The sequence below is a fragment of the Streptomyces sp. NPDC051738 genome, from assembly GCF_044453205.1.
Classification (GTDB): domain Bacteria; phylum Actinomycetota; class Actinomycetes; order Streptomycetales; family Streptomycetaceae; genus Streptomyces.
In genome coordinates this window covers 1-57,671 of the sequence record NZ_JBITCM010000026.1, presented here as the reverse complement: position 1 = coordinate 57,671, position 57,671 = coordinate 1, and the positions used below count along the sequence as shown (strand labels likewise).

Here is a 57,671-nt window from a genome sequence, read left to right as displayed (position 1 = left end):
GGCCGCCCGCTTCGACCACGACGGCACGCGGCTGCTGTGCGGGCTGCATGAGTGGTCCCTCGATACCGCGATCTGGGTGTTGGAGATCGTCACGGACGCCCTGCGGGTCTCCGGGCTCGGCACCCAGGCGCAGGTCCGTATCGAGGTCTGAGTGGTCTGAGTGGTCTGAGTACGCACGTGAGGGCCCCGCCTGTGGAGACAGGCGGGGCCCTCACGCGTCGTAGAACCCTTACCTGCTGACGGTGATCGTGTAGAGGTAGTAGGTGGGATCGTCCGTGTCGTCCGGGGTGTCAGTCTCGGCTGCCGTGACCGGTAGCGGCGATGCGCTGCTCCCGGGGGACGGGCTCGCCGTGACCTCGGCCGCGCTGTGGCACAACCCGTGCGGGCAGTACAGCAGCTTCACCGTGGTCGTGCCGGGCGCCACCGCGGTGAACTCGAAGTGCTGGGTACCGCTGCCGCTACCGGTGACACCCTCGTCGTCGCCCTCGATGTCCTCACTCATGTTCTCGTAGCGCAGCACGGCCGGGTCAGGCCGGGGCTCGGCCAGGTACCAGTTCTCGCCGAGCGAAGGGCTGGCGGGCACGTCCAGGGTGAACTCGTCGCCGGCGTCGACTGTCACCTTCCGCTCGTCCGTGCCGTACGAGGCAGGTCCGATCAGCCCGCAGCCGGCGAGGGCCACGAGGGGGAGCGCCACGAGGGCGGTGCGTATCCCGGCTGTGACTTGGTACCCGGTACCGACCTGCCCAGCGCTCATCGCGCCCTCCCCCGTGTGCGTCCCGTGACGAACTGATGCTAGGTCACTTGAGGTACGGCTCAGTAGACGGGATCTGTATGACGGCCCGCCTACGCGGGCTGCGACGGCATGGAAGGAGCCGGCACCTCGAAGGTCTCGCGGTTGCGGGGGACCCCGATGCCGCGCCAGGTGAAGGGGATGCCGCGGGCCGTGTCCGGGTCGGGGCCGTCCATCAGCTGGAAGTGGAGGTGGGGCTCGGTGGAGTTGCCCGAGTTGCCGCAGCGGGCGAGCCGCTGTCCGGCGGTCACCCGGTCGCCCTCGCGGACGGTGAGCGAGCCGCGCCGCAGGTGGGCGTAGAGCGCGTAGGTGCCGTCGCCGAGATCGAGGACGACGTGGTTGCCGACGATCCGCTTGACGCCGGCCAGGTCGCGCACGGACGCCTCCACGACCATCAGGTACAGCAGCGCGAGCAGTGAGGTGCGGCTGAGATGGTCGCGCTGATCGTCGACGACCCGTACGACGGTGCCGTCGGCCACGGCGAGCAACGGCGCGCCGAAGGCGGGAAAGTCACTGTTGCGGCGGGCGAGCGGCCACAGCCAGCTGAAGCCGGGGCGGGCGCCCGGCTCGCCCGGCTCCGGCTCGGCGACGACGTCGATGGCGTAGGTCTGCCCGTAGGCGTGCGTGCCATGGCTCGGCGTCCGGTCGGCCGGGCTGTTCAGCGCGGACCAGCGGCCGGTGACGGGCGGGTCGACCTCGACCGGTTCCCGGGCAACGCGAGGGCTGTCCGGGGCGCCGCCGCCGATCCTGTGGGCCACGATGACGATCACGTAGGACAGGGCGAACGGCAGGAAGTTCCACCACCACGGATATCCGAGGTCCAGCAAGGCGTGGGCGAGTAGCAGGCCGATGCCGGCCAGTTGGAGACCGCGATAGGCGATCATGGCGAGTTTGCGTCCGGACATGTTTCCCCCTTGTTCGTTTCTTCTGTCCGTCTCTTCGCGAGGTGTGTCTTCGCGTCAGGGCCGTGCCGTCGACAGCGCCACCAGCAGCGGTACGACCCGCCCCGGCGGCACCTCGTACCGTCCCCGGCCCGTCGTGTGCAGCCAGCCCGCGCCGGTCAGCTGTCGCAGGTGGTGGTAGATCTGGCCGGTCGTGCCGACCTCGTCCAGCTCGGCGAGTTCGGCCGCGGTGCGCCGGCCGCCGACGACCTCGCGCAGCAGCCGCAGCCGGACCGGGTGGCCGAGCGCCGCGAACGACTCGGCGGACTCGGTCCAGTCGTCGTCCAGCAGGCCTTCGGTCAGCGCGCCGTGCTGCCACTCGTACCGCTCCCCCGTCGGCAGCCGTACGGCGCCGGTGAACAGCACTCCTCCGTCGGCCGCTTTCAGCGCGGCCAGCTGCTCCTTGAACCCGTGCAGGGCCCAGAAGTCGCCCTCGCCGAGGTGCGGGGCAGTGGGCTGCGCGTTCTCCAGCGCCGCCAGCCGTCGCTCCAGGTCGGCGACGCGTTGTTCGAGTTCCACGCTTCGATATTACGGAACTACGTAATTACGTGCAACCGCCGACCGGAGACTGGCGACCGGCGGCACGAGTGCCGGACAGCACGACGAAGCCCCCGCCCGGCGAACCGGACGGGGGCTTCGGAGCCGTAGAACCAACGCCTACTTGAGCAGCGCCGGAATCGTCTCCTCGTGCGCCACGCGCAGCTCCTCCAGGGTGAGCGCGAACTCGCCCTGAAGGTCCACGGAGTCGCCGTCGACGACACCGATGCGGGTGACCGGCAGGCCCCGCGCACCGCACATGTCGTTGAAGCGGACCTCCTCGGAGCGCGGCACGGCGACGACCGCGCGCCCCGCCGACTCGGAGAAGAGGAGAGTGAAGGCGTCCAGACCGTCCGGGACGATCAGCCGCGCGCCCTTGCCGCCGAGCAGCGCCGACTCCACGACCGCCTGGATCAGACCGCCGTCGGACAGGTCGTGCGCGGAGTCGATCATGCCGTCGCGGGAGGCGGAGATCAGGATCTCGGCGAGCAGCCGCTCGCGCTCCAGGTCGACCTTGGGCGGCAGACCACCGAGGTGGTCGTGCACGACCTGCGACCAGGCCGAACCGCTGAACTCCTCACGCGTGTCGCCGAGGAGGTACAGCAGCTGGCCCTCCTCCTGGAAGGCGACCGGCGTGCGCCGGGCCACGTCGTCGATGACGCCGAGGACCGCGACGACCGGGGTCGGGTGGATGGCCACCTCGCCCGTCTGGTTGTAGAGCGAGACGTTGCCGCCCGTGACCGGCGTGCCCAGCTGCTGACAGGCGTCGGCGAGTCCGCGCACCGCCTCCGCGAACTGCCACATCACCGCCGGGTCCTCGGGCGAGCCGAAGTTCAGGCAGTCGGACACCGCGAGCGGCTTGGCGCCGGTCGTGGCGACGTTGCGGTACGCCTCCGCCAGCGCCAGCTGGGCGCCGTGGTACGGGTCCAGCTTGGCGTACCGGCCGTTGCCGTCCGTGGCGATGGCGACGCCGAGGCCGGTCTCCTCGTCGATGCGGATCATGCCGGAGTCCTCGGGCTGGGCGAGGACGGTGTTGCCCTGCACGAAGTGGTCGTACTGCGAAGTGATCCACTTCTTGGAGGCCTGGTTGGGAGAGGCCACCAGCTTCAGGACCTGGTCCTTCAGCTGCTCGCTCGTCTCCGGACGGGGCAGCTTGTTCGCGTCGTCGGCCTGGAGCTCGTCCTGCCAGGACGGGCGGGCGTACGGGCGCTCGTAGACCGGGCCCTCGTGCGCCACGGTGCGCGGGTCGACGTCGACGATCTTGCCGCCGTGCCAGTAGATCTCCAGGCGGTCGCCGTCGGTCACCTCACCGATGACGGTGGCGATGACGTCCCACTTCTCGCAGATCTCCAGGAACCGGTCGACCTTCTCCGGCTCGACGACCGCGCACATGCGTTCCTGCGACTCGCTCATGAGGATTTCCTCGGGCGAGAGCGTGGAGTCGCGCAGCGGTACGTCGTCCAGGGTCACGCGCATTCCGCCGGAGCCGTTGGAGGCCAGCTCGGACGTGGCGCACGACAGACCGGCGGCACCCAGGTCCTGGATACCGACGACCAGCTTCTCGGCGAACGCCTCCAGGGTGCACTCGATGAGGAGCTTCTCCTGGAAGGGGTCGCCGACCTGGACGGCGGGACGCTTCGACGGCTTGGCGTCGTCGAAGGTCTCCGAGGCCAGGATCGAGGCGCCGCCGATGCCGTCACCGCCCGTGCGGGCCCCGTACAGGATGACCTTGTTGCCCGCGCCGGACGCCTTCGCGAGGTGGATGTCCTCGTGCCGCATCACACCGATGGCACCGGCGTTGACCAGCGGGTTGCCCTGGTAGCAGGAGTCGAAGACGACCTCGCCGCCGATGTTGGGCAGGCCCAGGCAGTTGCCGTAGCCGCCGATGCCGGCGACGACACCGGGGAGCACTCGCTTGGTGTCGGGGTGATCAGCGGCACCGAACCGCAGCGGGTCCACGACCGCCACCGGCCGCGCGCCCATCGCGATGATGTCGCGGACGATGCCGCCGACCCCCGTGGCCGCGCCCTGGTAGGGCTCGACGTACGACGGGTGGTTGTGCGACTCGACCTTGAAGGTGACCGCGTAGCCCTGGCCGACGTCGACGACACCGGCGTTCTCGCCGATACCCACGAGCAGCGCATCGGACTGGGGGGCCTTCTCGCCGAACTGGCGCAGATGCACCTTCGACGACTTGTACGAGCAGTGCTCGGACCACATGACGGAGTACATGGCGAGCTCGGCACCGGTGGGCCGGCGGCCGAGGATCTCCACGACCTTCTCGTACTCGTCCTTCTTCAGACCGAGTTCGGCCCAGGGCAGCTCGACGTCGGGGGTCGCGGCCGCGTGCTCGACCGTGTCCAGAGGCGTCCGGCTCATGCGTTGACCAGCTTCTTGAGGATCGAGGTGAAGAAGGGGAGACCGTCGGTGCGGCCGGACCCGATGAGGGGCTCGACGGCGTGCTCCGGGTGCGGCATGAGGCCTACGACGTTCCCGGCCTCGTTGGTGATGCCGGCGATGTCGTTCAGCGAGCCGTTCGGGTTGAAGTCGAGGTAACGGAAGGCGACCCGACCCTCGGCCTCCAGCTTGTCCAGCGTGTACTGGTCGGCGACGTAGCGGCCGTCCATGTTCTTCAGCGGGATGTGGATTTCCTGGCTGGCGCTGTAGTCGCTGGTCCAGGCCGTGTCCGCGTTCTCCACCCGCAGCTTCTGGTCACGGCAGATGAAGTGCAGGTGGTCGTTGCCGAGCATCCCGCCGGGCAGCAGGTGGGCCTCGGTGAGGACCTGGAAGCCGTTGCAGATACCGAGGACCGGAAGGCCGGCCTTCGCCTGCTCGATGACCGTCTCCATCACGGGCGAGAAGCGGGAGATGGCGCCGGCCCGCAGATAGTCGCCGTAGGAGAAACCGCCGGGCAGCACCACGGCGTCGACCTGCTTGAGGTCCTTGTCCTTGTGCCAGAGAGCGACCGGTTCGGCACCCGCGAGGCGGATCGCGCGCTGGGTGTCGCGGTCGTCGAGACTCCCCGGGAATGTGACGACGCCAATACGAGCGGTCACTTCGCGGCCTCCGCGACTTCCTCCACCTTGACGGTGAAGTCCTCGATCACGGTGTTGGCGAGGAAGGATTCCGCAAGATCATGGATGCGGGCGAGCGCGGCCTCGTCAACCGGTCCGTCAACTTCCAGTTCGAATCGCTTTCCCTGACGTACGTCCGAGATGCCTTCGAAACCCAGCCGCGGCAGTGCGCGCTGCACCGCCTGGCCCTGGGGGTCGAGGATCTCCGGCTTGAGCATGACGTCGACTACGACGCGTGCCACGTGCACTCCCGGTGGTGTGGTGCTGAGCAGGTTCCTGCAGGTGGTTTCAGACTACCTGCACAAAATTTCTACGCGCGTCGACTTGTAGGAATCTACGTGACGGCTGTCACGGCAGGGATGAACAGCGAGTGACGGCGAAAAGTTCCGGAAAAGATCCCGGATCGACACCCGATACCTATTGCGCTCGGACACGCGGGAGGATTTAGTCGGGCTTCACATCGCATTGTCGGGCACTGTACAAATGAATTGTCAGCATGCCGGTACGAAGGGACCGATATTCGTGGCGCAGAAGGTCGTGGTCACGCTCTTTGACGACATCGACGGCTCAGAAGCGGCGGAAACGATCGCCTTCGGACTCGACGGCAAGTCGTACGAGATCGACCTGAATGAAACCAATGCCAAGAAACTGCGTAAGGCGCTCGCGCCCTACGTGGACGCGGGCCGCAAGCGGTCGAAGTCAGGCAAGGCGTACAAGCAGACGGAGGTCGCCCCTGACCCGGCGGCCGTCCGCGCCTGGGCCCAGGCCAACAAGATGGAGGTACCGGCCCGCGGCCGGATCCCCAAGAAGGTCTACGAGGCGTTCAGCGCGGCGCAGTGACGCCTGGCTGAGGTAGGTCGGCGTCGCCTCAGGGCCCGTCAGCGGGCCCTGAGCACCGCCCACTTGGGCCGGTGCGACAACCGACTTGCGCTACCCCCCCGCCGATCAGCTAATGTCTGGGACACGCCGCCGGGCGGGCCGAAAAAGCCCAGCTCGCGGGGCTTGCGGGTGTAGTTCAGTAGTAGAACATCCCCCTTCCAGGGGGAAGGCGCAGTGTGCAATTCCTGTCACCCGCTCCGCACCGCCGTACTGACCACTGATGTGGATCAGGTAGGCTGGTGCTCGCGCCGATCGGTGAGAGCCGGTCGGAGGCAATGCGGACGTAGCTCAGTTGGTAGAGCGCAACCTTGCCAAGGTTGAGGTCGCGAGTTCGAGCCTCGTCGTCCGCTCGGGAATGAGACCCCGGTCCTGATGGACCGGGGTCTTTTCGTGTGCCCTCCTCCTGGGCTTCTGACATTTGTCATGCGGAGCGGTGACAGCGCGCACTGCTGCCGGTCTCGGATCGCCGGGACGCTGGTGTCATGGACATCAACGAACACGAACACGTGATTGAGGTCACCGACCTGCGTCGTGTGTACGGGGGCGGGTTCGAGGCGGTGCGCGGAATTTCGTTCTCCGTGGACCGCGGCGAGGTCTTCGCGCTGCTCGGCACCAATGGCGCGGGCAAGACGTCGACCGTCGAGCTGCTGGAAGGGCTCGCGCGACCCGCCGAGGGGCGGGTACGAGTGCTCGGCCACGATCCCTACGCCGAGCGGGACGTCGTACGGCCGCGGACCGGGGTGATGTTGCAGGAGGGCGGCTTTCCGTCCGATCTGACCGTCGCCGAGACCGCGCGGATGTGGGCGGGGTGCGTGAGCGGGGCCATGCCCGAGGCGGAGGCGCTGGAGCTGGTCGGGCTCGGGCGGCGGGCCGGGGTGCGGGTGAAGCAGCTGTCCGGCGGTGAACGGCGGCGGCTGGACCTGGCGCTCGCCCTGCTCGGCAAGCCCGAGGTGCTGTTCCTGGACGAGCCGACGACCGGCCTCGACGCCGAAGGGCGCCGGGACACCTGGGAGTTGGTGCGCGGCCTGCGGGATGCCGGTACGACCGTGCTGCTGACCACGCACTACCTGGAAGAGGCCGAGAACCTCGCCGACCGGCTCGCGATCCTGCACGAGGGGCGGATCGCGGCGTCCGGGACACCGGCCGAGGTGACGGCGGCCCAGCCCTCGCGGATCTCCTTCGAGCTGCCCCAGGGCTACTTCGTGGGAGACCTGCCGCCCCTCGACGGCATGGGCGTGCGCGAGCACGAGGTCGACGGGCGCGTCGTACGGCTGCGGACCCACGAGTTGCAGCGGACGGCGACCCGACTGCTGGTGTGGGCGGACACGGCGGGGGTGGAGCTGCGGCGGCTGGACGTGCGGCCGGCTTCGCTGGAGGAGGCGTTCCTGGGGATCGCGCGGGAGGCGGCCGGCGCCGCCGAGAAGAAGGAGTACGCGGCATGAGTACGGCGATGACCACCCCGGTGGGACGTATGGGGGCGTTGGCCCGGGCCGAGCTGACGCTGCTCGGGCGCAGCAGGGGCACGCTGTTCGCGGCGATGTTCGTGCCGCTGCTGCTGCCCTTCAGCGTGCGGGAGGCGGCCAAGGGGATGGACCTGGCGGAGGCCGGCCTCTCCCTCGGCACGGTCGTCCTGCCCGCCTCCATCGGCTTCTCGCTGCTCTACGCGGTGTACGCGACCCTCGTCTCCGTCTACACCGCCCGGCGCGAGGAACTCGTCCTCAAGCGGCTGCGCACCGGCGAGCTGAAGGACGCGGAGATCCTGGCCGGGGCCGCGCTGCCGGCCGTGGCCACGGGCATCGCGCAGAGCCTGGTGCTCGCGGTCGGCTGTGCCGTCCTGCTCGACGTGGGCGCGCCCGAGGCTCCCCATCTCGCCGTGCTGGGGCTGCTGTTGGGGCTCGTCGTGTGCGCGTCACTGGGCGCCGTGACCGCGTCGTTCACCCGCAGTGTCGAGAGTGCGCAGGTCACGACCCTGCCCGTGGTGTTCCTGTCCATGCTCTTCTCCGGGATGTTCGTCCCGTTGGAGGTACTGCCGGACCGGGTGGCGTCGGTGTGCGAGCTGCTGCCGCTGACCCCGGTGATCACCCTGCTGCGGGGTGGCTGGACCGGTGAGCTGTCGGCGTACGAGGTGATCGGTCCCGTGCTGACCGGGCTGGCCTGGACGGTCCTGGGCGTGTTGGCTGTGCGACGGTGGTTCCGATGGGAGCCACGGCACTGAGGCAGGGGGGCGACGTATGCGCGGGCCGGGTACGTGGTGGCGGGGGAAGAGCACGCCGGCGAAGGTCGAGACGTACACGAGGTGGTCGTTCCATTTCTTCGCGGTGATGGAGGTCGTGACGGTCGCCCTGCCGGTCACCGGCGAGATGGGGGCCGAACTGGGCGGCTGGATGATGCTCCTGGTGTGCGCGCACGCGATGGTCTGCGCCCTGGTCGTGTCGCGGGCGGTGGACTGGGTGTGCGGTCGGCGTGAGCAGCCCGTACGACTGCTGTGGACGCTCGGCGCCGTCACCGCGGCGGTCGCCGCCACGGCTCTCGCCGTGGTCGAGTACGGCCCGAAGGGTGACGGCGTCGACTCCGCGGCCGGCAGTGTCTTCAGCGTCGTCGTGTTCTTCGGCGTGGGCAACATCGCGCTGGGGGTGCACAGCCGCAGGCGCGTGTACGCCGTCGTCGCGGGCTTCGCCGCGGGTGCGGGGCTCGTCGTGCTCCTGATGAGCGGGTCCACTTTCGCCGCGCTGGTCATCGCCCCGATCGTGCTGTCCGGCGGCGGTTTCCTCGCCTTCATCGCCCTCTTCTCCGTCTGGCTCCTCAAGGCCGTCTACGAACTCGACGAGGCCCGCGAGACCCGCGCCCGGCTCGCCGTCGCCGAGGAGCGGCTGCGGTTCGGGCGGGATCTGCACGACGTCATGGGGCGGAACCTGTCGGTCATCGCCCTCAAGAGCGAGCTGGCCGTGCAGCTCGCGCGGCGCGGGCGGCCCGAGGCCGTGGAGCAGATGATCGAGGTGCAGCGGATCGCACGGGAGTCGCAGCGTGAGGTGCGGGACGTCGTACGGGGGTATCGGGAGGCCGACCTGGGGGTCGAACTCGCCGGTGCGCAGGGGGTGTTGACGGCGGCCGGGATCGAGTGCGCGGTGACCGGCGAGGCGGCCGGGCTGCCGGTCGAGGTGCAGTCGGCGCTGGCGTGGGTGGTGCGCGAGGCGACCACCAATGTGCTGCGGCACGGGGATGCCGCGCGGTGCGCGGTGGGGGTGCGGGTGTCGGAGGGGCGTGTGGTGTTGACGGTGGAGAACGACGGGGCGGCCGGAGCCTCCGACTCGGGTGGCGGCTCGGGGCTCGCCGGGCTGCGGGAGCGGCTGGCCGCGGTGGACGGGACCCTGGAGGCCGGGCGGGTCGGGCCGGGGGTGTTCCGGCTGGTGGCGGAGGTGCCGTTGGCTGGGGCCGGGGCGGGCGTGCGGGAGGTCACCGTATGACCGACCTGGAGAGCGACCGTATGACCGACCGCGCGACAGGGCGTGTACGGCTGCTGCTCGCCGACGACGAGCATCTGATCCGGGGTGCGCTCGCCACGCTGCTCTCGCTGGAGGACGACCTCGTAATCGTCGCCGAGGCGGCGAGCGGGACGGAGGCGCTGGCGATGGCGCGGGCGCACGAGCCGGACGTCGCCGTACTGGATCTTCAGATGCCGGGGGCGGACGGTGTGAAGGTCGCCACATCCCTGCGGGCCGAACTGCCCGGCTGCCGGGTGCTGATCGTGACCAGTCACGGGCGGCCAGGGCATCTGAAGCGGGCCCTCGCGGCGGGTGTGCGCGGGTTCGTCCCGAAGACCGTCAGCGCTCAGCGGCTCGCGGAGATCATCCGTACCGTGCACGCCGGAAACCGGTACGTCGACCCCGAGTTGGCCGCCGACGCCATCGCCGCAGGGGACTCGCCGCTGACGGCGCGGGAGGCCGAGGTACTGGAACTCGCCGCCGACGGGGCGCCCGTCGCGGAGATCGCGGAGCGGGCGCCGCTGTCGCAGGGGACCGTACGGAACTATCTGTCGTCCGCGGTGTCGAAGCTCGGGGCGGAGAACCGGCACGCGGCGGTGCGTCTCGCGCGGGAGCGGGGTTGGGTATAGTGGTTCTCGCGCCACGGCGCATGCGAACGTAGCTCAGTTGGTAGAGCGCAACCTTGCCAAGGTTGAGGTCGCGAGTTCGAACCTCGTCGTTCGCTCCAGTTCGAAGCCCCCGGTTCTCGCCGGGGGCTTTCGCATTGCCCCCGGATTTCGCCGGGGGCGGCGGCGTGCGGTCAGCTCCAGCTCGTGCCCGTCAGGCGCTCGTACGCCTCCACGTACTTCGCCCGGGTCGCGTCCACGACGTCCTGCGGCAGCGGCGGCGGGGGCTGCTCGCTCTTCCTGTCCCAGCCGGACGCCGGCGAGGTCAGCCAGTCGCGGACGTACTGCTTGTCGTACGACGGCTGCGCGCGGCCCGGCTCCCAGGTGTCGGCCGGCCAGAAGCGGGAGGAGTCCGGGGTGAGGACCTCGTCGGCGATGACCAGCGTCTCCCCGTCGAAGCCGAACTCGAACTTGGTGTCCGCGAGGATGATGCCGCGGTCGCGGGCGATGTCCCGGCCGCGGGAGTAGACGGCGAGGGTGGCCTGGCGCAGCCTGGCGGCGGTGTCGGCGCCGACCTGGCGGGCGACCTCCTCGTAGGAGACGTTCTCGTCGTGCTCGCCGACCGCGGCCTTGGTGGCCGGGGTGAAGATCGGGGCGGGCAGTTCGCTGCCGTCGACCAGGCCCTCGGGGAGGGCGAGGCCGCAGACGGTGCGGGAGTCGTCGTACTCCAGCAGGCCGGAGCCGGTGAGGTAGCCGCGGGCCACGGCCTCGACCGGGATCATCTTCAGCGACTTGCAGACGAGGGTGCGGCCCGCCCAGTCGGCGGGGGCGCCGGCCGGCACGTCGGTGCCCAGCACGTGGTTGGGGACCAGGTCGGCGAGCTGGTCGAACCACCACAGGGAGAGCTGGGTGAGGATGCGGCCCTTGTCGGGGATCTCGGTCGGCAGCACCCAGTCGAAGGCGGACATACGGTCACTGGCGACCATCACGAGGTCGCCCGCCTCGTTCTGGTACAGCTCGCGCACCTTGCCGGTGTGCAGGTGTACCAAACCCGGAACCTGGATCGGCTCGGGCTTTTCTACGAATCCGGACACGGTTCCTCCCCGTGGTTCTGTCCAACGAGTCTGATTGTCCCGTATGGGCCGCTGACCTTGGACTGGGGGTGTGATGGGTGAGCTCAGTCACGCTTGCAGATGCGGTCCAGGAGGTTCGCGGTGGCGCGCTGGACGCGGGCGTCGACGTGGCCCGGGCGGTCCAGCGCCGGGGACCAGGCGAAGGTTCCGGACGCGAAGACCAGGGCGCCGGAAGGGGCGCGGTAGAGGGACGTCTCCTGGTGGCGGAGGGCGCCTTCGCGGTCGGTGTACGGGGAGTGGGCGAGCAGGATGCGCTCCTCGTGCTCGGGCAGCGGGGTGCGCGGGAAGTAGCGGTCGGCCTCCCCCGCGACCAGGCCGGCGATCTCGTCGCCCTCGTGGGCGCCGGTCGCCTCCCACAGCCAGTGGTCGGCGTTGCGGACGATCAGGGGGTGGGGCTCGGGGACCTGGCCGGCGTACTGGATACCGATCACCTCCTGCTCGGGGCGGTCGATCTCCCGCCACAGCACCGGGCGGCCGGGGCCCCTGCGCTTGCGGCAGGTGAGCAGGCGGTCCGGGACGCCGGACGGGGAGGGACCCAACTCGACCTGCCAGTACATGGAGTTGGCGGAGAGGAAGACGAGGGACGTGCCGTTCTCGCGGGCCAGCTCGACGGTGCGGCGCATGCTCGTCGACCAGTACTCGTCGTGGCCGGGGAAGACCAGGCCGCGGTAGCGGGTGGGGTCGACGTGGCCGCCGTGCAGGTCGCGGGCGTCGGCGTAGGCGATGTCGTAGCCGTAGCGCTCGGCCCAGCGGATGAAGTCATAAGCGTGGCCGACGTGCAGGGGGAGGCCCGCGCCCGCGTAGGGGCGGTCGAAGGAGACGGTGGTGGCGGCCTCGGTCTCGCCCAGCAGACGGCCGTCCTCGTCCCAGGCGTGGTAGAGACTGGCGCCGGTGTGGCCGTCCTCGGGGTAGAGGTTGTAGGCCTGCCAGGTGACGTCGGGGAGGAGCAGCAGCAGGTCCGCGGGGTGCTTGTCGCGGACGGTGAAGGGGACGTGGGAGCGGTAGCCGTCGACGGTGGTGAGGACGGCCACGTATGCGCCGATGCTCCAGTAGCTCGGGACCTGCAGGCGCCAGGACAGCCACCAGTGGTGGCAGGAGACCGTGCGGTCCGCGGTGAGCGGCGGGGGCTGGACGATGCCGGAGAGGCGGGGGCTGGTGGTGATCTTGGCGGCGCCGTCACCGCCGTAGTGGCCGATGCGGTAGATGTCGACGCTGAACTCCTGCGGCGGGTCGACGGTGATGTGGAAGTCGACGGCCTCGCCGGGGGCGACCGCGCCGGTCGAGGTGAAGCCCTTGATCTGGCGGCGTACGTCGTCGGCGGAGCGCGGGCCGGCGCTTCGGGGGGCCGGGACCCTGGGCGTGTCCGAGGTCGGGGGGTGGGCCTGGCCGTCGAGGTACCAGGGGACGACCTGGCCGGTGTCGTCGAAGTACGTCACGTTGCCGCGCAGCCAGGGGACGGGTCCCTGACCGAAGGGGTCCGTCACGGCGTGCGCGAGTGCTCCCGACTCCCAGCGACGGATCTGCTCGGATCCCATGGCCGTACCCCTCCCTCGTGCCCCCGTGGTGCTGCCTTGAGCGTTGCGTGTGTGGTGCGGGCGCTGTGCGCGCTTGCGGTTCTTGCCGCGTGGCGTGGGCGTTTGTGTGTCTGTCGTATGTCGTAAGCCCTTGCCATATGCGCTATCGATCCCAGCACATCACATTCCGCACGCATCCTGTCACTATTCGTTGCGAATTGGCCGAAAGTGGAACCGGGGCCTCCGGCTTGCTTCGGCCGTCGGGCCGGCCCTGATTCGGCCGTCAGACCAGGCGTACCGGCTTCTCCGGGCGTATCCCCGAGTCCACCAGCCAGGCGCGCAGGGGCGCCGGGTCGCCGTCCTCGATGAGGCTGAGGACCCTCGGGGTCAGATCGGCCGCACGCTCGCCGTCGATGAGGAGGGTGGGGCCGTCGAGCCAGTCCAGGCCGGGGGCCGCACCGGCGGTGTCCATCGCGGCGCAGCACACCATCGCCGTCACGTGGTCGGTGAGCAACTCGCGGGCGGTGCGGGGTGGTTGAAGCGGGAAGAGGGGGAGCGCGCCGATGTCCAGGAGGGTGCCGCCGGGGGCGGGGGATGCGTGCTGCTCCGCGGGGGCCGCGGCTTCCTCGCGGGCGAGTTCGGCGGTCAGGCCGGCGGCGAGGGCGGAGCTTCGTTCGGTTTCCTGGTCTTCGTCGTAGTGCGGGTCGTCGTCTAGGGGGGTGTCCGAGATTTCTGCGGGCGTGGACTCCTGGGGGGTGACGGGGGTCTCGGGGGCGGCGGGGGTTTTGGGGGCGACGGGGGTTTTGGGGGCGTTGGCGGCCTGGGGGGTCTCGGCGGGTTCTGAGGGTTCTGAGGGCTGGACGGGGGTGTCCTGGGTGCCGTAGGCGCCCTGGGGGGCGTGGGTGTCCGGGGTGCCGAGGGCATCCGGGGAGCCGAGGGCATCCGGGGAGCCGAGGGTGTCCGGGGAGCCGGGGATGCCATGGGCATCCGGGGAGCCGGGGATGCCATGGGCATCCGGGGAGCCGGGGATGCCATGGGCATCCGGGGTGCCGAGAGTACCCGGGGAGTCGGGGATGCCATGGGTGCCGGGGGCGCCGGGGATGCCGTTTACGCCCTGGGTGACGTGGGCTTCCGGGGCGCCGGAGATGCCCTGGCTGCCGGGGGTGCCGAGAGCGCCCGGGGAGCCAGGGATGCCGTTTGCGCCCTGGGTGACGTGGGCTTCCGGGGCGCCGGAGATGCCCTGGCTGCCGGGGGTGCCGGAGATGCCCTGGCTCCCGGGGGTGCCGGAGGTGTCCGGGGAGCCGGGGATGCCATGGGCATCCGGGGTGCCGAGAGTGCCCAGGGAGCCAGGGATGCCGTTTGCGCCCCGGGTGACGTGGGCTTCCGGGGCGCCGGAGATGCCCTGGCTGCCGGGGGTGCCGGAGATGCCACTTGCGCCAAGGGCAGCGGTGGGACCGGTGGCTGTGGGTGCTGCCGGTGGGGTCGCGAGGTGGTCCAGGACGCGGGCCAGGGTCGGGCCGTCCGTCGACGGGGGTGTGCCGTCGGTGGTGCGGCGGACGCCGAGGGCGTCGAGGACTCGGTGGAGGCGGGCCGCGTCCGTACGCCATTTGCGGTCGACGACCTCCTCCGGGTACTCCTGCCAGCCCACCGGGGACCAGTCCGGGCCGGGCTCGGCGGGACCGCCGTGGAAGAGGCGGGCGGCGAGGAGTGAGGTGGCCTCGTCGACCGCGCCGGGCTCTTCGAGCAGGTCACAGGCGGGGCGCTCGCCCAGCCGGGAGGCAAAGCCCTCGGCCAGCCGGTCCCGGCGGGACAGCTCGGTGAGCGCGGCGACGACGCCCGCGTCCAGCCGGGACGGCCAACGGCCCATCCGCCAGGCGGGCAGCGCGACCCGGGTGAGCAGGCGGTCCCAGCCCGCGTACGCCAGCCCGACCTGCTCCTGGGCGACGATCCGCAGGCCGTAATCCACAGCCTGTGCACGCTCGGCGGCCGCGGCGGCCACGCCCCGCTCCATCTCGGTGGCGTGGTCCCGGCAACTGCGCAACAGCAGCCGCGCGACCCAGCCGAGCCCCGCGCACACCGCCCGGGATCCCGGGCAGCGGCCGCTCGTCGAGGCGACGGCCACGGCGGCGTCCAGGCCCCGGACGAAGCGCCGGGCCTGGGCTATGTCCGGGTGCGCCGAGGGACCCGTACCGGCGACGACCGGGGCGAGGACCGCGCGCAGTTCGCCGACGCGCATCCACCACAGGAACGGGGAGCCGATGACGAGGACGGGCGCGACGGGCGTACGGCGGTGGGCGCCGCGCCCGGCGCCGCCGCGCAGGCCGTTGAGACCGTTCTCCTCGCGGTCCTCGGGCGGCGGCGGGCCGTGGGACGGGTGGGTGCGGTCCTCCAGCCAGCTGTCGCAGTCCGGGGTGAGCGCTATCGCGGACGGAGCGGGGACGTCGAGGCGGTCGGCGAGGTCGCGCACCATCCGGTACAGGTCCGGGGCCTGCTCCTCGGCTATCGGGACCGTCGGGCTGACGGCGGGGCGGGAGCGGGCGACGACCAGGGCGATGACCGCGGCGGCGAGCAGGACGAGGACGGCGACGGGGGTCACCACCCAGCGGGCGGCGTGCCAGCCCGGGCCGACGAGGTGGCTGGTGGATGCGCCGGCGAGCAGCACCACGGCGAACGCCGCGGGCAACAGGGCCACGGCGAGCGCGCGGCTGCGGATGCGCAGCACGGCGAGGGCACGGGCACGCGCTGCCTGCGCGCCCACCTCCACACCGATACCGGTCACGGCCGGACCTCACCCCCTCCGTGGTGCCCTGGCTGTCCGAACTGTCCTGGCTTTGCTCACTCCCCCACTGTGGCACCCGCCACTGACATCGCAATGCCGGTGGGCCAAGTGCCGGAACGCTTGCGCCGCACCCTAGTTGGGGCGTCGACCCACGTCAGCCGGATGGGGCATCGGTCACTCGATGGAATGGCTTTGGGGAAAGGTGGATGACGGACAGCGAGGATCAGGCCCCTGGTCCCGGCAGGGAACAGGCCCCGAATCCTGAGACGGATTCGGGGCCTGCGGGGTTTATCGGGGGTGGGGGTTCGAGGGGGCGTGAGGGTTCGAGGGCGCGTGGGGGCGCGTGATTACGCGCCTGCCGCCGCCTGCCTTACGCGCCCGCCGCCGCCTTCGCCGCGATGTCCGTACGGTGCTGGGAGCCGTCGAGCTTGATGCGGGCCACGGCCTTGTACGCGCGGTCGCGGGCCTTGGTGAGGTCCTTGCCGGTCGCCGTGACGGACAGGACGCGGCCGCCGGCGCTCACCACCACGTCGCCGTCGTACTTGGTGCCCGCGTGCAGGACGTAGGCGTGCGGGGCGTCCTCGGCGGCCACCTCGTCGAGGCCGGTGATCGGGTCGCCGGTGCGCGGGGTGCCGGGGTAGTTGTGGGAGGCGACGACCACGGTGACCGCGGCGTCCTCGCTCCAGCGCAGCGGCGCCAGGTGGGCGAGGTCGCCCTTGGCGGCGGCCAGCAGGACGCCGGCCAGCGGGGTCTTCAGGCGGGCGAGGACGACCTGGGTCTCGGGGTCGCCGAAACGGGCGTTGAACTCGATGACCCGTACGCCGCGGGAGGTGATCGCGAGACCGGCGTAGAGCAGGCCGGAGAAGGGCGTGCCGCGACGGTGCATCTCGTCGACGGTCGGCTGCAGGACGGTCTCCATGACCTCCGCGACCAGCTTCGGGTCCGCCCACGGCAGCGGGGAGTACGCGCCCATGCCGCCGGTGTTCGGGCCCTCGTCGCCGTCGAGCGCCCGCTTGAAGTCCTGGGCGGGCTGGAGCGGGACGACCGTCTCGCCGTCGGTGATGGCGAAGAGGGAGACCTCGGGGCCGTCGAGGTACTCCTCGATGACGACGCGCTCGCAGGAGTTGGCGTGCGCCCTGGCCTTATCGATGTCGGCGGTCACGACGACGCCCTTGCCGGCGGCGAGGCCGTCGTCCTTGACGACGTACGGGGCACCGAAGGCGTCGAGGGCCTCGTCGACCTCGGCGGGCGTGGTGCAGACGTAGGAGCGGGCCGTCGGGACGCCGGCCGCCGCCATCACATCCTTGGCGAAGGCCTTGGAGCCCTCGATCTGCGCGGCCTCCCCGGAGGGACCGAAGACCGGGATACCCGCCTCGCGCACGGCGTCGGAGACCCCGGCGACGAGCGGCGCCTCCGGCCCTACGACCACGAGGTCGGCGTCGAGCCGAGTGGCCAGCGCGGTTACGGCCGTGCCGTCCAGGGCGTCGACCTGGTGCAGCTCGGCGACCTCGGCGATGCCGGCGTTGCCGGGGGCGCAGTGCAGCGCGCTGACGTCGGGGTCGAGGGACAGGGAGTGACACAGGGCGTGTTCGCGGGCGCCGCTACCGATGACGAGGACCTTCACAGGGGTCAGCCTAACGGGGTTTTTGTGCGGGGCGATGAGGGGCGGGGGGTTGGCGACCTGTACGTTCCTCCAAACCGGCGTGCGGCGTTGGAGTTGCCGTCCCTGGGGGCTTGCAGACCCCGGACCCCCGCGTCGGCCCTGAAGGGGCCTCGGCCTCGGCCTCAAATGCCGGACGGGCTGGATTGCCTGGGCCGGCGCCCGAAGGTCCCACTACTCGCTAGATCCCGCTACTCGTCAGGTCCCGCTACTCGTTCATGATCTCCTCCACCACCGTCGCCCCCAGCTCCCGCACGATCAGGTCGTGGCCGGACAGCGCCGACTCGTTGAGGTCGGGGTCGTCGTCCTCCGGGATGTCGTCCTCGGGGGCGACATGGACCGGCGGCTCGGGGGCGGCGGAAGGCTGGGGTGCCGGGGTGGGGGCAGCGGTCGGGGCGGCCGGAGTCGCCGAGGCCGTCGGAGGTGGGGTGGGGGCCGTGGGCGCCGACTGGGGAGGGGCCGGGCGCTGGGCGGTCGTACCGCCACCGCCGTAGCCGCTGTTGCCGCCACCGCCGTAACCACCGGCAGCGCCTCCGCCGTAGCCGCCGCCTCCGCCCCCGCCGAACCCGGAGGAGCCGCCGGTCGGCGGGGGCGTCGAGCCTCCGCCGGACGGGTCGATGATCGCCTCGATCTTCCACTGGACGTTGAACTGCTCGGCCAGCGACTGCTTCAGCACGTCCTCGCTGCCGCTGCTCGCGAAGTTGTCGCGCGCGCCGGCGTTGACGAAGCCGAGTTGGAGGGTGGTGCCGTCGAAGCCGGCCACGTGGGCGTTCTGGCTGAGCAGGATCCAGGTGAAGCGGCGACGGTTCTTGACCGCCTCCAGGATGTTCGGCCAGAGCATGCGGGGGTCCGGGCCGCCGCTCGGGGGTGGTGCGTAGGCGGCGGGGGCCGCGCCCGCAGCGGGAGCGGGCGTGGGTGCCGCGGGCGGCGGTGTCGGCGCGGAGGGCCCGCTCGCGGGGGCCGCCGGGGGCTGGGCGCCGCCGCCCGCCGGGGTTGCCGTGGGCCAGCCGCCGGGGCGTCGGCCGCCGCCTGCGGGGGCTGCGGTGGGCCAGGCGCCGGGGGCGGAGGCGGAGGGAGCGGAGGGGGGTGCGGCGGCGGGAGCCGGGGTGGGTTCCGGGGTGGGTGCGGGCGCCGGGGTGGGCGGGGCTTGGGGCGGCTGAGGCTGCTGGGCGCTCTGGGGCGCGGGGGCGGGAGCAGGGGGCGCGGAGGCGGGCGGGCCCATGGGGGCGCCCTGGCCCGCCGGAGCCGCACCGGCGGCAGCGGCCGTACCCTCGCCGCCCGGACCGCCCATGCCGGCGGCACCCGGTCCGGCGCCGGGCGCCCCCGAAGCCCGTACGGCCGCGCGGGCCGCGGCAGCGCCGCCACCCGGCGGAACGGGCGCCGCGGCCATCCCACCGTGGGCGTCGGGACCGGGCGCGTACCCCATGGCGGGCATGCCGGCGCCCGCGGAGAAGTTGACGCCCCGCTCCAGCCGGTCGAGCCGGGCCATGACGGAACGCTCGTCCCCATAGGCAGCCGGGAGCAGCACGCGCGCGCAGATCAGTTCCAGCTGGAGGCGCGGCGAGGTGGCCCCCCGCATCTCGGTCAGCCCGTCGTTGACGAGGTCGGCGGCGCGGCTCAGCTCGGCGGCGCCGAAGGTGCCGGCCTGGGCCTGCATGCGCTCCAGGACGTCGGCCGGGGCGTCGATGAGCCCCTTGTCGACCGCGTCCGGCACGGCGGCCAGGATCACCAGGTCCCGCAGTCGCTCCAGTAGGTCGGCGACGAAGCGACGCGGGTCGTTGCCGCCCTCGATGATGCGGTCCACGACCTCGAAGGCGGCGGCACCGTCACCGGTGGCGAAGGCTTCGACGACGGAGTCGAGGAGCGACCCGTCGGTGTACCCGAGGAGAGAGGTGGCCATGGCATACGTCACACCCTCCTCCCGCGCTCCGGCGAGCAGCTGGTCCATGACGGACATGGAGTCACGCACTGATCCCGCGCCCGAGCGCACGACGAGCGGCAGGACGCCCTCCTCGACGGGGATGTTCTCGCGGCCGCAGACGTCGGCGAGGTAGTCCCGCAAAGTGCCCGGCGGGACGAGCCGGAAGGGGTAGTGATGGGTCCGCGACCGGATGGTGCCGATGACCTTCTCGGGCTCGGTCGTGGCGAAGATGAACTTCAGGTGCTCGGGCGGCTCCTCGACGACCTTCAGCAGCGCGTTGAAGCCGGCCGACGTGACCATGTGGGCCTCGTCGATGATGTAGATCTTGTACCGGCTGCCTGCGGGCCCGAAGAAGGCCTTCTCTCGCAGCTCACGGGCGTCGTCCACACCACCGTGAGATGCCGCGTCGATCTCGATGACGTCGATGGAACCGGGCCCGTTGCGCGCCAGGTCCTGGCAGGACTGGCACTCCCCGCACGGGGTCGGCGTGGGCCCCTGCTCGCAGTTCAGACACCGCGCCAGGATCCGCGCGCTGGTCGTCTTGCCGCATCCGCGCGGACCGCTGAACAGGTACGCGTGATTGACCCGGTTGTTGCGCAGCGCCTGCTGCAGCGGGTCGGTTACATGCTCCTGCCCGATGACCTCGGCGAACGACTCCGGGCGATAGCGGCGGTACAGCGCGAGAGACGACACGCATACGAGGTTATAGGCGCCCACTGACAACGCGGACCGGCCGGATGCCGGGATGCCGGGATGCCGGGATGCCCACTGGGCGAGACATGAGGCACGTCGTAGTCGCGCCGGGACATCCGGGAAACGCAAGACCCCCCACGCACCCGCCAGAGCCAACCTACCCTTGCTGCCTTCCGGCCCTGGGGGAGTTCAGTCAGATAGCGCCGCGTGAGGGGCTGAACCCCAGCTTACCCGATCGCCGGGGGCCCGAACGAGTTCGCTAGCACCCTCCAGCGTCATGTAATGTTTCCGGCGGAGGATTCGCCTAGAGGCCTAGGGCGCACGCTTGGAAAGCGTGTTGGGGGCAACCCCTCACGAGTTCGAATCTCGTATCCTCCGCCAGTGCCTCACCGGGCACGATGTCGAAGGGCCCCACCGTTCGCGGTGGGGCCCTTCGACGTGTGTGGGGTCAGTTGCCGTGATGCGAAAGGTGTACGTGGGGCGCTATGTCGGGTTGCTGACGCGGCCCGGTCAGGCCTGGGGCGGGATGTTCTTGTTGAAGCGGAGCAGGTTGTCCGGGTCCCAGGTGGCCTTGGCCGACCGCAGTCGCTGGTGCTTGGCCTCGGTGCCGTGGACGCCGCGGCGCCAGTTCTCGCCCTGGTCGTCGGTGAGGTTGGTGTAGCCGGCGGTGAGGGTGTGGGGGCGCATCGCCTCGGTGATGTGCTGCGCCGATGCCGCGTACTGCGTGTCGTGGTCGGGGGCGTCCCACATGCTGACGGCTTCCCACAGCCAGGCGGCGCCCTCGCGGGAGAAGGCGGTGGCGTCCTCGGCGACGTCCTCGGATATCGCGCCGCCCATGCACCACAGGTTGATGACGTTGGCCGCGCCGGGGTTCGACGGCGCGGTGGCCGCGTGGTGCAGCAGGGTGTCGATGGCGTCGGTGGACAGGGCGGGGAGGTAGCCGCCGCGCAGGTTCATGCGCTTGCCGTACGGTGCCACGGCGTCGAGCATGCTGTTCGCGCGTAGCCACGGCGTCTTCGTGACCAGGTTGGCCACCGGACGGCCGAGTGCGGCGAGGGGCTCGATGACCTCGTCCGCGGTCGCCGGGTCCCCGGTGAAGACGGGGAGGAGGACCAGCACCGGCCTGCCGTGCGCCTCCGGCGGCAGCGCCGGCAGGGCGGGCGCCGGGGCGATCGCGGCCAGCAGGCCCAGCTCGCGCGGCGCGGTGGCCATGTGTGCGGGGAGCTTGGCGAGTACGTCGGCGGCCTGGTCGAAGGGGAAGATCAGCTGGCCGGCGACGACATCGGGCCCGAGCGGGCGCGCGCGGTACTCGAAGGCGGTGACGACCCCGAAGTTGCCGCCCCCGCCGCGCAGTGCCCAGAACAGCTCGGGGTTCTCGGCCTCGTCCGCGCGGACCTTGCGGCCGTCCACGGTGACCATCTCGCAGGCCAGGAGGTTGTCGACGGTCGCGCCGAAGCGGCGCATCAGGTGGCCGATGCCGCCGCCCAGCGTGAGCCCGGCGACGCCGGTGCTGCTGACCGTACCGGCGGGCACGGCGAGCCCGTGCCCCTGTGCGGCGGCGTCCAACTCGCCCAGGAGAACGCCCGGTTGGGCCCGCACGACCCGCGTCTCGGGGTCGACGGTGATCGCCTTCATCGCCGAGAGGTCGACGACCAGCGCTCCGCCGGGCATGGCGTACCCGTCCGAGCCGTGCCCGCCGCCGCGCACCGCCACCGGGATGCCGTGGACCGAGGCGTACTTCAGGACGGCCGCGACATCGTCCTCGTCGGCGCACCGCGCGATCAGCGCGGGCCCCTCGTCGGCGGCCCGGCCCTGGTACAGGGCGCGGGCGGCGTCGTACCGGTCGCCGTCGTCGGGCCGCAGCACGGCGCCACGGAAGTCGGCGGGGAAGTCCGCATGGGGATCTGCGGAAACGGTCATGGTGGGGCCTCCTCAGGGGTCACACGGCTAACCGGAAATTCAATTTCCGGTTAGGTCGGAGGCTAACATCGGAGGCCCATGAGCCCGTCCACACCCCCCGCCGACCGTCCGCTGCGCGCCGACGCCCGGCAGAACGTCGAGCAGATCCTCCAGATCGCCCAGGACGTCTTCGCCGACCTCGGCTACCAGGCGTCGATCGCGGAGGTCGCCCGTCGCTCCGGCCTGGGCATGGGCACCATCTACCGGCACTTCCCGAACAAGACCGCCCTGGTGGAGCGCATCGCGATCAAGGTGATGCGGGAGAGCGTGACCGAGGTGCGGCGCGCCTCGGCCGAGGAACCGGCCACGTGGACCGCGTTCACCCGGGTGGTGCGCCACATGGTGAGCCTGCGCAGCAGCCAGCTCTTCCCCGTGTCCCGGGGGCGCGCCAAGGAACCGAGCCCCGAACTGGCCGACATCCGCACACAGTTGCTGACCGCACTGGAAGAGCTGGTGGCCCGGACCCAGCGTGTGGGAGCCATGCGCGACGACGTGACCGCCTACGACGTCGTACTGATGCTCAACTCGATCCCGCCGCGCCTGACCGATCCAGGGGATGGCGGCCAGGACTACGGCCGGGATGACGGCCCCACGGGGGACCTGACCGACCGGTATGTCGGCGTTCTCCTCGACGGGCTACGCGCGCCCGGCTCCGAGAGGCTGGCCCAACCCGCCCCCGGCCGCCGGGAGATCGACCAATTCTTCCGGACCATGTACGGCCTGTGACGGTCCTGCCGGGGTAGGACAAGGGCTACCTACGGCGGCGGTCAGCGCACCTCTCGTACCGGAAGGACGACCGCCGAGGGGCGGGCGGGATCGTGGAAGACCTGCTGGTCGGCGGCGCGCAGGGTGGTGGCGGTGGCGCGGGGCTCGCCGGTGCCGGTGTTGCGGTTGTAGCGGGGGAAGGCGCCGCTGGAGACCTGGACGCGGATGCGGTGGCCTCGCTTGAAGCGGTACGCCGTCGGCCACAGCCGTACGTCCGCCTTCGACGTCTCGTCGGCGCCGGCGTCGGCATCGGCATCGGCATCGGCATCGGTGAGGCCGGTCAGGCCGTCGCACACATTGGTGGACCGTCCCTGCTCGTCCACGTCGCAGAGGCGGACGAAGACGTCGGCGTACGGCAGGCTGGAGCGGAAGTAGATCTCGGCGCCGACCTCGCCGATCACCTCGACGTCCTTGTCCAGTACGGGAGTTGTGTACGTGACGACATCGGGGCGGGCTTCGAGTGCGGTGTTGTCCGCGCGACCCGATTTCACGCCGACGGCCATGCGGACGCCGCCGACGGCCGGGGTGGGGTCGGCCGGGTCGTAGCGGTAGCCGTCGGGGGGCGATTCAGGGGGTGTCTCGGTGGAGAGGCCGCCGTCCGGCTGGAGGTGGAAACGGCGCGGTTCGTAGCCGGGCGGCGGCCAGGACGGGAAGTCGCGCCATTTCTCCTCGCCCATCACGAACAGGCGGACCGGTGCGCGGTCGGACGGCTGTTGGCCGCGGGCGTACGGCAGTGCGAAGTCGAGGGCTTCGGCCGCCGCCACCTGTCCCACGCCCATGGAGATGTGCGCCCAGGGGCCGACGGTGAGCCGGGCGGTCCGTCCGGCCTCCCGCAGGGTGCGGAAGTCGCGGATCTGGCCGGGCAGGAAGATGTCGAACCAGCCGCCGACCGTGCTGACCGGGACCGTGATGTCGGCGAACCTCTTGCTGTGGTCGAGGACCTGCCAGTACGGCGACGCGGCGTCATGAGCCAGGACGTCCTGGAAGTAGTCGGAACGGCGGCCGGTCGCCGCGGTGTCCGCCTGTCCGAGGGGCAGGGTGTACCAGGCGCGCCGTTCCTTCCGCAGCCGGCGCAGCTGGTGCAGCAGCGCGAACCGGCGTTCCTGGTCGGCGACTTGGAGGCCCCAGCCGAGCGTTGCCTCCAGCGAGAAGGACTCCGTGCGGAGGAACTCCCGGGTGAAGGCGGATTCCGACACCGCCGGGATCATGGCCTTGACCTGCGGGGGTACGGCGTCGGCCACCGCCCACTGGGCGAAGCCGAGGTAGCTGCCGCCGTACAGCACGACCGCCTCGCCGCACCAGGGCTGCTCGACCAGCCAGTCCAGGGTGTCCAGGCCGTCCTCGCGCTCGCACCGCAGCGGGTCGAAGCCGCCGCCGGAGCCGAAGGTGCCGCGGGTGCTCTGGACGAGCACCTGGAAGCCGCGCTCGGCGGCCGGACCAACTGCGCCGCGATCATGCCCGCCCTGCCGTAGGGGATACGGACGAGCGCGGTCGGCAGGCCGTGGCCGCCGGCTTTCGGGGCCCAGCGGTCGGCCAGCAGCGCGGCTCCGTCGCGCATGGGGACGCGCAGATCGCGTTCGACGGTCAGATCCCTGGTCAGGGGCGGGGGCAGGCGCAGCATGCGCTGGACGAGCCGGCTGCTCAGCCGTGTCACTCGGGGCCTCCGGCGGGGGAAGTACGGCTGCGGCCGGTGAGCGCAGGGGCGAGCCGGAGCAGGCGCCGCGCCAGCTCCTCGGGGTCGAGGGGGTCGAGGGGGTCGGCGCCGTCGATCAGCCAGTCGTTGACCACCGCACCGGTGCCGCCCGCGACGAACGCCGCCAGATCACGCGCCGCCTGCTCGTCCAGCTCGCCGAACAGCTGCCGTACGGTCTTCTCGTTGGCGGAGCTGAACAGGCCGTTCAGCGTCCTGGTCATGGCGAACGCGCAGGAACCGGTGAGCATCGCGCGGTAGAAGGACCGGTGCGCCGCGAAGTGCCGTGCCATCGCCAGAACTCCCGCGAAGGCGTCACCGCCGTCATCGGCCTCGGCCTCGGCCTTGGTCTCGGTCTCGGCGAGGAGTTCCCGTCTGACCAGGTCGGCGGCCGCCTCCACGAGCAGTACGTCCCGGTCACCGAACTGCAGATAGAGCACCTGCCGGCTGACATCCGCGGCCTCGGTGAGGTCGGTGACCGGGATGGCGGTGGTGCCACGCTCGGACACCAGTCGTACGGCAGCGGTCATCAGGGCGGCCCGTGAGCGAAGCGCACGGCGGTCCTGACTGCGCGGTGGTCCGGGAGATTCAGGCTGCACGCCAGCGATAATATACAGGTGTTAATAAATAGGCGAGTGTCAAATAGTCAGGGGGTGAGCTGCTGGTGCCCTATGACGGAGAGCAGTTCCAGCTTGCTGTGGCTCTCCGTGCCGGGGCGGGTGGTCAGCACCACCAGGGTCTGGGCGCGGTTCTCGGTGAACAGGACCTGGCCGTCGACGTCGATGCGGCCGAGGTCGGGATGGAGGATGGTCTTGCCCTCGTCGTAGCGCTGGGCGACCTCCTGGAGTTCCCACAGAACGCCGAACTCCGGGCTGTGTTCCTGGAGTTCGGCGAGGATCCGGGAGGCCCGGGGGATGTCGCTGCCGGCTGTCAGAGCGACCCGTAGGCGGGCCGCCTGGGCGCGACCGTGGCGTTCATGGTCTTCCTCGGGGTACACCAGGCGTTCGGCGGGGTCCATGAACCAGCGGTAGTAGGCGCTGCGGGCCAGGCCCGTGTGACGCGTCTGGTCGCCGAGCAGGGCGATGGCCAGCGGGTTCATCGCGAGGGTGTCGGCCATGTCGGTCAGCACCAGGGCCGGTGAGTCGTCCAGGCGGTCCAGGACGCGCATCAGCGTCGGGCTGACGTGCTCGGAGCGCTGGAAGCGGGCCGGGGCGTTGTGGCCGATGAGGGCAAAGAGATGGTCGCGTTCGTCCAGGGTCAGGCGTAGGGCCCGGGCGAGGGCGGTGGTGATCTGGAGGGACGGCTGCGGGGCGCGCTGCTGTTCCAGGCGGGCGTAGTAGTCGGTGGACATGCCGGCGAGCTGGGCGACCTCCTCGCGGCGCAGCCCTTGGGTACGCCTGCGCGGCCCCTCGATCAGCCCGACGTCGCGGGGTCGCAACGTCTCACGCCGCCGGCGCAGGAATTCCGCCAGTTCCTTCTTGTCCATGCCCGACATCCTCGCCGCATCCCGACCGGCTATCCAGAGACCGCCAATCCATGGATGAACCGGCCCCTCGCCATATGACCATCAGAGCTCCAGCCCCACTCAGACGCCGCTGAGCATGGCGAGGACGTTGTCGTAGGAGCCGTTGGCCTCCGCGTCGCGGACGAAGCGGGCGCGCTCCACGACAAGCTCCTTCGCGTCGGGCTGCTCGCGCAGGAGGTCGAGGGTCTCGGTGAGGAAGTCGTCCAGCGGCATGGAGTTCTCGTCGTCCTGCTGGCCCAGCAGGGTCGTACGCACGCCGGGCGGGGCCACCTCGATCACCTGGACGCCGGCGTCGGCGCCGGCGAGCTGCACGCGCAGGCTCTCGGAGAAGGAGTGCAGCGCGGCCTTGGTCGCGTTGTAGGTGGGGGTGATCGGCAGCGGGACGAACGCCAGCGCGGAGGTGACGTTGATGACGGCCGCGTCGGCCTTGCCCACCAGCAGCGGCAGGAAGGCGTACGTCATCCGGATCGTGCCGAGCAGGTTGACCGTGACGTGATCCTCGGCGACCGGGAGCGACGCCGGGTCGAGGAGGTTCTCCCGCAGCATGATGCCGGCGTTGTTGACCAGGACGTTCAGCTCCGGGTGGGCGGACGCCACCGTTTCGCGGGCCCGGGCAATCGAGTCGGGGTCCGTGACGTCGAGGACGAGCGCGTTGATGCCCGGGTTCCCGGCCGTGATCTCGTCGAGCAGGTCCTTGCGCCGGCCCGCGACGATCACCTTGTTGCCGGCCTCGTGCAGGCGCAGGGCCAGGCCGAGCCCGATGCCCGAGGTGCCGCCGGTGATCAGGATCGTGTTGCCGGTCATCTTCATGGGATCTCTCTCCTTCGCAGGTCGCGGGCCGGTGAGCGCCCGCAGCCTCGACCGTAGGAGCGTCCGCGCACGGCCGGGAGAGGAAGGTTTATCCATGGATCGGCGGTCTCTGCCTGGTGGAGGCCGGGATGCCGGGATGCCGGGTCGCCGGGCTGTCGCGCCGGCCCAGGAGAGCCGAAGGGCCCCACCATTCGCGGCGGGGCCCTTCGAACGTGCCGTTCAGTTCACGTGGTGGGTGTCGTTGAGGGCCCGCACCGTGGCGGTGCCGTCCTCGTCGTACGTCACCGTCGACAGGGAGGCCGCTGCGACTTCCATGCGGAACAGGCTGTGTGGTGGGGCTTGGAGGGCGAGGCGGATCAGGGTTCTGAGGGGGCCGACGTGGGAGACGACCAGGACCGTGGCGCCGGCGTACTGGGCCAGGAGGGCGTCTCGTACGGCGGTGACCCTGCGGGTGAGCTGTCGCATGGTCTCGTCCGTGCCCGAGGGTGGGCTCTCGGGCGAGGCGAGCCATGCGCTCAGGTCGTCCGGGTAGCGTTCGCGGACTTCGGTGAAGGTCAGGCCTTCCCAGGCGCCGAAGTCCGCTTCCCGCAGGTCCCGGTCGACCTGGACGCTCAGGCCGAGGCGCGCGGCCACGGAATGAGCCGTCTCCCGGCAGCGCCGCATCGGTGACGTGACGACCGCCGCGATGTCGCCGCGGTGGGCGAGAGCCTCTGCCGCCGCCTCGGCCTGGCGGCGTCCGGCCGGTGAGAGTCCCGGGTTGGATCCTCCGCTGCCGGAGAGCCGCCGCTGTGGGGTGAGCAGGGTTTCGCCGTGCCGCAGCAGTACGAGCGTCGTCACGTCACTCACTTCGAGGTCTGCGCGAAGTGGTCCCGTACGGCGTCGGTCTGCTTCTCCATGACGTCGATGATGGCCTCGACCACCTTCAGGTCGGCGTCCTCGGCGATGTCCAGGGTCCGCGACCAGTCGAAGAAGCTGCGGGCCGGGTCATTGGTGATGGGGAAGACGCGGATGGTGGCCTCGTACTTGGCGACACCGCTGGTGGGGGCGACAGCCCGGTAGGACTGGGTCTTGTTGATCTCGTCGCGGGCGGCGATCTCCTGCTGGACGAGACGGCCGTTCAGCGTGAGCTTGAAGTCGTAGCGGGCCGGGACGGTGTCGACCGAGCCGCCCTCCACCCAGCTGACGTCCCGGTGGATGTCCAGGTCGCCAGGGGACACGATGTCCAGGATCTGCATGGCGTCGCGGACGGTCGCCCACACGGTGTCCGGGTCGGCCTCCAGGATGGTGGAGTGGTACATGGTGTGCTTGCGCTGGATCTGGATCGGCACGGGGTGCTCCTTACTTCTTGTTACTTCTTGCTACTTCTTGGCGATGAGGTGGTTTCTCCGAGGACCAGATAGTCGATCTCGGTGCCCATGAAGCAGTTCAGGGCGTCGGCAGGGGTGCAGACGATGGGTTCGCCGGCGACGTTGAACGAGGTGTTGATCAGGCACGGGGTGTCGGTGAGTTCGGTGAACTTCCGCAGCAGCGCCGTGAGCCGTGGGGTTCCCTCGTCCGTCAGGGTCTGGATGCGGGAGGTGCCGTCCACGTGTACGGCGCCTGGGATGCGGTCCTTGTACTCGTCGCGGACCGGGAAGACGAACGTCATGTAGGGCGAGCTGGTCTTGCGGCCCATCTCGAAGATCTTCGGTGCCTGCTCCTCCAGGACGAGGGGAGCGAACGGGCGGAAGGGTTCGCGGTGCTTGACCCGGGTGTTGATGATGTCCTTGATGTCGGTGAAGCCGGGGTTGGCGAGGATGCTGCGATGCCCCAGCGCGCGTGGCCCGTGCTCGATGCGGCCTTCGAACCAGCCGATGACGACCTTCCGCGTCAGCAGCTCCGCCACCTGCTCGATGACCTCGTCGTCGTCCAGGCGTGAGACGACGACACGGTCGGTGAAGGTCTGGAGGGCCTTCTCGATCGCGGCCTCGTCGTAGGACGGGCCCAGGTAGGGGGTGACGGGTGCGGAGGCGGCGGCGCGGATGTCCGCGGGGGCGGTGTCCGGGTGGTTGAGCCAGGCGTGGGCCGCGGCTCCGATGGTGATGCCGGTGTCCGAGGCGCCGAAGCTGACCTGCATGTCCTCGAAGCGGGAGCCTTCGAACATCGGGGTGTTGTTCAGGCAGTTCAGGGCTACGCCGCCTTCGAACAGCAGCCGGTCGAGATCCGTCCGCTTCTGTAGGTGGCGGACCTGGTGGGCGGTGGCGACGTTCAGCATCTGCTGTGCGGCGGCGGCGACGCGGGAGGTGTATTCGAGGGTGTCCTCGAAGGGCCCGAAGTACTCCTCGAACAGGGCGTCGTGGCTGTGCAGGTTGTCGGTCTGCAGGGGCTTGGTGAAGCTGTAGCGGCCGTCGTCGTGCAGCGTCAGGAGCTGGTCGACGAACGGGTTCGGCGTCGGCGGGGCGGCATATCCGGCCAGGCCCATCACCTTGTACTCGTCGTTGTTGGGGACGAAGCCGAGGAAGCGGGTGATGGAGGAGAACAGGGTGCCCATGGAGTACTGGGCGCCGGTGACCGTGTCGTCGAAGACGGTGATCCGGCCGTCGCGGATCTCGCCCGTCAAGGTCGAGAAGCGTTCGGCTCGGCCGTCGCTGACGAGGAAGGCCGCGTCCTTCATGCCGGCCAGGTAGTAGCCGGTCGTGGCGTGGGCCAAGTGGTGGGGAACGAAACGGACCTTGGCCGGGTCGGGGCGGTGTCCGGTACGGGCTTCGAAGTCCGCGAGGATCGCTTCGTGGCTGACGACCTGGTCGAAGAGGTCGGCCATGTCGCCCATGAGGCGGGACTTCGCGGCCTGCGGCATCGGCGAGGTGCGGATGCCGTCCAGGATCTCGTTCAGGACCTGGGCGGACCAGTTCCAGGGGAAGGCGAACAGGTCGACGTCGTCGAACGTGATCCCGGCTTCCTTCAGGCACCAGTCGATCGCGTTCACGGGGAAGTCGGTGGTCTTCTTCTCCCGGTTGAGGCGTTCCTCCTCCACCGCGGCGACCAGACGGCCGTCGATCAGGAGCGCGGCGGCGGCGTCGTGGCCCAAGAGGTAGTGCTTGTTGATGCCGGTCGCGCCGAGGCGTTCGGAGAAGAACTCCGACACCCGGCTGAAGCCATTACATCCGAGAACAATCACGGCATTCTTTCCTGGTGTGGGGCCTGGTAGGGGGCTACTTGACGATCAGCAGGTCGCGGAGCCTCTCCCCTGCCGCGGGCGCCTGGCACAGGCCCGCGCCGGTGAATCCGGCCGCGTACAGGAAGCGGCGGGTGGGGTGTTCGCCGATGAAGGCGGTGTTCGTGGGGCTGGCGTCGAAATCGCCGGTCCACGCGCGGTGCAGGCCGATGCCGTCCAAGGCGGGGAACAGGGTGCCGAGATGGCCGGTGATACGGCCGAGCCAGGCCTCGCGTGTTTCGCCGGCCTTGGGTACGCCCATGGCGAGCAGGATGCGGTCCTTCCATGAGCGGATCCGCAGGCCGGATGTGGCATGCATCGTCATGGGCAGATCGGGGTGCGGGGAGGGCGGGAGGTCGGTGAACAGCATCTCGATCGCGTGGGGTCTCATCGGCAGGTCGACCGACGCCATGGACGCCACCTCGCCGGACCAGGGCCCGGCCGTACACACAATGCTGTCCGCCCTGATGACGCCCTGCGGGGTGTGGACGGTGTTGTCGTCGTCGATGCGGGTGACGGGTGTGTGGGTGAACAGGCGCGCGCCGTGGTTGCGGGCGGCGGCGGCGTAACCGCGGACGATGTCGAGGCCGTCCACGTGGTACGCCTCGGGCGACCAGGCGGCGGCCAGGACGGCGCGCTCGTTGATCAGCGGGTTGAGTCCGGACGCTTCGCGGGCACTGATCAGGTCGACCTGGACGCCGGCGGCCTGCTGGGCCTGATGGCCGGCCTCGAAGTCGGCGATCTGCTGTTCGTCGGTGAACAGCACCAGGAAACCGAGCCGCTTCAGGGCGAGGGGGGCCGCGGTGTGGCGGGCGAAGTCGTGATAGGCGTTCAGGCTGCGCACGGCCAGCCGCCCGGTGTGGGGGTCGCCGGGGAAGTAGGTGCGGACCATGCCCGCCGTGTGCGCGGATGCCCCGCCGCCGAGGCTTCCGCGTTCCAGCAGCACGGTGTTCACGCCGGCTTCGGCGAGGTGGTAGGCGGCGGAGGTTCCGATCACTCCCCCGCCGATGACGACGACGTCAGCGTGGGCAGGCAGGGCGCTCAAGGTCGCTCCGGGCATCGCTACGCGCCAACCGTGGCGACCTGCTGGCGCAGGTGGTCTCCGGTCTGCCACGGGTACAGCTGGAGGTTCCAGCCGCCGAGGCAGTTGATGTAGAGGGCCATCTGGCTGGTGACGGCGTAGAAGTCGTCACGGTCGAGGCGGTCGAGGACGTCGAGGAAGCGCTGGGTGAACGCCCACAGCTTCTCCAGACCGCAGTAGCCCAGGAACTCGGCGGGGACGCCGACCAGCAGGCGGGTCATGTGGACGAGGGAGTCCATGGGCATGCCCTGGACCGCGGCGCGGACGAGTCCGCCGTAGGCGGCGTAACCCAGGGGCCGGGTCTCGCCGTTGACGAACAGCAGGGTGGGCAGGACGGTGCCGAAGTTGCCCGCCTGGGAGGGGATGACGCCCTGGTGGAGGTCGTCCAGCTCGGCCGGGGGTGCGAGCCAGATCTTCTCGGTCTCGGCGTAGATGTCAGCGATCAGGTGGCTGGCGGCCGTGTTGGTGGCGTGGAGCATCGGGATGCGTCGGCCGCCCGGTTCGCCCGCCCGGCGGACCTCGGCGAGGATCTGCTTCTTCGTGGCGTAGACGGCGTCCCAGATCGCGGCCCCGGCTTCCAGCAGGGCGGGCATGTCCGCCTCGCGGATCCGGCCGACGGGGGTGGCGGGCATCGGCTCGGTCAGGGTGCCGTACTTGATGCCCAGGTGCTGAAGGCCGGAGCAGAACACGGTGCCGTCGGGGGCCTCGCGCCGGTCGGGGATACGGGTGGTGTGGGGGGTGTGCAGCAGCGTGGGTATCGGCGCCACGTGGTAGAGGTGTTCGCCCGCGATGAGGGCGTGTCCCTGGAGGCTCTGATAGGGCAGGGACTCCCACAGGGCGTCGGCGAGTGCCGGGTTGCGGTCGTCAAGGTCGGCGGTGACCGTAATGCCAAGGTCGGGCCAGGAAATCTCGATCTGACGGCCAGGCAGCTTCTCGGACAAGGCTTTTCCAGTTCGTCGATTCGGCTTGTCCAAGGAGTTCATCGTCAACTGGCTTGTTCCGGCCAGGCGTTGAAAACATGAAACCTTGATCGGCCTGGGATCCGCAGTTTGTGCGTTTCTACGGAACTGCAGCTCAGACGGGCAGTGCCAAGTGCACAAGGCAGAAAGCCGGAAAGCCGGAAAGCCAGGAAGTCAGAAAGTCAAAAAGCCAACGAGGCCCCCAGGCTGCTGTGTTGAGTCGTCGGATATCTCAACACAGCGGCCCGGGGGCCTCATTCAAGTTCGCGGTGAACCGCGTTCTCAGTAGTCGATGCGGTCGGACTTCGCCAGCCACGCGTCGAAGGGCGCCGTACGGTTCGGCATGTCCACTCGCTCGATCGCCACCGGCCACAGCTCCGCGGGCTTCTTTTCGAAAAGGTCGTAGAACTTGCGGTCATCGAAACCGGCCACCGCGGCGTCATCCCGATCAGCGGCGAAGATGATCCGGTCGACGCGCGCCCACAGCGCGGAGGAAAGACACATCGGGCACGGCTCACACGAGGTGACCAGGACGCAGCCCTCCAGCGAGAAGGTGCCCAGCTTCTGGCAGGCGGCACGGATCGCGCTCACCTCGCCGTGCGCCGTCGGGTCCAGGTTCGAAGTGACCTTGTTGTTCCCGATCGCGACGATCTCGCCGTCCTTGGCGATCAGTGCGCCGAACGGACCGCCGCCGTTCTTCACACTGGTGGTGGCAAGGCCGATGGCCTCGTCCATCCAGGCGCGCTCGATCTCCTGGATGCTCGTTTCTTGGGTGTACGCGGTCACGGTCACTCCTTGTGTGCAGACGGTGGGGACTCCCCGGATGCGGCTTGGCGGCGAGCGCCTTCTCCCAGTCGCAAGTACACCCGCCGGGCCCCGTCGGGGGTCAGTCACCGAACCCATGAAGGAGTTGGCTGGTCGGCTGGCGCCTCTCGTAGATTCGTATGAGGACTCAGCTCTCCCCGGCCTCGAAGGTGCGCAGCAGATCCGCGGCGACACTCACGGCAATGATCGCGGGTTCCTTGCCGGTGATGTCGGCCAGCCCGATCGGGGTCTTGATCCGGTCGATGGTGGCGTCGTCGTGACCGCCCTCGGTGGCGAGTCGCTTGCGGAACCGCGCCCACTTGGCCGCCGACCCGATCAGCCCGATGGAGCCGAGATGGGTGGTGCGCAGGGCGGCGTCGCACAGAGCGGCGTCCTCGGCGTGATCATGGGTCATGATCAGGATGTGGGTGCCGCGCGGCAGCTCCTCCAGCACCTCCTCGGGCAGCAGCGGCGTGTGATGCGTGTGCACCTGCGCCACCGCGTCCGCCAGCACGTCGAGCCGCTCCTTGGTGAGGATGTCGGAGCGGGTGTCGATCAGATGGAGGTCGAGGTCCTGACGTGCCAGGATGCGCGCCAGTTCAAGACCGACGTGCCCGACGCCGAAGATCGCCACCGCCCGCACCACCGGCAGCGGTTCGAGCAGCACCTGGACCGTGCCGCCGCAGCACTGCACGCCGTGCTGGTTGGTCACCTTGTCGTTCAGCGCGAAATCCATCAGCTCGGGCTCCGGCTTGGACGCGGCGATCATCTCCCGGGCACGGTCGATCGCGACGGCCTCGACGTTGCCGCCACCGATCGAGCCCCAGGTCGCACTCTCCCCCACGACCAGCTTCGCTCCGGCGTCCCGCGGGGCATGGCCGCGCACGGTCGCGACGGTCACGAGGACACCGGACTCCCGGCGTGCCCGCAACCGCGCGACCGCGGCGATCCATGTCATGTCAGGCACCGCTCAGCGCTTCTACGTCGGTGCGGACCCTGCCGTTGACGGCGGATCCGTCGAGGACCTGACCGTTGTGCGAGACATCGCCGCGCCGGGCCTCCTGGATCGCCCAGAACACCGCCTCCGGCGTCGCGGGGGACGCCAGATCCACGCTCACCCCGGCCGGCCCGAACGCGGCGGCGGCCTGCCGCAGCGCCTCGCGCACCGAGAACGCCAGCATCAGCGGAGGCTCACCCACGGCCTTGGAGCCGTAGACCGCGCCCTCCTCCGTGGCGTTCTCCAGCAGGGTGACGTTGAACTCCTCCGGCATCTCGGAGAAGCTCGGCAGCTTGTACGTGCTCGCCGCCTGGGTCTGCAGCCGTCCGCGGTGCGGCCCGTCGCTGGTGTCCCAGCGCAGGTCCTCCAGCGTCAGCCAGCCCGCGCCCTGCACGAAGCCGCCCTCGACCTGACCGATGTCGATCATCGGGGAGAGGCTCTCGCCGACGTCGTGCACGATGTCCACGCGCCGCATCCGGTACGCGCCGGTGAAGCCGTCGACCTCCACCTCGGTCGCCGCGGCGCCGTAGGCGAAGTACTTGAACGGGGTGCCGCGGAACGACTTCACGTCCCAGTGCAGCCCCTCGGTCCGGTAGAAACCGGCCGCCGACAGCTGCACCCGCTGGAAGTACGCGGTGTGCACCAGCTCGTCCCAGCCCAGCTCCTTGTCGCTGCCCAGGGCGCGCGCGACGCCCTCGACGATGCGTACGTCGGAGGCGTTCGCACCCAGCTGGGAGGCGGCCACCTGCAGCAGCCGCTCGCGCAGCTGCTCACAGGCGTTCTTGATGGCCCCGCCGTTGAGGTCCGCGCCCGAACTGGCCGCGGTCGCCGAGGTGTTGGGCACCTTGTCGGTACGGGTCGGGGCGAGGCGGACCTTGTGCAGCGGGATGCCCAGCGTGGTCGCGGCCACCTGGATCATCTTGGTGTGCAGGCCCTGGCCCATCTCGGTGCCGCCGTGGTTGATCAGGACGGAGCCGTCCTTGTAGATCAGCACCAGCGCGCCGCCCTGGTTGAAGGCGGTGAGGTTGAACGAGATTCCGAACTTGATGCCGGTGATCGCGAGCGCCCGCTTGGTGTGCGGGTGCGCGGCGTTGAAAGCCGCGATCTCGCGCTTGCGGTCGGCGATGCCGGCGTCGTCCTGCACCTGCTGCCAGACGGTGGAGATCCGTTCGGCCTGGGTGACCGGCTGCCCGTACGGCGTCGTCTGGCCCTGGTCCGGCTGGTAGAAGTTGCGCTCGCGCAGCTCCATGGGGTCGAGGCCGAGCTGCGGCGCGACGCGGCCCAGGATGTCCTCGATCACCAGCATGCCCTGGGGTCCGCCGAAGCCGCGGAAGGCGGTGTTGGAGACCGTGTTGGTCTTGGCGATGCGGCCGGCGACACGCGCGTTGGGGATCCAGTACGTGTTGTCGATGTGGCACAGCGCCCGGGCGAGGACCGGCTCGGACAGGTCCAGGCTCCAGCCGCCGTCCGCGGTGAGCGTGGCGTCGAGGGCCTGGATACGGCCGTCGGCGTCGAAGCCGATCTTCCACGAGGCGTGGAAGCCGTGCCGCTTGCCGGACATCGTCAGGTCCTGAGTCCGGTTGAGCCGGAACCGGACCGGGCGGCCGGTCAGCTTGGCGCCGAGCGCGGCGACGGCCGCGAACCCGTGCGGCTGCATCTCCTTGCCGCCGAAGCCGCCGCCCATCCGCAGGCACTGCACGGTCACCTCGTGAGCGGGCACACCGAGCACGTGGGAGACGATCTCCTGGGTCTCCGACGGGTGCTGGGTGCTGCTCTGGATGAACACCTGCCCGTTCTCGTCGACCTGGGCGAGGGAGGCGTGGGTCTCCAGGTAGAAGTGCTCCTGACCGGCGAACTGGAACTCACCGGTGAACACGTGCGCGGAGTCGGCGAAGCCGGCGTCGATGTCGCCGGTCACCATCAGCGGCCTGGCGCCGTGGTAGCTCTCCGCGGCCATCGCGTCCTGCAGCGTGATCAGCGCGGGCTGCTCGTCGAGCTCCACCTCGACGGCCGCCGCACCGAGCCGGGCCGCCTCCAGGGTCTCGCCGAGCACCCAGGCGACCGCGTGGCCGTGGAACATGACCTCGTCGGGGAAGAGCGGCTCGTCGTGCTTCATGCCGGCGTCGTTGACGCCGGGCACGTCGGCGCCGGTCAGCACGCGGACCACGCCGGGCACGGCGAGCGCGGGCTCGGTGCGCAGCGCGGTGATCCGGCCGTGGGCCTTCATGACCTGGACCGGGTAGGCGTGCAGCACGTCCTTGGTGCGCTGCACGAGGTCGTCGGTGTAGAGCGCGGTGCCGGTGACGTGCTGGAAGGCACTCTCGTGCGGCAGCGAGACGCCGACTACGGGCTTCTCGGGGCGCTCGGAAAGGTGACTCATGACGACACCGCCTCGGTGGTCTGTGCGTGCAGCTTGAGCAGGCTCTGGCCGAGCATCGCGGAACGGTAGAGGGAGCTGGCGCGGTGGTCGTCCATCGGCGTGCCCTCACCCCGCAGCACCCGGGCCGCGGCCTCTACAGTCTCCTCCGACCACGGCTCGCCCTCCAGGGCGGCCTCGGTGGCGAGCGCGCGGATCGGGGTGGCGGCCACGCCGCCCAGGCCGATCCGGGCCTTGCGGACGATGCCGTCCTGGATGTCGAGCGCGAAACCGACCGCGACGCTGGAGATGTCGTCGAAGCGGCGCTTTGCGATCTTGTGGAAGGCCGTGACCGGCGACAACGGCGTCGGGATGCGCACCGCGCGGATCAGCTCGCCGGGACGGCGCACGCTCTGCCGGTAACCGGTGAAGTAGTCGGCCAGCGGGACCACGCGCTCACCGTCGGCGTCGGCGAGCACCAGCGATGCCTCCAGGGCGAGCAGCACCGGCGGGCTGTCGCCGATGGGCGAGCCGGTACCCAGGTTGCCGCCGAAGGTCGCACCGTTGCGGATCAGCCGGGAGGCGAACTGCGGGAACAGCTCCGCGAGGAGCGGTACGTCGCCGTCGAGGCGGCGCTCGATCTCGGTGAGCGTCAGCGCCGCCCCGATCTCGATGTGGTCGGACTCGACGCGCAGCTCGCGCAGTTCGGCGAGCCGGTCGATGGCGACGACGCAATCCGCCCTGCGGGAACGGATGTTGACCTCTACGCCGTAGTCGGTGGAGCCTGCGACCACCACGGCGTCGGGCCGCTCGCGCAACAGCCGCAACGTCTCGGCCAGGGTGCTCTTCCGCAGGAACGTGGCGTCGTCCTGGGCGTATTCGGTGGCGACCGCCGCGGGCGGGTCCTGCTCGCGACGCTGCGCGAGGGGGTCCTCGTCGGTGGGCTCACCGACGGCGAACGCGGCATCGCGAATGGGGCGGTAGCCGGTACAACGACACAGGTTTCCGCTCAGCGCGTGCAGGTCGAAGCCGTTCGGACCGTGCTCGGCGTCGTGGCCTTCGGCCGCGTCGGCGCCGTCCGCCGGGTCGCCGTGCGCGCAGCGGTCGGGCCGGTAGTACTCGGAGGCCATGCTGCAGATGAATCCCGGCGTGCAGTAGCCGCACTGGGAGCCGCCGCGGACGGCCATCTCCTCCTGCACCGGGTGCAGGGTGGGCGCCGTACCGTCTTCGCCGACCGTGGCGAGGCCCTCGGAGGTGATGACCTCCTGGCCGTCCAGCGCCGCCGCCGGGACCAGGCAGGCGTTGACCGCCACCCAGTCGGTGGGCTTGTTCACTCCGGGACGGGCCACCAGGACCGAGCAGGCGCCGCACTCACCCTCGGCGCAGCCCTCCTTGGTACCGGTGAGGCCACGCTCGCGCAGGAAATCCAGCACTGTGGTGTGGGGCGCCGCCGGTGAAATCGGTGTTTCTTTCCCGTTGACCGTGATCCGCGCCTCTGTCATGACAGGCCTTCGTTTCCGTGCGTGATCGGTCGATTCATGATGTTCGCCAATTTCAGGCAGCTTTCTGTGTTCAAGTGCGCCACGTGAAAGAAGCGGGCGCAAAAGGGCACGCAACAGCGACGTGCCGGAAAGTGGTGACGGGAAACCCGGAATGTGCCACAGAGGGGCACATCAGAACGGCGTACTCAGCAGCCGTGCGCGATGCGACCCGGAACCCAGACGGTGCGCTGGGCGAGGCGACCAAGATCAGAGCTGGTGTTCATCTGCCGGTCGCCTCCTTTCGGTCGTTATGGGCCGACGTCTACCGCAAAATAGTGGCCGGGGCCATCGAGGTCAAGGGGTTGACTTCGGCATCTCAAGAGCCGAGGGGATTCCTGTCACCTGCCGCCGAAGAAGCCGCGTCAGTGGTGGTGGCCGTGTCGGCCGAGGGTCTGCACGGGGGTCGCGCCGGGGCGGGTCCACTGGGGCACGGGGCGGCTGGTCGGGCCCCAGGTGGCGTTCCCGTCCGCGTCCGAACGCCAGGACCAGCACGGGCTGCCGCCCTCGGGCCGGCCCTCGGGGTTGTCCTCCCATGCCTCGCCGCGGCCGTAGGGCGTCATGTCGAGCAGGCCGAGGGATCCGTTGACCCGCTCGTTGCCCCGGCCCGTCGTGGAGTAGGTGAGGAAGACGCGGTCGCCGTCGCGCAGGAAGCAGGTGAGGTAGCCCATCTCGCCGCCGACCGGCGCGGCCACGTCGCGCACCGAGTACCAGGGCTGGGTGTAGCCCATGAACTCGACGTAGGAGGCCACCTCGTCCCACGGGCCCGTGGTCAGGACGGCGAACGAGACGCCGCGGGCGTTGAGGTAGACGGCGTCCTTCAGATGCCAGGCCGTGGTGGTGCAGCCCTCGCACTGCCCCTGGTGCGGCGCGCCGTCGTACCACATGTGCTGGTACACCACGAGCTCGTCGCGGCCCTGGAACAGGTCCAGGAACGGGACCGGGCCGTCGGGTCCGACGACCTCGACCGCCCCGTCGAACTCCACCATCGGCAGCCGGCGGCGGGCCGCGGCGAGCGCGTCGCCCTCGCGGGTGTAGGCCTTCTCCCGGACCAGGAGCTCGTCCCGGGCGGCCTGCCAGGTGGCCAGGTCGACGACGGGCGGGCGGCCGGGCAGCGGGGTGGTCGGGTCACTCGGCGTGGTCGTCATGGCGTCCTCCGTGGTGTCTCGTGCCGGGCGGCGTCGTATGACGAGGTCCTACGACGACGACGTCCTACGACACCAGGACAGACCCGCGCCCACGCCGGAACTCATCGCGGTGGGGCGCTCGGGCGTGCGAGACTTCTGGCCGGCCGGGGAGCAAGGAGGCCACCAGAGCGCCGGGGGATCGGTCATGTCGCCATCATTTGCGGCCTTGCTGCTGCCGCTGGCGCTCGTGGTGGGGGCACTCTGGCTCGCGTGCGCTGTTCTCGGCCTGCATGGCCTGCTCCTTGGGCGCATGCCGGGCCGATGGCTGCGGTCGGCATCGGCGTTGTCGCCATCGCCCACGTCGTGAAGCCGACTTCCTGACCGCCGGCCGGCGATCGGCTCCGCCACGCCACCTCACCAGCCCGGGGCACAGCCGGTAGCGGCCGCGCTCAGCCGGCCCGCACCGTGCTCGTCAGGTCCGGGGGCGGTGGGGGTTCGGGGAGGAGGGACTGGAGCTCGATGTTGATGGAGCGCAGGCCTTCCTGTTCGCCGGCGTCGCGGGCGCGTTCGCCTTCGCGGATGAGGCGGTCGGCCCTGGACCGGTGGCGCATGCGGTCGCGGTAGCGGGTGAGGTTGTCGAAGATGAGGGGCTGCAGGACGCCTGCCCGGTCCAGGACGCGGGTGGCGTGCTCGCGCAGTCGCTCGGTGCGGCGGCGCAGGAGGTCGGCGTCGCGGGACTCCACGGCGTCGGCGATGTCACGCTCGTGGAGCGGGAGGTCCTCGCGGTCGGAGGGGCTGCCGTGGGCGACGACCAGGTCACGGACCTCGGTCAGCAACGACTCGGCCCCGCGGACGAGTTCGGGCCAGGTCAGTTCGTCCTCCACGGCGTCCAGGGCGAGCCGCACGTCGAGCAGGCACTTGGCGGCGCGGGCCGCCTCGTCCGGGGCGTGCCGGGCCGCCTGAACCGCCCGGTCCAGCTCGCCGAGCAGGTCCTCGTCGTCCACGCGTCGGAGCAGCAGGTCGGCGACCGGGTTGGGCAGCGAGCCGCAGCGGGCGCGCAGTTCGGCGAGCCTGGCCCGCTCCGCGTCCACGTCCAGGAGCAGTTCGGTGTGGTCGACGGCCGCTTCGCCGACCAGGTTGACGGTGGTCTCGAACGCCTCGTCCAGCAGCGGTACGAAAGCGCTGACCTTCACCAGCCGGGAGGCGTCGATCTCGACGGTGAGCCGTACCTCGCTGCCCGCCGGCACGGTCCGGCTCACCCGGTCGGCGCCGACGTCGATGCGGCCGATGGTCCGGTTGCGGTCGGCACGGGCGCGTTCGCCCTCCAGGACGGGGATGCGGATCAGCCCGCCGCTCGCGCCCCGTTCGACGGTGACGGTGGTGCGCAGCGGTGCGGTGCGCCGTACCGGCAGCCGTGCGCCGCGTTCGACGAGCGGGCGCACCTGGTTGTCGGTGAGGCCGACGCCGAGGGCGTGGGTGAGCATGGGCTCGGTCTCCACGGCGCCGACGGTGTAGGTCAGTTGGTCGGGGGTGAGGCGCTGCCGGGCGCCCGTGGGGTCCGTCAGGATGACCGTGAACGTGTTGCGCCTGCCCGGTTCGGCGCGCAGGGTGCTGGTGAACTCACCGCGTGCGGACAGGGCGATGCGGCCGCTGTGCCAGGGCGGGTCGGACACCTCGTTGAGCAGTTCCACGGACATGCCGGAGGCGGCCGTGCCGTCGGCGGCGGTCACCCGGCCGACCACCACCGGGTCCAGGTCGGGGCTGACCCGCGGGTACTCGCAGCGCAGCGTGAAGGCGCCGGGCTCCGGCACGGGCGCGGTCCAGTCGTCGGGCAGCGGCTGGGCACCGGCGAAGATCGCGGCGCCACGGGCCACGACGGTCATCGGATCGTGCCCGAAGTCCAGCGGGATGCCGAGGCCTTGGCGCGGGTCGGCCAGACGCTCGCGCAGGAAGGGCATGGCGGTCTGCCCGCCCACCATGATCACCTTCTCGATGTCGCCCGCTCCCGCGCCGAGTTCGTCGAGGGCCGTACGGCACAGGTTGACGGACCGGGTGACGAAGGGCTCGGCGAGGCGTTCCACGTCGGCGCGGCGCAGCTCGTGAAAGAACTCGTACCGGCCGCCGGTGTCGTCGACGAGTTCGACGTCGACGTCGGCGGTGTGCGCGCGGGAGAGCCGGATCTTCGCGGTCTCGGCGGCGTGCTTCAGCGCGGCTACGGCCGCCCGCCACCGCGGGTTGCCGCGGGACAGTCCGGCCAGCTTCGGGACCTGGCGGACGGCGGCCGGGATCAGCAGGTCCTCCACGATCCGCCAGTCGACGAGCTTTCCGCCTAGGAAGTTGTCGCCGCAGTGGCCGACGACGGAGAACTCCCCGTCCCGCAGCCGGATCACGGCCGCGTCGAACGTGCCCCCGCCGAAGTCGTACACCAGCCACATCGCGTTCTCGTCGGTGGCCTGGAAGCCGTACGCGTGGGCCGCCGCCGCGGGTTCCTGGAGCAGCCGGGTGAACTCCAGGCCCGCGAGGCCCGCCGCGCGCCGGGTGGCGTCGCAGGCGTTCAGGTCGAACGCGGCCGGCACGGTGATCACCGCCGCGCGGATCTCCTCCTCCAGCCGGGCCGCGACGTCGGCCCGCAGTGCGGAGAGCACCTCGGCGGACATCTGCTCGGGCGTCAGGGTGCGGCCCGCGGCGGGGAACCGCATGTCCTGGCCGGACGTGCCCATGCGCAGTTTGAACTCGGCGCAGGTGTTGTCCGGGTCGCGCTCGCGGCGCTCCCGGGCCGGCCTCCCGACGAAGAGCCGGTCCCGGCGGTCGATCCAGATCGCCGACGGGGTGGTCTCGTCGCCGTCGTTGTTCTTGATCACCTCCGTCTGCACACCGCGCAGTACGGCGACCGCGCTGTTGGTGGTGCCGAGGTCGATCCCGATGTCGATGGTGCTCCTGCTCACTGGTCAGCTCCCCCTGTCTCGTCCGACTCCTCCGGCGGCGTGCCCACGATGACCTCGCCGAGTGCGAGGGGCGTGCCGCGCAGGTACACGGCGGGCCGGACGGTCTCCACGACCTCGTCGCGTTCCAGGCCGGCCATCGGCTGGTAGGCCAGCACCCGCATCCGCAGCCCCGGGTCGAAGGCCGTGCCCTCGTACGACCGGGTCTGTACGCCGCTCTCCACGAGGGCGTCCACCACGGCGTCGAGGTGACGGCGCACCCCGGCGGAGATGCCGTCGGCCGCCTCGATCGCATCGACCTTGTTGCGCAGCCGCCATACGGCCGTGGCGAGCTCGACGAGGGCGTCGGCCTCCAGGGGGACGGGGGCGGTGAGCGCGGGGGGCGCGGGGGTGGGGGTCCCGGCGCCCGATGGGGTGGACGGCATCAGATCACTTCTTCCTGTTCTCCCATTGGTTCACGAGCTCGGTCACGACGAACGTGCCGATGAGGAAGGCGCTGCCGCTCAACCACTTCCCGGCAGTGGTCTCGGGACCCACGAGCAGGGCGGCGCCGATCAGGACCCCCTCTGTCAGCGCGATCAGTGTGAGAAGGAGCGCGAGGGGCCCGCCGCCCCGTCGCCGGCCCGCACCCGACCGAGCCGACGCCCCCCGGCCGGAGACGGTCCGGTGATGTGACGTGAGGGGCCGGTACCCGGCCTCGTACCGAAGGTCCGGGTCCGGTGCGAGCCCGGCCCGGTCCAACAGGTCCATGGCCTCGTACCGGCATCCGGCGCAGCAGGGGATCCCGACGCTTCCCGAGTCCGTGAAGCCGCCCCCGGTGACGGCCAACACCTCGGACGCGCCCACCGACCGGCCGCAGCGGAAGCACTGGCCCGGGGTCCCCACGACCGCCGGGCCGGCCGCCGCCCGCGTGAGCGTGTCGATGTTCTGCCGGATCACCGACCGGGCCTCCTCGCCCGCGGCGAGCGGCAGCACCCTGCGGTAGCCGGGGAGGGCCTTGTCGATGTCGCGGGTGGCGTTGACGTACTCCGTATACAGCCGGCAGGCCGCCATGGCCACCGCGTCGCGGACCTGGTCGGTCTCGGGGGCATGCGGGCGCAGTTCCCGCAGCTCACGCAGGCGCGGCTCGACGGTGTCCAGCAGCCCGGACGCCTGTTCCACGGCCCGCCGCCCCGGTGAGCGGTCGGCGCGCTCCACCGCCTCCTTGCAGTCCAGGAGGATGTCGTTGCTCAGCAGCACGGCGAGGTTCTGCTCGACCAGGGAGCGTACGTGCCCGCTCGCGGCGAGCACGCGCGCCGACCGCAGATGCGCGGCGGCCCTGCTGACGCGGGGGTCGCGGGCGGTGGACTTGTTCGCGGACAGGCTGTTCGCGCAGGCGACGGCGCAGGCGTTGACGGCGGTCGCCACCTCGTCGGCCGCGTCGGACGACACGGGGTGCTCGGCGCCCAGGACGGTGCGCAGCACCCGGACGTCGGCCCTCGTCTCCGTCAGCAAGGAGTCGGCGGCCCGGTCCAGTGTCGACGGATCCGCGCCGGGGCCGGGTATGGCCTCCGTCCGGTGCCGGATCGCGGCGGCGAACGGTGCGGTGACCCGGCGCAGGGCGGCATCCACCACGCCGTCCTTCACCACCCCGGCGTCCGCCAGGCCGGCGTCCACCGCGAAGCCCCACATCAGCGACACGTGTTGGAGGGCGGCGTCCTCGCCCTTCTTCCGCCGGGCCTCGTCCACCGCGAGCCGCGCGTGGAGGTCCAGCAGCACCGCGGGCAGCGCCTCCCTGAGGGCGGTGCCGTCCACCGCGCGCAGCCGGGGGTCGTCGAGTACGCGGATGCGCTCGTCCAGCCGGCGCCAGCAGCCGTCGTCGTCCAGCACCTGGCGCCAGTACCGGTAGGCCCGCTCCCACAGCGTCCGGCGTCCGCGGACTCCGTAGAACTCCTTGGCCTCCAGCGCCTCGGCGTGGTGGAGGACGGCGAGGTTGTGTACGGCGATGCTGCGGGCGTCCGGGGCGTCGGCGTCCTCGGCGACCTCGGCGACCCCGGCACGGGAATTGGCCAGTCGTTCCCACGCCTTACGGGCCTGCGCCAACTCCGTCCCGTCCGTCTCCGGCAGCGGCCAGAACCAGAAGAACTCGTCCACGACCCGCCGTACCGGATCCTCCAGCCGCCGCAGTGCCTCTCGTACGGCGATGTGGTCGGGCACCGGGTCCGGCGGCAACCACCGCGTCTCCCCCGCCGCCGGGCGTCCGGTCGGCTCGGCCCCCAGTGCCTCGGCCGCGCGGGCCTCGGAGACCCGACGCCGCACCACGCGCGGCGTCGCCGTGACCGTCAGCCCGCTGATGCGGAACGCGTTGTGCCGGTACAGCTCCCGGTCCATGGCGTCCTGGAGCCACGCCGGGACCTCCGACCGAGCCATGGGATTCCTCCGCCCGCTGTCCGCCGCCCGCCAACGGCGCCCAGCATGGGGGCGGCCCCACGGGACCGGTCCCGAGTGCGGCCGACGCGGCCCCGTGGCACGTCAGAGACGTGACTCCTCCGGCACGTCGAGCGTCGGCCGCTTCGCCGGGAAGTGTCGTCGGCGCCGGTCCCGCACCGGCCAGAACAGGACATAGGACGTGGATACGACCACGAAGCCCAGGCGGATCAGGCCACGCGTCGCGTCGTCAGGAACGACGAAGACCGTGCCGTACAGGGTGATCAGGCCGATCCAGCTCCACCAGGGCACCAGGCGCCGCTGCCCGATCACGTCCCACAGCAGGGTGCCCAGCAGGACAGAGGCGGTGTAGTACGTGTAGACGCTGGGGTCCAGGGCGATCCGGGCGTTGGCGCCGAGCAGGACGACGGCGGGCCAGCGGCCTCGCCAGACGGCGACGCACCCCAGCACCAGACCCGCCGCGGCCTGTGCGGGGCGGTCCCAGGGCGGGGTCTGCGGATTGTCGACGCCGAGCCAGCGCAGCGCGGACGCGGGCTGGTTGGGGATCGTGAACTCGGCCGCGGCGAACGAATGCGGGGCGCCCAGGAAGAACGGCAGCCAGACGAGCGCGACCAGACCCGCGCACCACAGGCCCGCGCGCAGCCACTGCCCTCGCGGCAGCGCGAGCAGCAGCGGCAGGAAGGCCAGCGCGGTCGGTTTGGAGTCCATGGCCAGGGCCAGGAAGATGCCGGTCGCGGCCGCGTTGCCGCGGGTGAGGGAGCGTACGGCCAGGGCCGTGAAGAACAGCGCAAGGACGTCGTCGAGGTGACCGAAGCGGACGGCGACCTCGATCCACATCGGGATGAAGGCCAGGCCCGCTATCAGCACACGCTGCCGCAGCCGTTGGTGATTGGTCCCGGTGCCCAGGAAGTGCCAGGCGGCGCTGCGGCCTGCCACCACCACGATGATCAGGCCGAGCAGGGACATCAGGGCGGCTGCCAGCAACTGCCCGACGGACTCGGAAAAGGGGTTGAACAGCCCCGCCACCAGAAAGCTGACCGGGCCCATCTGCAGTTCGGGGTGGTGGGCGTACAGGCCCAGACCGCCGTCCGCCCTGCCCGTGCCCGCGTAGAGCAGCTCCCCGCCCGTGCGCAGATAGTGCCAGGAGAACCCCCCGTGCGGCTGGACCACGGCGAACCACACGGTCGTCCAGGCGGCGAGCAGCACCAGGTGCATCCGCTGGCTGATGGCGGGCACGCTCGCCCTCCCTTCGGTCCTGGTCGTCTCGCACGGGGCGCACGCGCACAGGTGGTGCACCCCTTCTTGAGATGGCCGGACCGCGAGGGAGGTTCTTTCGTGACCGAAGTGAATACCGCCATATCCCTGCGGAATTGTCCGTGATCGGTAACGGACGGATCCCTCGGCCGCTTTCCGCCCTCTTGCCTGAGGCAAAGACCCCCACAAGCAATGGCAAGGAACAGAAGACATGGCACGAAGCGGCGGACGGGGATGGTACGGCAAGGTGCTCGCGGCGGCGCTCGGGGTGACCGCGGTGGCCGCCATGACCTCGCTCTGGAACACCCAGCTCGGTTCCACGAAGGGACAGCCCGGCCAGTCGAGCGTCTCGGCGTCTCCGTCCAAGCCGAACAGCCAGGCGCAGGGCCGGAAGACGCCGCCGATATCGGCGGAAATCGCCCATGCCTCCGACGGCGGCGCCCGTAGCGTCAACATCACCATCGACGACGGGCCCGACCCGGTCTGGACCCCTCAGGTGCTTCAGGTGCTGCGGGACAGCGGTGTGAAGGCCACGTTCTGCATGGTGGGTACGCAGGCCCAGGCACACCCGGACCTGGTGAAGGCCGTGGTGGCGGCCGGGCACCGGCTCTGTGACCACACGGTCTCGCACGACGTCACCATGGACCGCAAGTCCGAGGCCTACCAGTCACAGCAGATCCTGGACGCCGAACGCATGATCACCAAGGCGTCCGGGGGCGTCCGCCCGCTGTACTACCGGGCTCCCGGAGGTGCCTTCACCCCCTACAGCCGCCACCTCGCCGCGTCCCACGGAATGCGCCCGCTCGGCTGGAACATCGACTCCAAGGACTTCGAACTGCCCGGCACCGAGGCCATGGTCGCCACCGTCAAGAACGAGATCTCCAACGGCCCGACCCTCCTCTTCCACGACGCGGGCGGAGACCGCTCGCAGACCGTGGCCGCCCTGCGCGAGGTCCTGCCGTGGCTGAAGGAGCAGGGTTACTCCTTCGGCTTCCCCGTGCGCTGACATCTGCTCACGTCTGCTGGAGCAAGACATCTGCTGAAGCTGGACGGTGCCGAGCCGTTCGTGGTTGTCCGACTCGGGGACCATCCGTCACCGCTTCCGTCCCTCCAGGGTCGGATGGATCTCGACTCTTCTGATGGATTCGCCCAAGTCCTGTGCACGAAAGGGTTGGTACGTCTCACCCGTATCAACCCCAAGGACGTTCCGCACGTGCGAAGCAGTCGAATAGCCCTTCTCTCAGCGGTCGGCACCGTCGCCACACTGATACCCGCGCTCGCACCGGCCACGGCATCCGCCGCGGGAAATCCCCTGAGTCAGTACGTTCAGCAGAAACCGGCCTGGCACCGCTGTGACTCGTCGACGCCCGCGGCCTTCCAGTGCGCCACGGTCAAGGTGCCGCTCGACTACAGCCGCCCGAACGGCAAGAAGCTCGATCTCGCGATATCGCGACTGAAGACGAGCAAGAAGGAAGAGCGCCGCGGTGTGCTCCTGCTCAACCCGGGTGGCCCGGGCGGTACGGGCGTCGACCTGCCGCAGCTGTTGGCGAGCGATCTGCCCAAGTCCGTGAAGAACAAGTACGACCTCGTCGGCTTCGACCCGCGAGGCGTCGGCCAGAGCTCCCCCGTCGGCTGCGGCATGACGCCCGACGAGCAGAACTGGGAACGGCCGTACAAGGCCGAGACGTTCGCCAAGGACGTGAAGTGGGCCCGCACCGTCGCCGAGAAGTGCAACACCAGGCAGGGCACCAAGCTGCGCCACATCACCACCCGCAACACCGCCCGGGACATGGACGTGATCCGTGCCGTGCTCGGCGAGAAGAAGATCTCCTACCTGGGGTACTCCTACGGCACCTACCTCGGCGCGGTCTACACGCAGATGTTCCCGGGGCGCGCCGACCGCTTCGTGCTGGACAGCGCTGTCGACCCGGCCCGGATCTGGCGCGGCATGATCCAGGTCTGGGCGGAGGGCAGCGAGCCCGCCTTCACCCGGTGGACCGAGTGGACCGCCGAGCGCAACTCCACCTACAAGCTGGGCGAGACGCCCGAGGCGGTCCGCAAGACCTTCTACGACCTGGTCGCCCAGGCCGACCGCAAGCCGATCGACCTCGACGGCACGAAGCTGACCGGTGACGACATCCGCACCGGCAGCCGTGGCACGTTCTTCAGCGTGCGCGACGCCGCAGAGTCGGTCGTCGAGCTGAAGAAGGCGGCGGCGGGAAGCCGCAGGTCCGCCGCCCCGAAGACCGGCACGCCCACGCCCCAACCGCCGACGTTCGGCCGGGCCGCACCCGAGGACAACGGCGACGCCGCCTTCTGGTCCGTCCTCTGCGCCGACACCCGCGACTGGCCGCGCGACCCCGAGCAGTACCGCGCCGACGCGATCCGGGACAAGGCCACCTACCCGCTGTACGGCGACTTCGCGTCCAACATCAAGCCGTGCGCGTTCTGGAAGCAGACCGGCGGTGAGGCCGCCACGAAGGTCGACAACAAGGTCGGCGCGCTGATCCTGCAGAACGAGTGGGACCCGCAGACCCCGTTGACCTCGGGCCAGGGCCTGCGCCGCGTCATGAAGGGCGCGAAGATGGTCACGGTCGCCGGGGGCGTCGGGCACGGCATCTACGGCTCCAAGTCCTGCGCGGACAAGACGGCGACGGCCTACCTGACCACCGGCAGGCTGCCGGCGACGGACGTGACCTGCCAGGCCACCCCGGCCGCGGGCGAGCGCGCAGGAGCCAATCCGCTGCCGCTGCCGACGGCGCCCGGTATCCCGGGTCTCAGCGGCGAATGAGTCATGGGGCGCGCCGACTGACCGGCCTGACGCTGGTGATGGCGGCGATGGCTGTCGCGTTCTGGCTGGCGCTCGGGCCACCGTCCGACTGGTCGGGCGCCGCGAGAGTCGGCCGCTTCGCCCTCGTCCTGAGCTGCTTCGGGGTGATCGGCGGTGGCGTGCGGCTGATCTTCCCCGACCGGGCGAAGGACGGGCCGACCGAGGCCGGCGGGTGACAGACTCAGGCCCACCAGTCCCTCAACCTCCGGCCCTCGCACGCCCGTTGCCGGTGTAGGCCTGGCCTGCGGGTCCATCCGGATGCGTGCGTCATGGCGTTCAGTGGCTGAACGGCATGACGCCGCATCCGGTCCCTCACTCCCCGCGCGGCTCCCGCACCACCACCACGTCCCCCGCCGCGACGGCCACCGAACCGCCCGTCGTCACCTTGCCGGTGAGGAGTTCGGTGGCGTCCGCGGAGACGGGCACCTCGGCATCCCGGTCCGTGTGGTTGATCAGGAAGAGGTAGTCGGCGTCGGGCCCACGGCGCAGGGCCGCCTCGACGCCCCGAGGGGTCGCGCGCACCGCCTCCACCCCCGCCTCCGTACGGATGCGGTCCACCAACCCCGCCAGGGTCGCCGCGTCCGGCTGCGTGGCGACGTACCAAGTGACGCCCCCACCAAGGGAGTTGCGCGTCACCGCAGGCACCCCCGTCAGCGGGCCGCTCGTGTACGACTCCACCGGCTCGGCACCGGCCAGGCGCACGCGCTCCGACCAGAGGGTCCCTGTGCCGCCGCCGCTCAGCCCCACCGACTCCCCGGGCAGCAGCGGGAACAGCTCGTCGGTCCGCACCCCCAGCGCCTCCCGGAACGCGCCCGGGTAACCGCCCAGCCGGACATGGCAGTTCTCGTCCACCGCCCCGCTGTGGAAGCCCACCGCCAGCGTGCCGCCGTCCGACGCGAAGGACACCAGGTTCGCCGCGCCCTCGTCGTCCACCAGGTACAGCGAGGGGGCCAGCACCACCCGGTAGGCCGACAGATCCGCGTCCGGGCGTACGAAGTCCACCGCGACGCCCGCCCGCCACAGCGGCTCGTACCAGGCACGCACCAGGTCCTGGAAGCGCAGCGACTCGCTCGGCTGGGACGGGAGTTCCATCGCCCAGCGGGCGTTCCAGTCCCAGACGATGGCCACCTGGGCCGTGCCGACGGCGCCGCGTACCTCGCCGAGCGCCCGCAGGTCGGCGCCCAGTCGGACGACGTCACGCCAGATCTGGCTGTCCGTGCCCGCGTGCGGGAGCATCGCCGAGTGCCACTGCTCGGCGCCCGCCTTCGCCGCGCGCCACTGGAAGTAGGCGATGCCGTCCGCGCCGCGCGCGACATGGGCGAGCGCGTTCCGCCGGAGCTCGCCAGGGCCCTTCGCCCGGTTCACCGGCTGCCAGTTGACCGCGCCCGTCGAGTGCTCCATCAGCAGCCACGGGCCGCCCGCGAGGGAGCGCACCAGGTCGCCGCTGAGCGCGATGTCGATCTGCGACTCGGGGTCGGCGGACTGGAGGTAGTGATCGTTGGAGACGACGTCCAGCTTCGGGGCCCAGCGCCAGTAGTCCAGCGCGTCGAAGTTGTACATCACCATGAAGTTGGTGGTGGCGGGGGTATCAGGGGCCGCCTCCAGCAGCACCTCGCGCTCCGCCTCGTACAGCGACAGCAGTGCGTCGCTGCAGAAGCGGCGCCAGTCCAGCTGGTGGGTGGGGTTGGGGACGGCGCCCGTGGGGCGGGGCGGGATGATCTCGTCCCAGTCGTAGTACCACTGGCTCCAGAAGGTGGTGCCCCAGGCGTCGTTGAGGGCGGCCAGGTCGTCGCCGTACCGCGCCCGCAGCCAGCGCCGGAAGGCCGCCGCGCTCTCGTCGCAGTGGCACTCGGCGTTGTGGCAGCCGTACTCGTTGTGGATGTGCCACATCACCACCGCCGGGTGGTCGGCGTAGCGCCGGGCGAGTGCGCCCGCGATACGCAGGGCCGCCTCGCGGTAGGCGGGGCTCGACGGGCAGAACGTCTGGCGGCTGCCGTACGACAGTCCGCGCCCGTCCTTGTCCACCGGCAGCGCCTCGGGGTGGGCCCTGAAGAACCACGCCGGGGGCGCGGCCGTCGGGGTGGCCAGGTCGGCGGCGATGCCGTTCTCGTGGAGCAGGGCGAGGATGCGGTCGAGGCGCGAGAAGTCGTACTCGCCCTCGCGCGGCTCCAGCAGCGCCCACGAGAAGATGTTGACGCTGACCATGTTCACGCCCGCCTCGCGCATGAGGCGTACGTCCTCGGCCCAGACCTCCTCGGGCCACTGCTCGGGGTTGTAGTCACCGCCGTAGGCGATGCCCTCCACCGAAAGCCCGCGGGAACGCTCGCGGGAAGGCTCGCGGGAGGGCTCGCTTGAAAGCTCGCGCGTCATCGGGCGTCCCCCGACAGCAGCCGGCGCGTCGTCTCCACGCCCCACGTGTCCAGCGACAGCAGCCGGTCGCTGGACGCCATCAGGCCGCCCGTCGCCTCGACGTGCGCGGCCCACCGCTCGCGGGTCTCCACCGCCGGGCGCGCCATCAGGCAGTCGGGGTCGTTGATCCAGAAGCGGCCGTGCTGCCACTGACGGCCGACGCCGGTGAACTCGGCGGGGTCCTGCCCGGGTTGGCTGTAGTCGTCGGCCTCGGGGCGGCGGTGCGGGGCCGTGTCGGGGCTGACCCGCATCGCGTCGAACAGGCCGATGGAGGCGAGCAGGGGCGCGCCGCAGCCCAGCAGGTAGGCGTCCTCGCCGATCGCGTCCCGGATCAGCCGGATGCCTTCGCGATACGCAGTCAGCGCGTCCGACTCCGCGTCGTGCCGTACGCCCTCCAGCGCGCCCGCGTAGAGGAAGTCCACCTTGAAGTAGTCGTAGCCCTCGGCGCGCAGCGTCCGGAAGACGTCCGTCAGATACGCCGCCGCCTCGGGGTGCGTGGTGTCCAGGACGCGCAGGTCGTGGCCCCAGTTGCGGCCGGCGTGCGCGAAGTCGCCGTCGGCGGTGCGGACCAGCCACTCGGGGTGCTCGGCGGCCAGGTCGCTCGCGGGGTCGACGAGGAAGGGCGCCGTCCAGATGCCCGCCCGGCGGCCCCGCGCCCTGATCGCGTCCGCGATGCCCGCACGGGAGCGGAAGCGGCCGGAGAGGGTGAGCCAGTCGCCGAGGGCCTTCTGGTAGCCGTCGTCGATCTGGACGACGTCGATGGGCAGGTCGAGGGTGTCCATCGCACGGAGGTTCTCGTGGATGTCGTCCTCGGTGACGGCGGTGAAGTACTCGTACCAGGAGCACCAGACGGTGGGAGCGGGGCTGGGTGCCGGGAGTTGGAGGCTGTCGGCCCACTCGCCCAGCACCGACTGGACGGTGGCGCCCGTCCACTCCTTCACCGGGCCGTCGGCGCTGACCTGAGCCACGCCGTCCGTCACGACCAGCCGGACGGAGGGGACCTCGGTCAGCGGGTCCGTCGCCGCCCACAGGCGGACCGGTGAGCCGTCGCCGGGGTCGAGCGCCAGCAGGCCCTCGCCCTGGAAGGCGCCCTCGGGGACGGTGACGCCGGGGCGGTAGCAGACCGTCGCCCAGTTGTCGTTGGTCGGGCGGTACGGCTTCTCGCCGAGGGCGTAGGAGCCACTGGGGCTCCAGGACTGCCAGCCCTCCTCGTGGACGCGGGCGTTGACGGCGTCCACGGGCACGGAGGCGACGGGGGTGAAGGGGTGGTGCACGGGTGTCTCTTTCAAGAAAGGGGGCTGCCGGCCTCATGAAGGGAGCCGGCAGCCCTTGGTGTCGAGGGCCGTCAGCCCTTGTTGGCGCCCAGCGTCAGACCGCTGACGAACTGCCGCTGGAGCACGAAGTACACGATCAACGTGGGGATCGCGGTGAGCAGGGCGCCCGCGGCCACCAGGTTCGGGTCCGTGAAGTACGCGCCGGAGAGGTTGTTCAGCGCCGAGGTGATCGGCATGTTCTCGCCGGTCGAGATCAGCACCAGGGCCCAGAAGAAGTCGTTGTAGATCCAGATGGACAACAACGTCGCCAGGGCCGCCATCGCCGGACGGCACAGCGGCAGCACGATCTGCCAGTACTGCCGCCACACCGAGGCGCCGTCCACCAGCGCGGCCTCGGTCAGCTCGTGCGGCAGCGTGCGCATGTAGTTGCTGAGCACGAAGGCGCAGAAGCCCGACTGGAACGCGACATGGATGAGGACGAGCCCGAGCGCGGAGTCGTAGAGCTTGCCGCTCATGGTGATGCCGGGCAGGTCGATCAGCAGGTACAGGCGGTACAGCGGGGTGATGATGACCTGCTGCGGGAGCAGGTTGCCCGCCGTGAAGACCAGCAGCAGCGCCAGGTTGACGCGGAAGTCGAAGCGGCTGACGTAGAACGCGACCATCGAGGACAGGAACAGCGTCACCAGCACCGCCGGGACGGCGATGATCATCGTGTTGACGAAGTAGTGGCTCATGTCCGACTGCTGATACGCGTTGATGAAGTTGTCGAAGTTCAGCGTGTCCGGCCAGGACACGTATCCCTTCTCGCTCGTCTCCGCGTACGGCCGCAGCGCCGCGTAGATCGCCCACGCCAGCGGGGCGACCCAGGCCAGCGCCGCGCCGGCGAGGAAGAGGTGGAGCAGGATCCGGGCGGGGCGGACGGGCGTACGGGGCTTGGTCATGGCGTTGATGCTCATGCGCGCCGCTCCTTCCGGAAGGTGGCCACCAGGTAGGGGATGATCACGACGAGGGAGATCAGCAGCAGGACGACCGCGATGGCGGAGCCGTATCCGATGCGGCTGGACTCGCCGATGATGTTGTTGGTGACCAGGATCGAGAGCAACTCGGTGCCCTCGGCGCCCTTGTTGAAGACGAAGACCAGGTCGAAGGCGCGCAACGCCTCGATGATGGTGACGACCAGGACGACGGTGTTGGTGGGCCGCAGCGTCGGGAAGATGACGTTCTTGAACGTCTGCCACTCGTTCGCGCCGTCGAGCGCGGAGGCCTCCCGCAGCGACGGGTCGACGCCCTTCAGACCGGCCAGGTACAGGATCATCATGTAGCCGGCGTGCCGCCAGGACGCGGCGACGAGGATCGCCCAGAGGTTGAGGTCCGGGTCACCGATCCAGTCGATGTACTTGCCGGGCTCGTTGGCCCCGATGAGGCTGTTGATCAGGCCCGTGTCCGGGTTGTAGATCAGCTGCCACACAAACCCGATGACGGCCATCGACAGCACGACGGGCAGGAAGAACGCGGTCTGGTACACCCTGCTGAACCGGATCTTCTTGTCCAGCTGCACGGCCAGGAACAGGCCGAGCGGGGTCGGGATCACGATCAGCACGACGAACCAGACGACGTTGTGCTCGACGGCGGGCCAGAACTGCGGGTTGTTGGTGAACAGTTCCCTGAAGTTGTCGAGCCCGACCCACTTGATCGAGTCGAAGCCGATGCCGTCCCAGGTGGTGAACGCCAGCGTGATGGAGGCGAGGGCGGTCACCCAGACGAGCGCGATGTGCAGAAGGGTCGGCAGACCCGCCATCAGACCGAGGGTGATCCGGTCGCGGCGGGTCAGCAGACGACGGTGCCCGTGCGGCACCTTCTTGGCGGGGGCAGCGCCCGAAGGCGGCACGGCGGCCGCCTCCGGGGTCTCCTTCGTGATGTCGGTCGTCATGAGGCGGCGAAGATCGTCTTCTTCTGGCGCTCGATCGAGGACAGCAGGCTGTCGACGCCCTTGGGGTCACGGACGAACTTCTGCAGCGCGGGCTGCATCACCGTGGAGGTGAAGTCGGGCCGGCTGTCGCGGTCCATGAACTGGGTCAGGGACTTGGCGCCGGCGATCATGTCGTACGCCTTCTTCTGCAGGGCGCTGTACGACGACGTGTCGGCGCCGGTCGCGGCGTGGACCACGCTGGGGTCGGACTTGAGGTAGATGTCCTCGGCGTCGGTGGTGCCGAGGTACTCCAGGAGCTTGACGGCCTGGGCCTTGTTCTTCGGGCTCTTGCTCATCATGAAGCCGTCGGTGGGCGCCTCGACGGTGTCCTGGCCGTAGGCCGGGTCGATCTCCGGGAAGGCGAAGAAGTCGAGGTCCTCCAGGGCGGCCTTGTCGGTGAACTGCTGGGCCACGAAGGTGCCGAGGAGGTACATGCCGGCCTTCTTGGAGGCCAGCGTCTGGGCCGCGTCCTGCCAGGTACGCCCGGTGGCGCCCTCCTGGTGGTAGGGGAGGATCTCGGTCCACAGGTCGAAGACCTTGCGCACCTTGGCGTCGGTCCAGGAGGCCTTGCCGGCCATCAGCTCGACGTGGAAGTCGTAGCCGTTCTGGCGGAAGTTGATCTGGTCGAAGGTGCCGAGCGCGGGCCAGGCGTCCTTGTCACCGAAGGCGATCGGGACGATGCCGTCCTTCTTCATCTGCTTGCACAGCGTCACGAAGTCGTCCCACGTGGTGGGGACTTCGTACCCCTTCTCCTTGAAGACGCTCTTCCGGTAGAAGATCGCCCACGGGTAGGTGTACAGCGGCACGAAGTAGTACTTGCCGTCCTCGCCCTTGCTGAGCTTGTGCATCGCCTCGGGGAAGTTGCCCCCGATGGTCTTCCAGACGTCGTCGATCGGCGTGGCCAGTCCCTTGGCCGCGAAGAACTGCATCCGGTAGCCGGCGAACCAGGTGAACACGTCGTCCGGCGTGCCCTGGAGGTAGGAGTTGATCTGCTCCTGGAAGGTGTTGGAGTCCTTGGTGTTCACGTCGACCGTGATGCCGGACTTCTTCTTGTAGGCCGCGTAGATGTCCGCGAACGCCTTCTTCGGCACGGCGTCGGACGCCTTGGAGCCGAGGGTGACGGTCTTCGGATCGCTCGCCGTGCCACTGCCACCACAGGCGCTCAGCAGCGGGACACCCGCTCCGAGTACGGCGGCGCCGCCTATGCCGCGCAGCAGAGTGCGTCGGCTGGGCGAGGGGAGGGAGAGACCGGAGGGGGAGAGGTCGTGCATCTACGGCTCCTGAGGGCAGGGTTCGATCGTGAGGGTGGGCTCGTCGAAGTCCGTCTTAACCGATCAGAAATCAACTTGACCGAACACGGTGGCGCAATAACAGCCGTATGTCAGGTCATGCGTCAAGAGATGTCGATCGCTGTTTCGGAAACGTGACCGATATCTCGAACCGATCTTGAACCCCTCGAACGTGCTCTACGTGCTCTGCGTGCTCTCCCGGGAGACCGGGGCTAGCGCACGACCACCGTCCGGGTCTCACTCACCTGGTCGACCTCCGACGTCCGCACGGTCACCTTCATCTCCCACTTCCCGGCGATGGGCAGGTTGAGGAAGCTGTTGGCCCAGTAGCCGCCCTTGTCGGTGAGCTCGGCGTCGAGGGGGCCGATGTCCTTGGCGGGGAGGGTGAAGGAGACACGCAGCTCGGGGACGACGGAGACGCCCCCGTCGGGGCCGTAGACGAGGGCCTCGATGGAGTTGTCGCCGACCCGCCCCGGGTCGAGGGTGATCTGGACCTTGCCATGGCCGCCCGGGGTGCCCACGTCGAACGGGACCGTGGTGACGGACGCGCCGATCACCGCGGGCGCCTGCGCCGCCGCCTCGGCCTGCGCCCGGCCGGGCAGGGTGCTGGTGAGGATCGTGGTGACGGCGAGCACGGCGGCGCCGACGGCGACTTCGGCGAGCACGGAGCGGCGCAGGGCGCGGCGGTGCGGGTCGTGCCGCGTGCCCTCGTCGCCCACAGCCGGTGCGGAGGGCTCCGGTGCCTCGCCGGGCGACTCCGGCAGAGGCGGCCCGCCGACGGACTCCGGAACCTTCTCCCGTACGACCGCCTCCACCTCCGCTTCCACCTCCACCTCCGCTCCCGCTTCCGCGTCGCCCGTCGCCAGCCGGGCGGTCCAGCGGCGGGACACGGCCGCCGCCCCGAGGAGCAGGGCCACCGCGGCCAGCTTGAGGAGCAGGAGCCTGCCGTACGTGGTGCCGGTGAGCGCGTCCCAGGAGCCGAGGCCGCGCCAGGACTGGTAGACGCCGGTGACGACCAGGACGGTCACGGAAGCGAACGCGAGGCGCGAGAAGCGGGTGACGGCGGCCGGCGTCAGATGGGCCCGGTACAGCGTGACGAGCAGGGCCGTGAGGCCGCCCAGCCAGACCGCCGTGGCGAGCAGGTGCAGCGCCGAGGACGTCATCGCCGCCGGCACCTGGATGCCCGCGGAGGCGTGCTCGCCGGCGGCCCAGGTCACGGCGAGGCCCGCGGCGAGGGCGGCGCCGGTCCAGCCGTAGGGCCGGCGGCGCCTGGACAGTCGTACGAGATAGCCGGCGGCCACCAGCAGAAGGGCCAGGCGGGCCAGCAGGACGACGCCCGGACGGCTGGTCAGGGTACGACCGAGGGAGTCGGCGCTCAGCGCCCCCAACGGCCCCTCACCCGACTCGTACGGGCCGCGCAGCACCAGCAGGGCCAGGGTGGTGGCGAGGAGGGTCCACCAGCCGGTCCGCAGCAGCCTGGCGAGCACGGGGGCGTCCGGGGGGCGGCAGACGGCCATGAACGTCGCCGTGCCGATGAGCAGGGCGGCGGCGAGGTAGGCCAGATAGCGGGCGATGTTGTAGAGGCTCTTGGTCGCCGGGTCCTCGGTGGGACCGGTGTCGACGGTGGCCGTCGTGAGGGAGCGTTTGCCGACGGAGAAGGTGAACGCTCCGGAGACCGGGTGACTGTCCGCCGACACCACCCGCCAGGCGACGGTGTACGTCCCCTGGGCCAGCTTCGAGGGCAGCGTGACCCGGGCGGTGTCACTGCTGTCCGGACTGTGCTGCGGCTCCCCCGTGCGCAGCCTCCGACCGTCCGGGTCCAGGACGCGGAAGGAGTCCTCCAGCAGACCGACGGACTCCGTGAAGCTCAGGGTGAGGTGGCGGGGCGCCGACTGGAGGAGGCTTCCGTCCCCGGGGTCGGTGGAACGGAGGGCCGCGTGGGCCGACGCGGGTCCTGTGCCACCGAGGAGGAACAGGACCAGCAGGGTGCCCAGCAGCACCAGCCGTTGAAGCCCCCGCCGTCCGCTGGATCGGCGCCGCGGTTGTCGTCGGTCATCGCACCCCACGTGTGTCACATCTCCGTCGTCGGACTTGAGGCCTCGGGGGTAGGTACGGATGGGGAGGCCTTCGGGCTCAGCGCCCGGCGGTGGTTTCGCTCATTGGATCGCGCAAGCCTCAAGTTCCCCTCAGAACCTGAGGAATCGCTTTGCATGGGTCGCTCGCACGGTCATGATCGCAACAGCTGCGAACGACGCGGTTACCCGCGGTGCGGCATGCAAGCCCGGCCACCGGTATCACGCCACCTCTGGGAGAAGTGACATGTTTCGCCGAACTCTGGCCGCCCTGAGCCTTCTCTCGGCTGTTGCGGTGGGTTGCGTCCAGGGAAGTGGTGTACGGGTTCGACCTGATCCGGGGGTTTGCTCCGGCTTCTGGCTGATGCCCGCATAGATGAACGGCCACCGGCT

At 70.6% G+C, this 57,671-nt stretch carries 46 protein-coding genes, 4 tRNA genes and 1 other RNA gene (1 of these 51 running past the window's edge); 14 read left to right on the top strand and 37 right to left on the bottom strand.

Annotation, left to right across the window (positions count from 1 at the left end):
* Positions 1-151: the final stretch of a hypothetical protein gene (locus ACIA8X_RS40785; protein ID WP_393456252.1), read on the top strand. The gene continues 536 nt to the left of window position 1, outside the view; the window shows 151 of its 687 coding nt (coding positions 537-687); its start codon lies off the left edge, out of view; its stop codon occupies positions 149-151.
* A gap of 78 nt (positions 152-229) precedes the next feature.
* Here ACIA8X_RS40785 and ACIA8X_RS40780 read toward each other — a convergent pair whose 3' ends face one another.
* The 6 genes from ACIA8X_RS40780 to purS all read right to left on the bottom strand — a co-directional run bounded on the left by ACIA8X_RS40780 (position 230) and on the right by purS (position 5,584).
* A complete protein-coding gene (locus tag ACIA8X_RS40780; RefSeq protein WP_393456249.1) occupies positions 230-754 on the bottom strand; it encodes a protease inhibitor I42 family protein in 525 nt (174 codons plus the stop codon).
* 89 nt (positions 755-843) lie between these two features.
* Positions 844-1,695: a M23 family metallopeptidase gene (locus ACIA8X_RS40775; protein ID WP_393456246.1), complete on the bottom strand. Its 852-nt coding sequence runs from the start codon at positions 1,693-1,695 to the stop codon at positions 844-846.
* Positions 1,696-1,749: 54 nt separating this feature from the next.
* The gene (locus tag ACIA8X_RS40770; RefSeq protein WP_393456243.1) at positions 1,750-2,250 is read right to left on the bottom strand and encodes an ArsR/SmtB family transcription factor; all 501 of its coding nucleotides are present in this window, start codon (positions 2,248-2,250) and stop codon (positions 1,750-1,752) included.
* 138 nt (positions 2,251-2,388) lie between these two features.
* A complete protein-coding gene (gene purL / locus ACIA8X_RS40765; protein ID WP_393456240.1) occupies positions 2,389-4,647 on the bottom strand; it encodes a phosphoribosylformylglycinamidine synthase subunit PurL in 2,259 nt (752 codons plus the stop codon).
* Positions 4,644-5,324 carry a phosphoribosylformylglycinamidine synthase subunit PurQ gene (purQ, locus tag ACIA8X_RS40760; RefSeq protein WP_393456237.1) on the bottom strand — a complete coding sequence of 227 codons (681 nt, stop codon included), beginning with the start codon at positions 5,322-5,324 and terminating at the stop codon, positions 4,644-4,646. The genes purL and purQ overlap by 4 nt, the downstream gene beginning before the upstream one ends.
* Positions 5,321-5,584, bottom strand: coding sequence for a phosphoribosylformylglycinamidine synthase subunit PurS (gene purS, locus ACIA8X_RS40755; protein WP_015659417.1), 264 nt, complete (start codon positions 5,582-5,584; stop codon positions 5,321-5,323). Before purS ends, purQ begins: the two co-directional genes overlap by 4 nt.
* 280 nt (positions 5,585-5,864) lie before the next feature.
* Between purS and ACIA8X_RS40750 the strand changes: the two genes are divergently transcribed.
* From ACIA8X_RS40750 to ACIA8X_RS40715, 8 genes are all read left to right on the top strand, one after another.
* A complete protein-coding gene (locus ACIA8X_RS40750) occupies positions 5,865-6,182 on the top strand; it encodes an Lsr2 family protein (RefSeq protein ID WP_093911151.1) in 318 nt (105 codons plus the stop codon).
* Between the two features lie 164 nt (positions 6,183-6,346).
* Positions 6,347-6,418, top strand: a tRNA-Gly gene (locus ACIA8X_RS40745).
* 80 nt (positions 6,419-6,498) lie between these two features.
* A tRNA-Gly gene (locus tag ACIA8X_RS40740) sits at positions 6,499-6,571 on the top strand.
* Positions 6,572-6,703: 132 nt separating this feature from the next.
* Entirely contained in the window at positions 6,704-7,663 is a 960-nt protein-coding gene (locus ACIA8X_RS40735) for an ABC transporter ATP-binding protein (RefSeq protein ID WP_393456232.1), read from the top strand.
* Complete coding sequence (locus ACIA8X_RS40730) at positions 7,660-8,436, top strand: ABC transporter permease (protein ID WP_393456229.1); 777 nt, start codon at positions 7,660-7,662, stop codon at positions 8,434-8,436. Before ACIA8X_RS40735 ends, ACIA8X_RS40730 begins: the two co-directional genes overlap by 4 nt.
* Before the next feature lie 16 nt (positions 8,437-8,452).
* Positions 8,453-9,685, top strand: coding sequence for a sensor histidine kinase (locus tag ACIA8X_RS40725; RefSeq protein WP_393456226.1), 1,233 nt, complete (start codon positions 8,453-8,455; stop codon positions 9,683-9,685).
* The gene (locus ACIA8X_RS40720; RefSeq protein WP_399460423.1) at positions 9,682-10,332 is read left to right on the top strand and encodes a response regulator; all 651 of its coding nucleotides are present in this window, start codon (positions 9,682-9,684) and stop codon (positions 10,330-10,332) included. The genes ACIA8X_RS40725 and ACIA8X_RS40720 overlap by 4 nt, the downstream gene beginning before the upstream one ends.
* A 22-nt stretch (positions 10,333-10,354) precedes the next feature.
* Positions 10,355-10,430, top strand: a tRNA-Gly gene (locus tag ACIA8X_RS40715).
* 72 nt (positions 10,431-10,502) lie between these two features.
* Here the strand turns inward: ACIA8X_RS40715 and ACIA8X_RS40710 are convergent.
* From ACIA8X_RS40710 to ffs, 6 genes are all read right to left on the bottom strand, one after another.
* A complete protein-coding gene (locus ACIA8X_RS40710) occupies positions 10,503-11,402 on the bottom strand; it encodes a phosphoribosylaminoimidazolesuccinocarboxamide synthase (RefSeq protein ID WP_393456220.1) in 900 nt (299 codons plus the stop codon).
* A gap of 83 nt (positions 11,403-11,485) precedes the next feature.
* Positions 11,486-12,976 (bottom strand): N,N-dimethylformamidase beta subunit family domain-containing protein, encoded by a 1,491-nt coding sequence (locus ACIA8X_RS40705; RefSeq protein WP_393456217.1) that lies wholly within the window; start codon positions 12,974-12,976, stop codon positions 11,486-11,488.
* A gap of 262 nt (positions 12,977-13,238) precedes the next feature.
* Positions 13,239-15,734: a hypothetical protein gene (locus ACIA8X_RS40700; RefSeq protein ID WP_393456214.1), complete on the bottom strand. Its 2,496-nt coding sequence runs from the start codon at positions 15,732-15,734 to the stop codon at positions 13,239-13,241.
* 370 nt (positions 15,735-16,104) lie between these two features.
* Positions 16,105-17,358, bottom strand: coding sequence for a phosphoribosylamine--glycine ligase (gene purD / locus ACIA8X_RS40695; protein WP_393456211.1), 1,254 nt, complete (start codon positions 17,356-17,358; stop codon positions 16,105-16,107).
* 244 nt (positions 17,359-17,602) lie between these two features.
* Positions 17,603-20,008: a DNA polymerase III subunit gamma and tau gene (locus ACIA8X_RS40690; RefSeq protein WP_393456208.1), complete on the bottom strand. Its 2,406-nt coding sequence runs from the start codon at positions 20,006-20,008 to the stop codon at positions 17,603-17,605.
* A 123-nt stretch (positions 20,009-20,131) separates the two neighbouring features.
* An RNA gene (gene ffs, locus ACIA8X_RS40685) (signal recognition particle sRNA small type) lies at positions 20,132-20,228 on the bottom strand.
* A gap of 73 nt (positions 20,229-20,301) precedes the next feature.
* On the opposite strand from ffs, the gene ACIA8X_RS40680 reads away from it, so the two are divergent.
* A tRNA-Ser gene (locus tag ACIA8X_RS40680) sits at positions 20,302-20,389 on the top strand.
* A 129-nt stretch (positions 20,390-20,518) separates the two neighbouring features.
* Here the strand turns inward: ACIA8X_RS40680 and ACIA8X_RS40675 are convergent.
* A complete protein-coding gene (locus ACIA8X_RS40675; protein ID WP_393456205.1) occupies positions 20,519-21,928 on the bottom strand; it encodes an FAD-binding oxidoreductase in 1,410 nt (469 codons plus the stop codon).
* Positions 21,929-22,006: 78 nt separating this feature from the next.
* Between ACIA8X_RS40675 and ACIA8X_RS40670 the strand changes: the two genes are divergently transcribed.
* A complete protein-coding gene (locus ACIA8X_RS40670; RefSeq protein ID WP_393456202.1) occupies positions 22,007-22,693 on the top strand; it encodes a TetR/AcrR family transcriptional regulator in 687 nt (228 codons plus the stop codon).
* Between the two features lie 41 nt (positions 22,694-22,734).
* Here ACIA8X_RS40670 and ACIA8X_RS40665 read toward each other — a convergent pair whose 3' ends face one another.
* From ACIA8X_RS40665 to ACIA8X_RS40580, 18 genes are all read right to left on the bottom strand, one after another.
* A complete protein-coding gene (locus ACIA8X_RS40665) occupies positions 22,735-24,258 on the bottom strand; it encodes a CocE/NonD family hydrolase (protein WP_393456350.1) in 1,524 nt (507 codons plus the stop codon).
* Positions 24,259-24,382: 124 nt separating this feature from the next.
* The gene (locus ACIA8X_RS40660; protein ID WP_393456199.1) at positions 24,383-25,021 is read right to left on the bottom strand and encodes a TetR/AcrR family transcriptional regulator; all 639 of its coding nucleotides are present in this window, start codon (positions 25,019-25,021) and stop codon (positions 24,383-24,385) included.
* 47 nt (positions 25,022-25,068) lie between these two features.
* A complete protein-coding gene (locus ACIA8X_RS40655; protein WP_393456196.1) occupies positions 25,069-25,908 on the bottom strand; it encodes a helix-turn-helix transcriptional regulator in 840 nt (279 codons plus the stop codon).
* Between the two features lie 99 nt (positions 25,909-26,007).
* Positions 26,008-26,757: an SDR family oxidoreductase gene (locus ACIA8X_RS40650; protein WP_393456194.1), complete on the bottom strand. Its 750-nt coding sequence runs from the start codon at positions 26,755-26,757 to the stop codon at positions 26,008-26,010.
* Positions 26,758-26,976: 219 nt separating this feature from the next.
* Positions 26,977-27,594, bottom strand: coding sequence for a histidine phosphatase family protein (locus ACIA8X_RS40645; RefSeq protein ID WP_393456192.1), 618 nt, complete (start codon positions 27,592-27,594; stop codon positions 26,977-26,979).
* Between the two features lie 5 nt (positions 27,595-27,599).
* Entirely contained in the window at positions 27,600-28,085 is a 486-nt protein-coding gene (locus tag ACIA8X_RS40640) for an SRPBCC family protein (RefSeq protein WP_393456189.1), read from the bottom strand.
* Between the two features lie 20 nt (positions 28,086-28,105).
* Positions 28,106-29,914, bottom strand: coding sequence for a carbamoyltransferase (locus ACIA8X_RS40635; protein ID WP_399460422.1), 1,809 nt, complete (start codon positions 29,912-29,914; stop codon positions 28,106-28,108).
* 34 nt (positions 29,915-29,948) lie between these two features.
* Positions 29,949-30,995, bottom strand: a complete 1,047-nt coding sequence (locus ACIA8X_RS40630) for an NAD(P)/FAD-dependent oxidoreductase (RefSeq protein ID WP_393456183.1) — start codon at positions 30,993-30,995, stop codon at positions 29,949-29,951.
* 17 nt (positions 30,996-31,012) lie between these two features.
* Entirely contained in the window at positions 31,013-31,972 is a 960-nt protein-coding gene (locus ACIA8X_RS40625) for a hypothetical protein (RefSeq protein ID WP_393456180.1), read from the bottom strand.
* Between the two features lie 300 nt (positions 31,973-32,272).
* Positions 32,273-32,776, bottom strand: a complete 504-nt coding sequence (locus ACIA8X_RS40620; RefSeq protein WP_393456177.1) for a nucleoside deaminase — start codon at positions 32,774-32,776, stop codon at positions 32,273-32,275.
* Between the two features lie 166 nt (positions 32,777-32,942).
* Positions 32,943-33,752 carry a xanthine dehydrogenase accessory protein XdhC gene (gene xdhC / locus ACIA8X_RS40615; RefSeq protein WP_393456174.1) on the bottom strand — a complete coding sequence of 270 codons (810 nt, stop codon included), beginning with the start codon at positions 33,750-33,752 and terminating at the stop codon, positions 32,943-32,945.
* Between the two features lies 1 nt (position 33,753).
* Positions 33,754-36,171 carry a xanthine dehydrogenase molybdopterin binding subunit gene (gene xdhB, locus ACIA8X_RS40610; protein WP_393456171.1) on the bottom strand — a complete coding sequence of 806 codons (2,418 nt, stop codon included), beginning with the start codon at positions 36,169-36,171 and terminating at the stop codon, positions 33,754-33,756.
* The gene (locus tag ACIA8X_RS40605; RefSeq protein ID WP_399460421.1) at positions 36,168-37,649 is read right to left on the bottom strand and encodes a xanthine dehydrogenase small subunit; all 1,482 of its coding nucleotides are present in this window, start codon (positions 37,647-37,649) and stop codon (positions 36,168-36,170) included. Before ACIA8X_RS40605 ends, xdhB begins: the two co-directional genes overlap by 4 nt.
* A gap of 401 nt (positions 37,650-38,050) precedes the next feature.
* Positions 38,051-38,833, bottom strand: coding sequence for a DUF899 domain-containing protein (locus tag ACIA8X_RS40600; protein ID WP_393456165.1), 783 nt, complete (start codon positions 38,831-38,833; stop codon positions 38,051-38,053).
* Between the two features lie 428 nt (positions 38,834-39,261).
* On the bottom strand, positions 39,262-41,757 hold the full coding sequence (locus ACIA8X_RS40595) for an Hsp70 family protein (RefSeq protein WP_399460420.1): 2,496 nt from the start codon (positions 41,755-41,757) through the stop codon (positions 39,262-39,264).
* Positions 41,754-42,179: a hypothetical protein gene (locus ACIA8X_RS40590; protein WP_399460419.1), complete on the bottom strand. Its 426-nt coding sequence runs from the start codon at positions 42,177-42,179 to the stop codon at positions 41,754-41,756. The genes ACIA8X_RS40595 and ACIA8X_RS40590 overlap by 4 nt, the downstream gene beginning before the upstream one ends.
* A gap of 4 nt (positions 42,180-42,183) precedes the next feature.
* Positions 42,184-44,163, bottom strand: a complete 1,980-nt coding sequence (locus ACIA8X_RS40585) for a hypothetical protein (RefSeq protein WP_399460418.1) — start codon at positions 44,161-44,163, stop codon at positions 42,184-42,186.
* Positions 44,164-44,265: 102 nt separating this feature from the next.
* Positions 44,266-45,396: a hypothetical protein gene (locus ACIA8X_RS40580; RefSeq protein ID WP_399460450.1), complete on the bottom strand. Its 1,131-nt coding sequence runs from the start codon at positions 45,394-45,396 to the stop codon at positions 44,266-44,268.
* A gap of 250 nt (positions 45,397-45,646) precedes the next feature.
* Here ACIA8X_RS40580 and ACIA8X_RS40575 point away from each other — a divergent pair, with 250 nt between their 5' ends.
* The 3 genes from ACIA8X_RS40575 to ACIA8X_RS40565 all read left to right on the top strand — a co-directional run bounded on the left by ACIA8X_RS40575 (position 45,647) and on the right by ACIA8X_RS40565 (position 48,441).
* Positions 45,647-46,441 (top strand): polysaccharide deacetylase family protein, encoded by a 795-nt coding sequence (locus tag ACIA8X_RS40575; protein ID WP_399460417.1) that lies wholly within the window; start codon positions 45,647-45,649, stop codon positions 46,439-46,441.
* Between the two features lie 207 nt (positions 46,442-46,648).
* Entirely contained in the window at positions 46,649-48,226 is a 1,578-nt protein-coding gene (locus ACIA8X_RS40570) for an alpha/beta hydrolase (RefSeq protein ID WP_399460416.1), read from the top strand.
* Positions 48,223-48,441: a hypothetical protein gene (locus tag ACIA8X_RS40565; RefSeq protein ID WP_399460415.1), complete on the top strand. Its 219-nt coding sequence runs from the start codon at positions 48,223-48,225 to the stop codon at positions 48,439-48,441. The genes ACIA8X_RS40570 and ACIA8X_RS40565 overlap by 4 nt, the downstream gene beginning before the upstream one ends.
* Positions 48,442-48,577: 136 nt before the next feature.
* Here the strand turns inward: ACIA8X_RS40565 and ACIA8X_RS40560 are convergent, their stop codons facing one another.
* The 6 genes from ACIA8X_RS40560 to ACIA8X_RS40535 all read right to left on the bottom strand — a co-directional run bounded on the left by ACIA8X_RS40560 (position 48,578) and on the right by ACIA8X_RS40535 (position 57,206).
* The gene (locus ACIA8X_RS40560) at positions 48,578-50,635 is read right to left on the bottom strand and encodes a beta-galactosidase (protein ID WP_399460414.1); all 2,058 of its coding nucleotides are present in this window, start codon (positions 50,633-50,635) and stop codon (positions 48,578-48,580) included.
* Complete coding sequence (locus tag ACIA8X_RS40555) at positions 50,632-51,948, bottom strand: glycoside hydrolase family 36 protein (protein ID WP_399460413.1); 1,317 nt, start codon at positions 51,946-51,948, stop codon at positions 50,632-50,634. The genes ACIA8X_RS40560 and ACIA8X_RS40555 overlap by 4 nt, the downstream gene beginning before the upstream one ends.
* A 71-nt stretch (positions 51,949-52,019) precedes the next feature.
* On the bottom strand, positions 52,020-52,904 hold the full coding sequence (locus ACIA8X_RS40550) for a carbohydrate ABC transporter permease (protein ID WP_399460412.1): 885 nt from the start codon (positions 52,902-52,904) through the stop codon (positions 52,020-52,022).
* Positions 52,901-53,878: a carbohydrate ABC transporter permease gene (locus tag ACIA8X_RS40545; protein WP_399460411.1), complete on the bottom strand. Its 978-nt coding sequence runs from the start codon at positions 53,876-53,878 to the stop codon at positions 52,901-52,903. The genes ACIA8X_RS40550 and ACIA8X_RS40545 overlap by 4 nt, the downstream gene beginning before the upstream one ends.
* The gene (locus ACIA8X_RS40540; RefSeq protein WP_393456126.1) at positions 53,875-55,188 is read right to left on the bottom strand and encodes an ABC transporter substrate-binding protein; all 1,314 of its coding nucleotides are present in this window, start codon (positions 55,186-55,188) and stop codon (positions 53,875-53,877) included. The genes ACIA8X_RS40545 and ACIA8X_RS40540 overlap by 4 nt, the downstream gene beginning before the upstream one ends.
* A gap of 230 nt (positions 55,189-55,418) precedes the next feature.
* Positions 55,419-57,206, bottom strand: coding sequence for a copper resistance protein CopC (locus tag ACIA8X_RS40535; protein ID WP_399460410.1), 1,788 nt, complete (start codon positions 57,204-57,206; stop codon positions 55,419-55,421).
* Positions 57,207-57,671 lie beyond the last annotated feature (465 nt).

Bases quoted from the DNA above. Each gene is read 5' to 3' on its own strand.
- ACIA8X_RS40780 (WP_393456249.1), bottom strand. From the start codon at position 754: ATGAGCGCTGGGCAGGTCGGTACCGGGTACCAAGTCACAGCCGGGATA.
- ACIA8X_RS40775 (WP_393456246.1), bottom strand. From the start codon at position 1,695: ATGTCCGGACGCAAACTCGCCATGATCGCCTATCGCGGTCTCCAACTG.
- purL (WP_393456240.1), bottom strand. From the start codon at position 4,647: ATGAGCCGGACGCCTCTGGACACGGTCGAGCACGCGGCCGCGACCCCC.
- ACIA8X_RS40735 (WP_393456232.1), top strand. From the start codon at position 6,704: ATGGACATCAACGAACACGAACACGTGATTGAGGTCACCGACCTGCGT.
- ACIA8X_RS40730 (WP_393456229.1), top strand. From the start codon at position 7,660: ATGAGTACGGCGATGACCACCCCGGTGGGACGTATGGGGGCGTTGGCC.
- ACIA8X_RS40725 (WP_393456226.1), top strand. From the start codon at position 8,453: ATGCGCGGGCCGGGTACGTGGTGGCGGGGGAAGAGCACGCCGGCGAAG.
- ACIA8X_RS40720 (WP_399460423.1), top strand. From the start codon at position 9,682: ATGACCGACCTGGAGAGCGACCGTATGACCGACCGCGCGACAGGGCGT.
- ACIA8X_RS40705 (WP_393456217.1), bottom strand. From the start codon at position 12,976: ATGGGATCCGAGCAGATCCGTCGCTGGGAGTCGGGAGCACTCGCGCAC.
- ACIA8X_RS40675 (WP_393456205.1), bottom strand. From the start codon at position 21,928: ATGACCGTTTCCGCAGATCCCCATGCGGACTTCCCCGCCGACTTCCGT.
- ACIA8X_RS40670 (WP_393456202.1), top strand. From the start codon at position 22,007: ATGAGCCCGTCCACACCCCCCGCCGACCGTCCGCTGCGCGCCGACGCC.
- ACIA8X_RS40655 (WP_393456196.1), bottom strand. From the start codon at position 25,908: ATGGACAAGAAGGAACTGGCGGAATTCCTGCGCCGGCGGCGTGAGACG.
- ACIA8X_RS40650 (WP_393456194.1), bottom strand. From the start codon at position 26,757: ATGAAGATGACCGGCAACACGATCCTGATCACCGGCGGCACCTCGGGC.
- xdhC (WP_393456174.1), bottom strand. From the start codon at position 33,752: ATGACATGGATCGCCGCGGTCGCGCGGTTGCGGGCACGCCGGGAGTCC.
- xdhB (WP_393456171.1), bottom strand. From the start codon at position 36,171: ATGAGTCACCTTTCCGAGCGCCCCGAGAAGCCCGTAGTCGGCGTCTCG.
- ACIA8X_RS40605 (WP_399460421.1), bottom strand. From the start codon at position 37,649: ATGACAGAGGCGCGGATCACGGTCAACGGGAAAGAAACACCGATTTCA.
- ACIA8X_RS40600 (WP_393456165.1), bottom strand. From the start codon at position 38,833: ATGACGACCACGCCGAGTGACCCGACCACCCCGCTGCCCGGCCGCCCG.
- ACIA8X_RS40590 (WP_399460419.1), bottom strand. From the start codon at position 42,179: ATGCCGTCCACCCCATCGGGCGCCGGGACCCCCACCCCCGCGCCCCCC.
- ACIA8X_RS40585 (WP_399460418.1), bottom strand. From the start codon at position 44,163: ATGGCTCGGTCGGAGGTCCCGGCGTGGCTCCAGGACGCCATGGACCGG.
- ACIA8X_RS40580 (WP_399460450.1), bottom strand. From the start codon at position 45,396: ATGCACCTGGTGCTGCTCGCCGCCTGGACGACCGTGTGGTTCGCCGTG.
- ACIA8X_RS40575 (WP_399460417.1), top strand. From the start codon at position 45,647: ATGGCACGAAGCGGCGGACGGGGATGGTACGGCAAGGTGCTCGCGGCG.
- ACIA8X_RS40565 (WP_399460415.1), top strand. From the start codon at position 48,223: ATGAGTCATGGGGCGCGCCGACTGACCGGCCTGACGCTGGTGATGGCG.
- ACIA8X_RS40560 (WP_399460414.1), bottom strand. From the start codon at position 50,635: ATGACGCGCGAGCTTTCAAGCGAGCCCTCCCGCGAGCCTTCCCGCGAG.
- ACIA8X_RS40550 (WP_399460412.1), bottom strand. From the start codon at position 52,904: ATGAGCATCAACGCCATGACCAAGCCCCGTACGCCCGTCCGCCCCGCC.
- ACIA8X_RS40545 (WP_399460411.1), bottom strand. From the start codon at position 53,878: ATGACGACCGACATCACGAAGGAGACCCCGGAGGCGGCCGCCGTGCCG.
- ACIA8X_RS40540 (WP_393456126.1), bottom strand. From the start codon at position 55,188: ATGCACGACCTCTCCCCCTCCGGTCTCTCCCTCCCCTCGCCCAGCCGA.